The organism is Arthrobacter sp. Bz4, from assembly GCF_003075455.1.
Classification (GTDB): domain Bacteria; phylum Actinomycetota; class Actinomycetes; order Actinomycetales; family Micrococcaceae; genus Arthrobacter_D.
In genome coordinates this window covers 1-56,035 of the sequence record NZ_QDAE01000005.1, presented here as the reverse complement: position 1 = coordinate 56,035, position 56,035 = coordinate 1, and the positions used below count along the sequence as shown (strand labels likewise).

Genomic DNA, 56,035 nt, shown 5'->3' with positions numbered 1-56,035 from the left:
AAGCCGTCGCGACTTGACCGTAGGCGTGCGAAAATGTGGCATTCGTTGTACAAGTTCCCTACAACGCGGAGATACGTCCGTCAAGACGCCGATCCTCTGCCACACAAACAATTACCACTACTCTACCAGAGATCGCTTAGCGCTTAGACGCGCCCCAGGAGCCCCAACTTCTGCTGGCCGCTCCGCCGCCCAGAGCGGAAGGGTTTAACGCGGCAGGCCCCGCCCACCCGAAGGTGTGCGGGGCCTGGTGCTTCAGTATCTACTAGCGAATCGTCTAGCGGAACTCGGAACCCATGTCATAGTCATCCAGTGGGATGGCGTGGAACTCGGGTGTCATCGAACCTTCGACGCCTGCATAGTCAAAGTCGCTGAAAGCGCTCGGACCAGTAAACAGGTTGGCCTTTGCTTCTTCTGTCGGTTCGACGGTGATCTTCGTGTAGCGGTCCAGACCGGTTCCGGCCGGGATCAGCTTACCGATGATCACGTTTTCCTTCAGACCCAGCAGAGGGTCGCTCTTGCCTTCCATGGCGGCCTGCGTCAGAACGCGGGTGGTCTCCTGGAAGGACGCGGCTGACAGCCACGACTCGGTGGCGAGCGACGCCTTGGTGATACCCATGAGCTCGGGACGGCCTGAAGCCGGCTTCTTGCCCTCGGACACCACTCGACGGTTCTCATCCTCGAAGCGACGGCGTTCTGCCAGCTCTCCGGGGAGGAGGTTCGACTCACCTGACTCGATCACCGTGACGCGGCGAAGCATCTGGCGAACGATGACCTCGACGTGCTTGTCGTGGATGCCTACACCCTGGCTGCGGTACACGGTCTGTACCTCATCGACCAGGAATTCCTGTGCCTTACGAGGGCCGAGGATCCGGAGGATCTGCTTCGGATCGACAGCACCAAAGACCAGCTGCTGTCCAACCTCAACATGCTCGCCATCAGTGACCAGCAGGCGCGCACGCCGCAGGACTGGGTAGGCGATTTCCTCGGAGCCATCGTCGGGGGTGACAACCAGCCGAAGCTGCTTCTCGCCGTCCTCGATGTTGACGCGACCCGCAACCTCGGAGATCGGAGCGACGCCCTTGGGGGTACGCGCTTCGAAGAGCTCTTGGATACGAGGCAGACCCTGGGTGATGTCTTCCGCCGACGCGATACCGCCGGTGTGGAATGTACGCATGGTCAGCTGCGTGCCTGGCTCACCGATGGACTGTGCAGCGATGATGCCAACCGCCTCACCGATGTCGACCGTCTTGCCGGTAGCCAGCGAGCGGCCGTAGCAGAGGGCGCAGGTGCCGACCTTCGACTCACAGGTGAGCACGGAGCGCACCTTGATGTCAGTCACACCGGCAGCGAACAGCTCGCCGATCAGGACGTCGCCGACGTCGGAACCGGCTGGCGCGAGCACCTTGCCTTTGGAGTCAACAACTTCGCTGGCCAGGGTGCGTGCGTACGCAGAGTTCTCGACCTCTTCGTGCAGCACCAGCTCACCGTCGCTGTTCGGCACCGCAATGGTGACGTTCAGCCCACGCTCGGTACCACAGTCGTCTTCGCGAACGATGACGTCCTGCGACACGTCCACCAGACGACGGGTCAGGTAACCCGAGTTGGCGGTACGCAGAGCGGTATCTGCCAGACCCTTACGGGCACCGTGCGTTGCGATGAAGTACTCCAGCACCGACAGGCCCTCGCGGTAGGAGGACTTGATCGGACGAGGGATGATCTCACCCTTGGGGTTCGCTACCAGACCACGGATACCCGCAATCTGACGGACCTGGAGCCAGTTACCACGCGCACCGGAGGAAACCATACGGTTGATGGTGTTGTCCTTCGGCATGGCGCCGCGCATGGACTCGGCAACCTCGTTGGTTGCCTTGTTCCAGATGTCGATCAGTTCCTGACGACGTTCCTCATCAGCGATGAGGCCCTTGTCGAACTGGGACTGGACCTTGGCGGCCTGCTTTTCGTAGACCTCCATGATGCCGGCCTTGTTGATCGGCGCGGAGATATCGGAGATGGCCACGGTGACACCGGAGCGGGTTGCCCAGTAGAAACCGGCATCCTTCAGGTTATCCAGCGTTGCCGCCGTAACAACCTTCGGGTACCGCTCGGCGAGATCGTTGACGATGGTGGACAGCTGTCCCTTATCGGCAACCTTCTCAACCCAGGGGTAGTCAGCGGGCAGCGTCTCGTTGAACAGCACCTGTCCGAGGGAGGTTTCGATCAGCGCGGGAGTTCCTTCAACCCAGCCTTCGGGCGCAGCGACATCAGCGCTGGGCACGAAGTTCGGAATCCGGATCCGCACTACCGAGTTCAGGTGCAGGACACCCATGTCGAAGGCCATGATGGCTTCGGCCGGGGTGCTGAAGACACGACCCTCGCCTGCTGAACCTTCACGCTTGGTGGTGAGGTGGTGCAGGCCGATGATCATATCCTGCGAAGGCAGGGTCACCGGACGGCCGTCCGAAGGCTTCAGGATGTTGTTCGAGGAGAGCATCAGGATGCGCGCCTCGGCCTGGGCCTCAGGGCTCAGCGGCAGGTGAACTGCCATCTGGTCGCCGTCGAAGTCAGCGTTGAACGCGCCACAAACGAGTGGGTGCAGCTGAAGGGCCTTACCTTCAACCAGCTGTGGTTCGAACGCCTGGATACCCAACCGGTGCAGGGTAGGTGCGCGGTTAAGCAGGACAGGGTGCTCAGTGATGATCTCTTCGAGAACATCCCAGACCTGCGGGCGGTAACGCTCAACCATCCGCTTGGCGCTCTTGATGTTCTGCGCGTGGTTGAGGTCAACCAGACGCTTCATCACGAACGGCTTGAAGAGTTCCAGCGCCATCTGCTTGGGCAGACCACACTGGTGCAGCTTCAGCTGAGGGCCGACGACGATTACCGAACGACCCGAGTAGTCAACGCGCTTACCCAGAAGGTTCTGGCGGAACCGACCCTGCTTGCCCTTGAGCATGTCAGAGAGCGACTTCAGCGGGCGGTTGCCTGGTCCGGTGACCGGGCGGCCACGACGACCGTTGTCGAACAGGGAGTCAACAGCTTCCTGGAGCATCCGCTTTTCGTTGTTGACGATGATCTCGGGTGCACCGAGATCGAGCAGGCGCTTCAGGCGGTTGTTGCGGTTGATCACGCGGCGGTACAGGTCGTTGAGGTCGGAGGTCGCGAAGCGGCCACCGTCCAGCTGAACCATGGGGCGCAGTTCCGGTGGGATCACTGGGACTGCATCGAGCACCATGCCGAGTGGGCTGTTGGTGGTGGTGAGGAACGCGTTGACGACCTTCAGTCGCTTCAGAGCCCGCGTCTTACGCTGGCCCTTACCGTTCTGAATGATGTCGCGGAGCATTTCAGCCTCGGCGGGCATGTCGAAGTTCTCAAGACGCTTCTTGATTGCTTCAGCGCCCATCGAGCCCTCGAAGTACAGTCCGTAACGGTCGCGCAGCTCGCGGTAGAGGCCCTCGTCGCCTTCAAGGTCTGCGACCTTGAGGCTCTTGAACCGGTCCCAGACCTGCTCAAAGCGTTCGATTTCGATGTCAGCGCGCTTACGCACGTTGGCCATCTGGCGGTCAGCCGAGTCGCGAGCCTTCTTCTTCTCGGCAGCCTTGGCGCCTTCACCCTCAAGCCGGGCAACCTCATCCTCAAGGTCCTTGGCAATGGTGGCGATGTCGGAGTCGCGCTGGTCGATCATTTGCTTCTTCTCAAGGTCGTGCTCGGCCTGGAGGTTCGGCAGTTCAGCGTGACGGTTTTCCTCGTCGACTGAAGTGATCATGTAGGCAGCGAAGTAGATGACCTTCTCGAGGTCCTTCGGTGCGAGGTCCAGCAGGTAGCCCAAGCGCGAGGGAACGCCCTTGAAGTACCAGATGTGGGTGACGGGAGCTGCAAGCTCGATGTGTCCCATGCGCTCACGGCGTACCTTGGCGCGGGTTACTTCGACGCCACAACGCTCACAAATGATGCCCTTGAAGCGGACACGCTTGTACTTGCCGCAGTAGCATTCCCAGTCGCGGGAAGGTCCGAAGATCTTCTCGCAGAAGAGGCCGTCTTTCTCAGGCTTGAGGGTACGGTAATTGATGGTTTCCGGCTTCTTGACCTCGCCAAAAGACCAACCACGGATTTCGTCCGCAGTGGCAAGGCCGATTCGCATGAGGCCGAAGGAGGATTCGCTGGACATATGGTCCCTGTTCTCTCTTTGTTCTCTAAATTCTTGAAGTCTTCATAAGGGGCGGGGAGGAGCGGGCGGTTCCGGCGCCCGCTCCGGTGCCTGGAACGGCGGCAACGAAATTTCTTCGGCCGCGGACGGCCTCTGAAATATTAAAGCCGCCTTACTCCAGGCACCGGAGTGAGCTAAATCCGAAGTTCGCCTTAGACTTCCTCGACAGAACTTGGCTCGGCCCGTGACAGGTCGATGCCCAGTTCCTCCGCGGCCCGGAAGACTTCTTCATCCGAGTCACGCATCTCTATCGTGGTTCCGTCAGTGGAAAGTACTTCCACGTTCAGGCACAACGACTGCATTTCCTTGATCAGCACCTTGAAGGACTCGGGGACACCCGGCTCTGGGATGTTCTCACCCTTCACGATCGCTTCGTAGACCTTCACGCGGCCGTGGATATCATCCGACTTGATCGTCAGAAGTTCCTGCAGCGTGTAGGCGGCGCCGTAGGCCTCGAGGGCCCAGACTTCCATTTCACCGAAGCGCTGTCCGCCGAACTGTGCCTTACCACCCAGCGGCTGCTGCGTGATCATGGAGTACGGTCCGGTGGAACGTGCGTGGATCTTGTCGTCCACCAGGTGGTGCAGCTTCAGGATGTACATGTAGCCGACCGAAATGGGGTCCGGGAACGGCTCGCCGGAGCGACCGTCAAAGAGCAACGCCTTGCCGGATCCGCCGATGAGGCGGTTTCCGTCGCGGGTTTCCCGGGTGGAGTTCATCAGACCAACGATTTCGTCCTCTGTTGCGCCGTCGAAGACGGGGGTTGCAACAGTGGTCGAACCGCTTTCGCGGGGCAGGTTCGGGAGGTTCTTCAACCATTCCGGCTCGCCATCGATCTTCCAGCCCTGCTTGGCCACCCAACCGAGGTGGATTTCCAGGACCTGGCCGACGTTCATTCGACCTGGGACACCCAGCGGGTTCAGCACGATATCGACGGGGGTTCCGTCTTCCATGAACGGCATGTCCTCGATCGGCAGGATCTTGGAGATGACGCCCTTGTTACCGTGGCGGCCAGCCAGCTTGTCGCCGTCGGTGATCTTACGCTTCTGAGCCACGTAGACGCGGACCAGCTGGTTCACGCCGGGGGGCAGCTCGTCGTCGTTGTCGCGATCGAAGATGCGCACACCGATAACTGTTCCGGACTCGCCGTGGGGAACCTTCAGTGACGTGTCGCGAACCTCGCGGCTCTTCTCACCGAAGATGGCCCGCAGCAGGCGCTCCTCAGGGGTCAGCTCAGTTTCACCCTTGGGAGTGACACGGCCAACCAGGATGTCGCCAGCTTCAACCTCGGCACCGATGTGGATGATGCCACGCTCGTCCAGGGCCCCAAGGACCTCTTCGGAGACGTTCGGGATGTCGCGGGTGATTTCCTCGGCACCAAGCTTGGTGTCGCGGGCGTCAACCTCGTGCTCCTCGATGTGAATCGAGGTCAGCACGTCGTCGGAAACGATGCGCTGGGAGAGGATGATCGCGTCCTCGAAGTTGTGACCTTCCCAGGACATGAACGCAACGAGCATGTTCTTGCCCAGTGCGAGCTCACCCTGGTCGGTGGACGGACCGTCGGCGATCATCGTGTTGTACTCGACCCGGTCGCCCTCGGAGACCAGCACGCGCTGGTTGTACGCGTTGCCCTGGTTGGAGCGTGCGAACTTCATGATCGGGTAGTTGGTCTCGGTGCCGTCGTCGTTGAGGATGCTCACCAGATCGGCTGAGACCTCCTTGACAACGCCAGCCTTCGTGGCGGTGACAGCGTCACCGGCGTCGACTGCTGCGTTCTTCTCCATGCCGGTGCCCACGAGGGGACGCTCGGAACGGAGCAGGGGAACAGCCTGACGCTGCATGTTCGCACCCATGAGGGCACGGTTCGCGTCATCGTGTTCCAGGAACGGGATCATGGCCGTAGCCACCGACACCATCTGGCGCGGGGAGACGTCCATGTACTCGACCTCAATGGCCTCGACCAGAACGGGCTCGCCCGAACCGCCTCGGGTACGCACCAGAACCGTAGGCTCGATGAAGTTACCCTTGCCGTCGAGAGGCGCGTTCGCCTGTGCAATCAGGCGCTCCACCTCGTCGTCGGCGGTGAGGTAGTCAATCTGCTCGGTGACGATTCCGCCGACTACCTTGCGGTACGGGGTTTCGATGAAGCCGAACGTGTTGATGCGTCCGTAGGATGCCAGCGAACCGATCAGACCAATGTTCGGTCCTTCAGGGGTTTCGATGGGGCACATACGACCGTAGTGGGACGGGTGAACGTCACGAACTTCCATGCCTGCGCGGTCACGGGACAAACCGCCCGGGCCCAGCGCTGACAGGCGACGCTTGTGCGTCAGGCCGGCCAGAGGGTTGTTCTGATCCATGAACTGCGACAGCTGGGACGTTCCGAAGAACTCCTTGATCGCCGCAACTACTGGACGGATGTTGATCAGGGTCTGAGGTGTGATGGCCTCAACGTCCTGCGTGGTCATCCGCTCGCGGACAACTCGCTCCATCCGGGACAGGCCGGTGCGGACCTGGTTCTCGATGAGCTCGCCGACCGCGCGGATGCGTCGGTTACCGAAGTGGTCGATGTCATCGACCTCAACGCGCAGTTCGACGTCGCCGCCGTCGCGCTTGCCGGTCAGAGTCTTCTCGTTGGCGTGCAGGGCCACCAGGAACTTGATCATCGCGACAATGTCGTCGATGTTCAGGACCGAAGCGTCCTTGTCGTCAAGGCTCTTGTCGATACCCAGCTTGCGGTTGATCTTGTAACGACCAACCTTGGCCAGGTCGTAGCGCTTGGGGTTGAAGTACAGGTTGTCGAGCAGCGTCTTGGCAGCCTCGACTGTGGGGGGCTCTCCCGGGCGAAGCTTCCGGTAGATATCCAGCAACGCGTCTTCCTGGGTTTCGGTGGTGTCTTTCTCCATGGTGGCGCGGATGGAGTCGTACTCGCCGAAGGTTTCGAGGATCTGGCCCTCGGTCCAGCCCAGTGCCTTCAGGAGCACTGTGACTGACTGCTTGCGCTTACGGTCAAGGCGGACGCCGACCTGGTCGCGCTTGTCGATTTCGAGTTCAAACCAGGCACCACGTGACGGGATGATCTTCGCGCTGAAGATGTCCTTGTCACTGGTCTTGTCGGCGGTGCGCTCGAAGTAGGCACCCGGTGAACGGACCAGCTGTGAAACGACGACACGCTCGGTGCCGTTAATCACAAACGTGCCCTTCTCCGTCATCAACGGGAAGTCGCCCATGAACACTGTCTGCTGCTTGATTTCGCCAGTGTTGTTGTTCATGAACTCGGCCTTGACATACAGAGGGGCCGCGTACGTAGCGTCGCGGTCCTTGCACTCAGCCATGGTGTATTTCGGATCGGCGAACTCCGGCTCCGAGAAGCTCAGGGACATGGTGCCCTGGAAATCCTCGATCGGGGAGATCTCTTCAAAGATGTCAGCGAGACCGGATGTGGAGGCCACACCCTGCAGCTTCAGCTCCAGGGCTTCCTGCACGCGCGCCTTCCAGCGATCGTTTCCAACCAGCCAGTCGAAACTGTCAGTTTGGAGCGCGAGGAGGTTAGGAACGTCCAGCGGTTCGTGAATCTTTGCGAATGAAAGCCGGGTGGAGACGCCTTCGGCGTCGACCTGGCTGGTAGCGGTTGCATTATTAGAGGTGCTCGAGGCGACCAAGAGGGATCCTTCCACAGACCTTCGGCTTGTTCAGCTATATCCGCCCTCTTTGCACTGCCATCGCGTATCAACGCGAGGATTGTGTGTGCGAACCAGGAGCCTGCGGTCAATGACCGGACAGTAAATCTGCCGTTAAATGACTAACGCAAGACAAAGCCCACCGCTATATGAAGGCCGAGGTTAAGAGGAAAGACGCAAATATCTACTGTACTGCAGAGCTCCCGTCCTGTCCAGCCCGGGTGTGGTATACGTAATCCGGGTCAGCCTGCCTGGGTCACCCAGATCAGGAGCATGGTCACCAGGAATCCGGTGAGGAAGTTCAGCCTGATGAAGCGCCGCCATCCCCGGTTGGCAGTTTCGCAGTGCTCATCGCTGAGGTTGGCGTACGGCAGGATACTGAGGATGTAGGGCAGGGCCAGCAGCCCACCCAGCGTCGCTGGCCACGGCGCCAGCAGCATCAGCAAGCCGCTCACCAGATAGGCGCCGACGGCGAACCGCACCACCGCACGCGCGCCCAGGACCGTGGCGATCGAGGCAATGCCGCCTTCGCGGTCGGCCTGGATGTCCTGGACGGCGCCGAACGCCTGGCTGGCGATGCCCCACAGGAAGAACGCCCCGAGCACCGCCCAGAGCCCGGCGTCGAAGGTGGCGCCGGCCAGGACCAGCCCAAACACTGCGGGGCTGACAAAGTGGGTGCTCGACGTGACCGAGTCGATGAACGGCCGTTCCTTGAACCTCAGACCCGGCGCGCTGTAGGCGACGACGGCGAACACACTCACTGCGAGTACCAGTGCCGAGAGCGGATCCCCCAGCACCAGCAGCACGGCCAGGAACGGAGCGTTGGTGAGTACTGCAGCCCACAGGGTGATGCGGTGGAACCGGCGGTCGAGGACTGCCCCCTCGACGCCGCCCTTGCGTGGGTTGCGGAGGTCCGACTCGTAGTCGAAGACGTCATTGATGCCGTACATCGCGAGGTTGTAGGGAATCAGGAAGTACAGCGTCCCGATGACGAAGGCCGCGTCGATGGTTCCGGTGGTGAGGAAGTAGGCGGCGGCGAAGGGGAACGCCGTGTTGACCCAGGAAACCGGGCGCGAGGACAGCAACAGCATCCGCGCCACCCCCGTGTGGCCGGTCCCGGCCTGCGCACTCATGGGCGGGCCTGCTCAGGCGAGGGGGTGGAGGAGGACGGGGTGAAGAGGGTCCACAGTGCTGGCAGCAGCACTACGGCCGCCAACGGGTAGGCGAGGTCTTCGAGGGGCGCAACTCCCACAAACACGCCGGAAATCCATTCAGGGTTGTAGCCAAAAAATCCCAGCCGGATCATCAGGTTGTCGAAAACCGCTGTGAGCGCCAGCAGGATGATTGCCGACAGCCCTATCGCACGCCAGGAAAGCGTAGCCGCAGTGTTGGGAGCTGCCGTCGAGCCGGTCGCTGACGCCCCGGTACGACGGCGGGAGCTCACCACCGCTGCGACGGCGACGATGGCGACGGGGATCAGGAAGATCGCGTTCAGGGTCCAGTACGTCACTGAGCCACCCGCGTTCGTGTCTCGATGGTCCGTTTCATCAGCAGGTAGATGTTCATCGCCATCCAGCAGAGGAAGGTCAGGAAGAACAACTCCTCCAGGGGAAGTTCGGGTGCCAGCATGGCGCCGATCATGAACTCGGAGTCACCTTTATAGAAGATGTCCAGCCCTATTCCGCCCAGGTCCCAGGCCAGGAAGAACCCCACTCCCACGGCCAGGACCAATCCTGCCCGGCGGGGCGCTGCCCAGAAGAACAATCCGTACCGGTAATCCATCAGGGCTGCACACGCCAGTCCGCCGAGCAGGGAGACCAGGTACAGGGCACTGATCATTGTCTGCCCTTGCTTTCGGCGACCAATGGAGCAGCCGCTGGGGCGACCAGCGGCTCGGCCAGCGGCCCGGTGCTGGTGTCGGAGCGCAGCCGTTTGATCAGCAGTTCGGCGCTGATCAAACACATCGGGATGCCGATGCCGGGGATGGTTGAGCTGCCCGCATAGTAGAGCCCTTCCACCTTGCGGCTCTTGTTGCGGCCCCTGAAGAACGCGCTCTGCTTCAGCACGTGCGCCGGGCCCAGCGAAGTGCCTTGCCAGGCGTTGAAGTCCCCTACGAAATCCTGCGGCCCGTAGGTCCGGCGCACCACAATCCGGTCGGCGAGGTCGGGGATGTCCGCCCACTTGCTGATCTGGTCGATCACCGTGTCGGCGAGGCTTTCGATGCGCCGGTCCCCCGCACCGCCGATCCCGCCGGCGCCCAGCCCTGGATCAGCCGGCAGCGGGACCAGGACAAACACGTTTTCGTGACCCTGGGGGGCCACTCCGGGGTCGGTGGCGCTGGGCCGGCACACGTACAGCGACGCCGGGGTCGGCACTGAGGTGGTCTTGCCGAAGATCCGGGAGAAGTTGTCTTCCCAGTCCGCGGTGAACAGAAGTGTGTGGTGTTCCAGTTCGGGCAACTGCCCCTTGACTCCCAGGTACAGGAGCAGGGCGCTGGGCCCTGCGGTCCGCCCGGACCAGTACTTCTCCGGGTAGGTCTGGTCGGCGGGCTGCAGAAGCTGCGTCTCGGCGTGGTGCAGATCGTTGGCGGCGACCACCGTGTCTGCGGGGGTGGTGTGCTCGGTGCCGTCGGCCGACACCCAGCGGACGCCGGTCACCCGGGCCTTTTGGGACCGGCCATCGCCGGGCAGGGTGAGGATCTGTTCCACCCGGGCGCCGGTGATGATCTCGACGTTCCTCGATCGGGCCTGGGAGTCGATGGCCTCGGTCAGCCGGGTGAAACCGCCCATCGGGTACAGGACGCCGTCGTCGAGATCCAGGTGGCTCATCAGGTGGTACATGCTGGGGGCTTCGAACGGGGATGTGCCCAGGAAGACCGCCGGGTAGCCGAGGATCTGTCGCAACCGGTTATCGGTCACCGTTGCGGCAGCGAGCTTGGACAGCGGTTGCAGGAGCAGGCGCACCAGCTTCGGGACACGGCTGAGCACATCGGGGCGGAGCAGGGGCAGGAAGGACTGGAAGGAGGTGTAGAGGAACCGGCGGGTGGCCATGGTGTACGTTTCGCCGGCCGAATCCAGGTACTTTTCCAGGGCCTCCCCCGCACCGGGTTCGACGTCGTTGAATAGCTTGACGACGTCGGCCCGCTCAGCGGGAACGTTGATGGGCTCGGTGTGCCCCTCGGAATACACCCGGTACCCCGGATCCAGCCTGACCAGTTCCAGGTGGTCGGCCGCGCTGGTGCCGAGGAGCCTGAAGAAATGGTCGATCACCTCGGGCATGAGGTACCAGGACGGCCCGGTGTCGAACCTGAACCCGTCGCTCTCCCATAGCCCGGCGCGGCCCCCGGTGGCTGCCTGCTTTTCGAGCACGGTGACGGTGTGCCCCTCCTCAGCGAGCAGCGCGGCCGACGCGAGGCCGGCGATCCCGCCGCCAATGACTACTACGTTCCGGCGTGGGCCGTTCAGGGGTGCGTGCGCGTTCATGGCAGCCTTCCGGTGGTCATCAGGGTGTTTCGTCAGGCTGCGGGACACGGCCCGCCAGTGCCTGGGCGGCGATCCGGAGTTTCACGGGATTGGGAACCCGGACCCGTGAGGTGAGGAGCTCCTCGGCGGGAGTCCTGCGCAGCCGCAGGGACAGTTCGGTGAAAAGTCCCTGGGCCAGGGCGACGGCGCGGCGGCTGGAACCCGGCAGGTCGCGGAGGGCGTCGGCCGAGACGGCGAGATCCGCGGCAATGTCATCGAGCAGCCGGTGTTTGTCAGCTTCCCCAAAATTGCCGGGCCTGATCCCCGGGAAGTAGCTGCGCCCCAGGGCTTCGAAGTCGTCGGCGAGGTCGCGCAGGAAGTTGATCTTCTGGAAGGCAGCTCCCAGCCGGCGGGCTCCGTCCACCAGCTTGCGTTCCTGGTCGGCGCTGCGCGGGCTGGCTTCCTGGCAGAGGAAACACTTCAGGCACATGAGCCCCACCACTTCGGCCGACCCGTAGACGTACTCGTCGAACGATTCGGCGGTGTGCTCGGTCCGCTCCAGGTCAGCGCGCATCGAGGCGAAGAAGGGCCTGGTCAGGTCCGCGGCGATTCCGGTTTCCCTGGCGGTGTTGGCAAAGGCGTGCACAACCGGGTTGGCGCTGTATCCCACGGCCATGGCCCGTTCGGTTTCCTGCTCCAGGTCGTCAAGCACCGCGCGCGTCTGATCTAGGCTGAGCCCGGCGGCGGCTGCAGCGCCGTCCACCACTTCATCGGCGACCCGGACCAGGGCATAGACAGTCTCAACGTGCTGGCGGACGTCGCCGCCGAGGAGCCGTGATGCCAGCCCAAACGAGGTGGAGTAGGACCTGATCACCACCGCCGAGGTTCGGTGAGTCACATCGGTGTAGAAGGCAAGAGCATCGCGTGGCTGCATGAGAAGCTACCGCACCCTCGCCAGGACGGCAGTGGCCACGGGGCTCAGACCCTGACGTAGTTCGGCAGGGATATGGCCGGCCTCCAGATGGACCTGCGCCCGCTGCGCATATTCGGTCGCCAGAGCCACCGCATGATCCAGGGCCCCGCAGGTCCGCAGGACGCCGCGGATCTTTTCGGCCCCGGCAGCTGAAAGCTCGGACGATCCGATCAGTGAGGAAACCTCTTCCCACTCGGCCCGCTGGGCAACGTAGGAGATCAGTGCTGTCCGTTTGCCCTCCCGCAGGTCTCCCCAGGTGGTCTTGCCGGTGGTTTTCTCGTCACCGAAGACCCCGAGAATATCGTCGGCGACCTGGTAGGCGATCCCCACATCCCTGCCGAAGTCACCGAGCGAATCGATGATGGTTTCATCAGCGCCAGCCAGGACAGCGCCGGCTTTGAGCGGGCTCTCGAAGGAATAGACCGCCGTCTTCAGGCGCGCCATCTGAAGGGTGTCCTCAGACGAGGTCGTGTTGGAGGTTGAGGCGTCGACGTCGAGTAGCTCCCCTGCTGCTGAGGCGAACACTGCGTCGTCCAGGAGCCAGCCGAGCCGTTCCCGGGTGGCGGGGTCGGTGCGGACGCCGTCAAGGAGGCGGTGCGCGCTGGAGAGGGCCAGGTCCCCGGCAATGACCCCCATGGAGAGCCCACGGTGCGCTGCGTCGTCGGGCGCGAGACCGGCGTTTTCCGCGAGCTGACGGTATGTGCCCGAAACGTTGGGGATTCCCCGCCTGACGAAGTCGCGGTCGATGACGTCGTCGTGAACGATCAGGGCTGTGTGGAGCATTTCGAAGGACGCCGCCACCATGGCCGCGGTGGCACGGTCGGTTCCCGCCAGGCAATCGTAGGCTGTCATGACCATGCGCGGCCGGAATCGTTTACCACCGGCTGCGCAGTTCTCGAGGGTTTCCCACAGGTGGTGATAGGTGGGTCCAAGGGTCGCGGCACGGGCCTTCGAGCGGGCGAAGCTCTTGGCGAGGACACTTTCCACCTGCTCCAAGCCGCGGGAGTCAACCAGCAAGGTTTCCATGTCCATAGGTAAAGTAAACACTGACCCCACATTTTTATGCTAAACGACTCAGGTCAGAGAGCGGTCAGACAGTGTTTGTAGCAGAAGGCAGTCCCCGCTCCAGTGCGGAACTTGTCGTCCTGGTGGACGACGACGGCACCCCCACCGGGACGCAGGAGAAGGCCGAGGTGCACCACACGTCAACTCCGCTGCACCTCGCCTTTTCCGCCCATGTCTTCGACGCCGACGGCCGGATTCTCGTCACCCGCCGGGCGCTCTCCAAACGCACGTGGCCGGGCGTCTGGACCAATTCGTTCTGCGGGCATCCCGGTCCGGGAGAGTCCACGGTGGATGCGATTGCGCGGCGTGCCGACTATGAGCTGGGAATCACCGTCACTGACCTGACCCCCGCCCTGCCGGACTTCAGATACCGGGCAGTGGACTTTTCGGGAGTGGTGGAGAACGAGATTTGCCCCGTCTACACCGCCCGTTGCAGCGGGCAACCTTCCCCGCGGGCATCGGAGGTCTGCCAGTGGGAGTGGGTTGAACCCCGCCAGCTCGTGGAAGCGGTCCGTCTCACCCCCTGGGCCTTCAGCCCCTGGCTGACGCTCCAGCTTCCGCGGCTCTACCCCGCTGAGTGATACCGCCGTCGGGTAGCCGGCTTTAGGTGATTGGCCCAGCGCTCCCACGGTGGTGCGATGCTCCAGTGCAATGCAATGGTGTGAAAGGCACGGGTGACACGACGTCGCAGGTCGGCTCCCCCCACCAGCGCACGAGGTGAGATCCCGACCCGCAAGGAAAAGTCACACGCCGTCCGGTGGCCGGGATCCAGCGCAAACGCGAGGTCGACGTCGTCGTGCACCTCGGGATCGGTTGAATGCACCCGGGACTGCACCGCCTCCCACACCTCGGTGCGTATCGCCATATTGGAACCGAACAGCGGCCAGCGCGCCATGGCCGCGCCCATGAGGAGAAAATAGGCCCGCATGTACAGCAAATCTGCTGTGGCGGCCCGCAGCCGGGATACACCGTAGAACTGGCCGGGCCCGGTCAGCGCCGCCAGCCCGACGTCGGCGGCGAAGCGGGCGGCAATCTTCTCCAGCCAGTCGTCGGAGGGCACTGAATCGGCGTCGCACCGCACGATGACAGCGCCCTGGGCCTGGTTGTAGCCGGCAGCGGCAGCCGCGCCAATGCCCACCCGGGGCTCGGTGACCACCAGCGCACCGTGGGCCTCGGCGATCGCGGCCGTGAGGTCGGTGGAGCCGTTGTCGACAACGAGCACCTCCAGCGGCTGATAGGTCTGGGCGGCGAGGGCGTCAAGGCAAACCGAGAGGAGCTCGCCGTCGTTCCGGCACGGAATGACCACTGAGAGCGTAGGGAGCATGCCTTTGATACTAGGGTGTTTTACATGATCGACGATTTACTTCGACCTCCGGCAACCCCCTGGGCGGTGATGGCTGACGCGGTCCGCGGGGCCGCTCTGCTCAGCGTCATTGTCGTGCTGCTCTGGTGGGGGCCGGTCGAGTTTGCAGTACTTTTCCTGGTGCTCGGTGGAGTCCTCGTGTCGAGGATGGTCCGGGTTGATCCGAGGATCGATACCGTCTACGGTCTCGCTCTGCTGGTGGCCGCGTGGAGCGCCGTCGTGGATCTGTACGAGCTGATCTCCTGGTGGGATCTTGTCATCCATACGCTCGCCACAGCGGCAATCGCACCCATCGCCTACCTGCTGCTGTTGCGGATGCGGTACGTGCCTCGGCCCGAGCCGACCCGACGGGCCGGAACGGGAGTCGCGATCATCACCCTCACGCTCGGTCTGGGCCTCAGTGTGGTGTGGGAGTTTGCTGAGTGGGCTGGAAACGAGTACATCACCAAGGAGATCAATGTGGGCTATGAAGACACGCTGGCTGACATGGCTGCCGGCGGTGCCGGCTCCTTGGCGGCCGGGGTGGTCCTCGCTTCCTCGTTGTCACGACACCGGCACTCCATTTCAGTTAATGCTCACTAGCTGAGCTGGGGAGGAGGGAGTAGCCTTGTCTGCAACTGCTTCAAAGACGAAAGTGAGCGTTCCCCTCGATGAACACTGCAGAAAAGTCACCCGCCGACGTCGTTATTGTCGGAGGTGCCCGGACCCCTCAGGGCCGCCTGAACGGCCAGCTGTCCTCCTTTACCGCTGTTGATCTGGGAGCCCTGGCGGTTGCCGGTGCACTGGACAAGGCTGGGGTCGACGCCGGCACAGTGGGGGCCGTCATCATGGGCCACGTCATCCAGGCGGGCTGCGGCCAGAATCCTGCACGACAGACCGCATTGAAAGCAGGGATCGGCTGGGATGTCCCAACGGTCACCATCAACAAGGTCTGCCTCTCCGGCCTGACGGCTGTCATCGACGCAGCCCGACTGATCCGCAGCGGCGAGGCGACAGTGGTGGTTGCCGGGGGCCAGGAATCCATGACCCGTGGGCCCCACCTGCTGGCCGGGATCCCGCCAGGGCTGGACCTACGGCAACATTCAGGCGATCGACTCGGTGGCCAACGACGGCCTGACCGACGCGTTCGACAACGAGTCGATGGGCGCCTCTACCGAGCGCGGCAACACCGGCTTGGGCATCAATCGGGACGAGCAGGACGCCGTCGCCGCCGCTTCACATCAGCGCGCTGCGGCAGCAATGGAATCCGGTGTGTTCGACGTCGAAATTGTGCCGGTCTCGGTCCCCCAGCGAAAGGGTGACCCGGTGGTCCTGAGCCGGGATGAGGGGATTCGCCCGACGACGACAGTCGAGTCCCTCGCGGGACTGCGGCCAGCGTTTGATCAAGCCGGCACCATCACAGCAGGTAATTCGTCACCACTGTCAGACGGTGCAGCAGCGCTTGTCCTGACAACGCGGGCTTACGCCGAGGAGAATTCGCTCACCGTCCTCGCGGTGGTGGGGCAGCCTGGCCAGGTGGCCGGACCCGACAACTCGTTGCACTCGCAGCCATCGCGGGCGATTGAGCAGGCGTTGGGGCGCGCTGGCTGGCAAACCTCGGAGCTGGACTTCGTGGAAATCAACGAGGCCTTTGGCTCGGTGGCGTGCCAGTCGCTCAAGGATCTGGACTACCCGCTGGAGAAGACCAACATCCACGGTGGGGCCATTGCGTTGGGGCACCCCATCGGTGCCTCGGGCGCCCGCCTGGCCCTGCATGCTGCGCACGAGCTCGCCCGTCGGGGTACCGGCAAGGCGGCCGTTTCATTGTGCGGCGGCGGCGGGCAGGGAGAAGCCCTGCTCCTCTACCGCGACTGAGCCGTGACATGAAAAAACCCCTGACTCCATGAGTCAGGGGTTTTTTCGTAAACCAGAAAAGACTACTTCAGGGTTACCGTCGCGCCAGCGGCCTCGAGGGATTCCTTGGCCTTCTCGGCAGCTTCCTTGGTTGCGCCTTCCAGCACAGCCTTCGGGGCGCTGTCGACAACGTCCTTGGCTTCCTTCAGACCCAGGGAAGTCAGTGCGCGTACTTCCTTGATCACTGCGATCTTCTTGTCGCCTGCTGCTTCGAGGATAACGTCGAAGGAATCCTTCTCCTCTTCAGCAGCTTCGCCTGCGCCGCCACCGGCGGGGCCTGCAACTGCAACTGCAGCTGCGGTGACGTCGAAGGTCTCTTCGAACAGCGTAACGAACTCGGAGAGTTCGATAATGGTCAGTTCCTTGAAAGCTTCAATGAGCTCTTCGTTGGTGAGCTTCGCCATGGCGAGAGCCTTCCTTCCTATAGTGGTGCCTGGCATCGGGTTCGACGCTCGGTACCGGAGTTTGGTGGATGAAGAAAATTACTTCTCTTCAGGCGCTGCGGCAGCTTCGGGAGCGGCCTCTGACTCGGCTGCTGCTGGTGCAGCTGCTTCCTCTGCAGCAGGAGCGTCGGCGGCTGGCGTCTCTGCTGCTGCAGGCGCTCCACTTTCCTCCTCTTGCTTGATGCGCAATGCATCAATGGTGCGGGCGAGTGCTGCCATGGGTGCTTGCAGCACTCCGGCAACGCGGGCCAGCTGAAGTTCACGCGACTCGAGAGCAGCGAGAGCCTTTACACCGGCGGCGTCAAGGGCTCGGCCCTCGAAAACACCAGTCTTGATGATGAGCTGTGGGTTGGACTTCGCGAAATCCGTCAGGCTCTTTGCCGCTGCAATAGCGTCACCCTTGATGAAGGCGATTGCAGTGGGTCCGGCGAGCTGGCTATCGAACGCGTCGATGCCGGCTTCCTTGGCTGCAATGCCCGTCAGGGTGTTTTTGACGACAGCGTACTTGGTGTCCTGGCCGAGTGATCGGCGCAGTTCCTTGAGCTGTGCAACGGTGAGCCCGCGGTATTCGGTTAGGACTGCAGCATTTGAGTCTTTGAAATCAGTGACGATTTCCTCAACTGCGCTTACCTTGATTGCGGTTGCCATAACCCTCCTTCCGGGGAATTGATGCCGGCTTTTACTGCCCCAATAAAAAACGCCCCGCGCAGATGCACGGGGCTTCGGTACATCGGCTTTACCGTGTGTACTGAGGAGCTTCGTTCACCTGCGCTGGCCGCCCTTGACGGGAACCTTCAGACACATGCCCCGGCCCGCAAGCCACAGGAAACCTGTGGATAAAGGGTGGGGTACGCATCGACCGACGGTCTTTGGTTCTTCAAGGGTACGTCACCGGTCAGAGGGTAACCAAATCCTGGCCCCTCGCGGGGTTTCCGTCCCGGTTTGGAACCCCGGATGGCCAGCCCTCCCCCGGAATAGTGGCCCACCCGCAGGGCAGCGGTTGGGCCACCACTTTCCGCAGTCCAGCCACTTTTCTGCGCGGCCGAGCGAAGGGCAGTCGCGTTTCCACCCGGCCGGACGCGGTGCAGCCACTTTTCTACCCGGCCGGACGCGGTGCAGCCACTTTTCTGCCAGCCCTCCCCCGGAATAGTGGCCCACCCGCAGGACAGCGGTTGGGCCACCACTTTTCCGCAGGGCGGCCACTTTCCTGCGCCGCCGGGCGCGGGCCAGCCACTTTCCTGCGCCGCCGGACGCAGCCCAGCCACTTTTGTCCGTAGCGTCAACCCTTCTTTTGCCAGGCGGCGGTGTACCCCGCGGGCACGAAACCCAGTTCCACGTTCACCGCGAGCATGTGCGCATTTTCCTCGGCGTTCCAGGTGTAGACCCGCTGCGCCTCGGGCCAGACGGAGGGTACGGACAGCAAATTCGCTGCCTTCAACCACATACCGAGTCGATGCCCTCGATGGTTACGCAACACCAGGGTGTCGTCCTGGGACACCACTTCCGGCTTCTCCGGCTGGTACTCCAGGATGGTGTGGCCTGCGAGCAGTCCGGTGGGACAATGCCGGACCGCTCGGACCAGCGAATGGCCACCGGAGCGAAGCAGGCGGTCTTCGCCTTCCCTGATCCGTGCGGCATCCCAGACTTCCTCTTCCCAGTCCAGATCCCCCATCGGCACATCCGTGCTCATCGTCTGGCGCAGCAGCGCGTATTGCTCCACGAGGTCTTCGGGGCAGCGGTCCCGCCAGTGCACCAGCTCATAATCCTGACCTGCTGTCTTCTGGGCGGTCCGGGCCAGCGCGTCGGCCCGCGGAAGTGACCTGTCCAGGAGCAAGACGCTACACCGATCGATCTGCGCCAGCTGGAACCCGTTACGGAGGGCAAGCGCCGTCGTCGCGCAGTGCCGCGGGAAGGCTCCCGCACCCGTTGCCGGGACCATCACATTAGCTGGACTGGCATCGAATCCGGCGGGCTCGTCGGTCCAGGCCATGATGATCGTTCTGCCGATCTCCCGCGCGTGATCTTCCAGGGCACGGTAGAGCCGCGCGCCGATGCCCTGTCTGCGGTAGTCAGGATGGACTGCGACGAAGACGTAGCACGTGCCAAGGTTATCGATGAGGGGAATGTCGATGACGGCTTTCCCGACGACGACGACGCCGTCGCGCGCCACGAACATCACACGTTCCTCGTAGTCGTTCGGCTGTGAGGACTCGTACCGCGCCTGTGGACTGTAGTAGTGGTCGTCGTTGCCCCAGAGGACCCGCTCAACCAGGTTGCTTAACTCAGCTGCCGCGACGAAGTCGGCTCCGCCGGCATGGTCGAGCGACGCCGGTCGGGTAAGGACTTCAATGGTGGTGGCAGTGGTTTTCATATCGGAAGTCTAACCGAGTGATTGAGAACTGCCAATCACTAATTCCAAACCGACTGAAATCGACGGTTAAACGACGAAGGGACGCAGCGTTATGCTGCGTCCCTTCGGCTGTCTAGCTCAGAAACTGTGCCCGACGGCGTTCGAACTGCCTAGGCGTCGGCCAGAACCTTGGTGACGCTTGGGTCAACGGTGATGCCTGGACCGAAGGTAGTGGATACCGTGGCCTTCTGGATGTAGCGACCCTTGGAAGCTGAAGGCTTCAAACGAAGCACCTCTTCCAGAGCGACCGCGTAGTTCTCGGCGAGCTTCTGCACATCGAACGACACTTTGCCGATGATGAAGTGCAGGTTGGAGTGCTTGTCGACGCGGAAGTCGATCTTGCCACCCTTGATGTCAGTAACAGCCTTCGTGACGTCGGCGGTTACGGTGCCGGTCTTCGGGTTTGGCATCAGGTTACGGGGACCCAGCACCTTACCCAGACGGCCAACCTTGCCCATGAGGTCAGGAGTGGCGACGGCGGCGTCGAAATCGACCCAGCCGGCTGCAACCTTCTCGATCATGTCGTCGGAACCAACGAAGTCGGCGCCTGCAGCAATTGCCGCTTCTGCCTTTTCGCCCGTGGCGAAGACCAGGACGCGCTTGGTCTTGCCGGTGCCGTGCGGGAGGTTGACCGTGCCGCGGACCATCTGGTCAGCCTTGCGAGGGTCAACACCCAACCGGAACGCTACCTCGACGGTGGCGTCGAAGGTTGAGGGGTTGGTTTCCTTGGCCAGAACTACTGCTTCGAGCGGGGCGTACTGCTTGTCTGCCTCGATCTTGGCTTCGGCCGCCTTATATGCTTTGCTGCGCTTTGCCATCTGCTTTTTCTCCTTATGCAGTTGTGGTCTGCGGACCGCGCGGGCCCTGCCACACTCCGACGCTCGATTCCGCCAAGTTGGCGGTTCTCGCGTCTACGTTTTCTTTGTGAGGTGCACGGTGAATCGCTTCGCCGAGCGGTGGGTGAAAGGCTTTAGCCTTCTACCGTGATACCCATTGAGCGGGCGGTACCGGCGATGATCTTGGCTGCTGCCTCGACATCGTTGGCGTTGAGGTCTTCCATTTTCATGGTGGCGATCTCGTTGACCTGGTCCTTGCTCAGCTTGGCAACCTTGACGGTGTGCGGCGTTGCGGAACCCTTGGCAACTCCGGCAGCCTTCTTGATGAGCTCGGCAGCTGGAGGGGTCTTGGTGATGAACGTGAATGAGCGATCCTCATACACGGTGATTTCAACGGGGATGACGTTTCCGCGCTGGGATTCTGTTGCAGCGTTGTACGCCTTGCAGAATTCCATGATGTTGACGCCGTGCTGGCCAAGTGCTGGGCCAATGGGTGGTGCCGGGTTAGCGGCGCCCGCATTGATCTGCAACTTGATCAGGCCGGTGACCTTTTTCTTGGGGGCCATGAAGGGTCCTTCTTTCACATTACGTCCACAGGACAGGAGCGTCCCATGGGTTGTTGGTCACCATGGCGTGATGACCTACCGCACCACCTGGGCTAAGCCGGCCCGGGCGGTACGAAGCTTGATTACTGCAGCTTGGTGACCTGGCTGAACGAGAGCGTCACCGGGGTTTCGCGCTCGAAGATCGACACCAGAACAACCAGCTGCTGGGACTCCGGTTTGATCTCGGAAATTGTCGCCTGCAGGGTCTCGAATGGGCCCTCGTTGACCGTGACCGGCTCGCCTACTTCGAAGTTGACCGTCGCTGGGGTGAGCTGGTTCTTCGCTGGCTTGCCCGATTCAGGATCGGTGTGGACCACTGTGTGCTCGAGCATGGAGAACACTTCACCGAGGCTCAGTGGCACCGGGTTGTGGGCGTTACCCACAAAGCCGGTGACTCCCGGGGTGTGCCGGACGGCACCCCACGATGCGTCGGTGAGGTCCATGCGGACGAGCACGTAACCGGGAATACGGACCCGGTTGACGATTTTGCGGGTGGTGTTCTTGATCTCCACCACTTCCTCCATCGGCACCTGGATTTCGAAGATGTGCTCTTCCATGTCCAGGGTCTGGATACGAGTCTCGAGGTTCGCTTTCACGCGGTTCTCGTAACCCGCATAGGAGTGGATGACATACCAGTCACCCTCCTGCCGGCGGAGCTGCGCCTTGAAAAGTGCCACCGGATCTTCCGCCGGAGCGGCATCCTCGTCGGCGGCCGGCTCGGAATCATCGACGTCGGTTTCGACATCGGTGGATTCTGCGGTCTCGGTGGATTCTTCAGTTTCGCCTTCGAAAGGTTCCACTGGGGACTCCGTCTCGCCGTCGGCCGAGGCATCGCTGTCAGCCGGGGTCGCTTCGACTCCGGAATCAGCTACCTGATCCTCGTTCTCCAGATCATCCTCAACAGAAGTGATCTGCCGTTCGAGTTCTTGCTCGGACACCTAGCTGCCTGCTTTCTAAAATTCTTCAGCTTGTTTACTGCATTACCGCGCGGGTCTCGCTATGCGCCGCCGAAGACCCATACCGCAGCCGTCCCGAACAGGAAGTCCAGGGCGGTCACAATCAGCATCATGATGATCACGAAGACCATCACGGTGATGGTGTACCGCACGAGTTCCCTGCGGGTCGGTACAACTACCTTCTTGAGCTCAGAGACAACCTGCCGCACGAAGAGGATGATTCGGCCGAAGAAACCCCGTTTGGGAGTGTTCTTCTCGGAAGGGCCACCCTGGGGGCTGCCCGCAGCCGTTTCGGTCACCTTCAACCTCTTCCATTTGTGTCGGTTTCTGTAGTCCGTGAGGACTCTCTTGCTACGTCGAATGCGCAGGGCAGACAGGACTCGAACCTGCAACCTGCGGTTTTGGAGACCGCTGCGCTACCAATTGCGCCACTACCCTATGGATTGATTCCGCCGATCCGACTACGCTAACGCAGGCACGAACCATCATGGCGATTTCAACACCGAGGAATAAGTCTACGCAATGTCCGCCCCGGCGTCGAACCGGAAGACCCGGCGAACCGCCTGGACCGCTAGAAGTGCCCGAAAAAGGCTGAGTTGTGCGACAGTAACGTGGCCGGACGGCGTCTTCGGCCTAAGCTGGAATCACGTCACAGTCCACTGCACCACCAACTCTAAGGGAACACCATGACTGCCACCCCTGACGCCCAGACGCAGGACGCCCCGAACGAGCCACGACGGCGGATCTCGAAGCGAATTGCCGCCATCGCTGAATCGGCGACACTCGCTGTCGATGCCAAGGCGAAGGCGCTTAAGGCCGCCGGCCGTCCGGTAATTGGGTTTGGTGCTGGCGAACCCGATTTTCCTACACCCGACTACATTGTGGAAGCGGCGATCGACGCGGCACGGCAGCCCCGTTTCCACAGGTACTCGCCTGCAGGGGGGCTTCCCGAACTGAAGCAGGCCATCGCCGAGAAGACACTGAGGGACTCGGGCTACACGGTTGATCCGGCCCAGGTGCTTGTCACCAACGGTGGCAAGCAGGCCGTCTATGAATCCTTCGCCACCTTGCTCGATCCCGGAGACGAGGTTCTGGTTCCCACACCGTTCTGGACCACCTACCCCGAGGCTATCCGGTTGGCTGGCGGCGTTCCGGTGGAGGTGTTTGCCGGACCCGAGCAGGGCTACCTGGTGACCGTCGACCAGTTGGAGGCTGCGCTGACCCCGCGCACCAAAATTCTGCTGTTTGTTTCCCCATCCAACCCCACCGGAGCGGTTTACAGCCCGGACCAGGTGAAGGAAATCGGCGATTGGGCTGCGGGGCATGACCTGTGGGTAGTTACCGACGAAATCTACGAGCACCTCACGTACGACGGCGTCCCGTTCACCTCCATTGCCACTGCGTCACCTGCAATTGGCGACCGAATGGTGATCCTCAACGGCGTCGCAAAGACCTACGCCATGACCGGCTGGCGGGTGGGCTGGATGATCGGGCCGAAGGACGTGGTGAAGGCCGCCACCAACCTGCAGTCCCATGCCACGTCCAATGTCTCGAACGTACCCCAGATGGCGGCCTTGGCCGCAGTGTCCGGCCCGTTGACAGCAGTTAACGAGATGAAGGTGGCGTTTGACCGACGGCGGATTGCGATGGTGGAGGGGCTGAACGCGATCGACGGCGTCGAGTGCCCGGTCCCCAAAGGCGCCTTCTATGCCTACGCTGACGTTCGGTCTCTGCTGGGTCGCGAACTGGGAGGGATTCGGCCAGCGAGCTCAGCTGAGCTGGCCGCGCTGATTCTGGACAAGGTCGAGGTGGCGGTGGTGCCGGGTGAAGCGTTCGGCCCCAGTGGGTACCTTCGGCTGTCCTATGCCTTGGGTGATGCTGACCTCGCCACCGGCGTCGGTCGCCTGCAGGAGTTCCTCGCCACGGCGCAGTAATTAACGACGGCGCAGTAGTTTGCACAGTGTCCTCCCGGCCAGCCGCCCGGGCGCTAGAGGAGTCGCCGTTCGGCGGCCCACCGGGTGAGTTCATGCCGGGAGGACAGCTGGAGCTTTCGTAGCACCGCCGATACGTGCGTTTCGACCGTCTTGATGGAGATGAACAGCTCCTTGGCGACCTCTTTGTAGCTGTAGCCGCGGGCGATGAGGCGCATCACCTCGAGTTCGCGGGCCGAAAGCCGGTCCAGTTCGCTATCCACCGAGGCGACTGCCGCGGTGCCGAAGGCGTCAAGGACAAAACCGGCCAGCCGCGGCGAGAACACGGCGTCCCCGGAGGCAACCCTCAGCACGGCGTCGGAAATCTCGGGGCCGGATATGGTCTTGGTGACATATCCCCTGGCACCGGCACGGATCACAGTCACCACGTCCTCTGCCGCGTCTGACACGCTCAGCGCCAGGAACCGCGTGCCCGCGAGCAGGGCAGTACAGCCCGCGATAACCTCGGCACCGCCGCCGCCGGAACCGCCCGGCAGGTGCACATCCAGGAGCACCACCTGCGGCCGGTGCTCGTGGATGGCAGCAATGGCTTCAGCTACTCCGGCGGCTTCTGCAAGAACTGTGATTCGGCTGTCGAGGTCGGCGCGAAGACCGGATCGGAAGATGGCGTGGTCATCAACCACGACCACCGTGATTGGTTGCTGGGGATCATTCACTGCGCACCGTCTGCTTCCTTTTCTGGCATCACCAGCTTAACCTCGGTGCCTTCCGAGTTACTGCGGATGGACACCTCACCTCCGTGTCGGTCCATCCGGCTATACAGGGAGACGCGGATCCCCATCCGATCCTCCGGAATGGTCTCCGGATCGAACCCGCTGCCCCGATCCCTGACGAAGATCGTCGATCCGGTCGGGCCGGCCTCCAGGTACACGGAAATGTTGCCCCCCGCGTGTTTCGCGGCGTTGAGCACCGCCTCGCGGGCTGCCTGCGCCAGAATCTCCTGCCGCGCGGAGAGTTCAGCGTCCCCCACAACCACTACGTCGATGGGAGTGCCGTAGCTATCCTCGATCTCGGCGGCGAGGGCGCGGATCCGCTCCGCCAGGTTTCCAGACTGCTGGGTGGCATCGGCGTACAGCCAGTTTCGCAACTCACGTTCCTGCGCTCGGGCCAGCCGGACCACATCCTGTTCGGAGCCCGCCCGGTTCTGGATCAGCGCGAGGGTCTGCAGCACCGAATCATGGAGATGGGCGGCGATTTCGGCCCGTTCAGTTTCTCTGGCCCGCCCCGATCTTTCGGTTTCGAGATCCCGCCAGAACTTCAGCCCCCACGGGGCCAACACCAGAAAGACCCCAGCCAGCACCGCTCCCGTGGCTATCAGTGTTGACCAGGTGAGTTCCCAGGAGATGGACCCGGAAACCATGATCAGCACTCCAACAGTCACTAACAGCAGCCCGGCTACCAGCCGGGCCAGACCTCCGGCCTGCGATGCCCCGGCACGGTTCATCAGGCCAGCACGGCGTGTCTCGTCCAGTTGGGTCCAGGCCAGTACTGCCCCGGTGACCACCACACCGACCGGCAGCAGGGTGTCGAGCGGCAGGTTGGCGCCAAGCTGCTGGGCAATCGCCACTGCCGCCACCAGCAAAAGTGCAGTGCCGAGCAGAACTTCGCGTTTACCGATGAGGGATTGAGTGCTGCCGCGCGACCCAGCCGAGGGATCCGCCGTCGGGCTCACCATTGGGCTTGTGGAACTCCCTACGAAGCTGCTGGTGGCCCCACCAGCAGCCCCCTGGGACGTCGGGAAGGTGAGGCGGGGGCCCACTGGGGTGGGGGCCCGACGGAGTTGTTCCTCCTGGGTGGGGACCAGCACCCACAACCAGCCATAGAGGAAGATCCCTGCCCCGCCGGCAAATGCCAGGCCCACCATGGCGATCCGTGCCACGTTGACCGTGATGCCGAGGTGGGCGGCAAGTCCCGCGCACACACCGGCGATCATCGCGTCGTTGGAGCGAAGCAGGGCTGGTCTCATGACCCAATCCAAACACGATCCCGGGCCGACTGGTGCGGGATTCAGGGAAAGTCAGGTGCCCCTCAGGGACAGGTCAGGGTAGCCCCCGATAGAAACTCTGTTCCCCTGCCGACAGGATTGAGGTATGAATTCGCATCAGGACCCGAACGACCACTCGGATAACCCTCCGATTGAAGCAACACCCGATCCCGTGGAGTCGACTGCCGGACACGGTCAGGACTTCAGCCCCCGGGACCAGCCCGCAGGCGAGGCTCCTCCCGCCGTCAACGGCATGCCTGACCCAGACAGCGCTCCCGGAGGGACGCCTCGGGCCGACACACCCCCAGCAGCCTCCACCAACTTCTTTGGCTGGCTTCGTGGCCTTGGCATCGTCAGGGGTCAGGACCGCTGGATCGGCGGGGTCGCCAGCGGTATCGCGGTCCGGACCGGCCTGGACCCGGTCCTCATCCGGGGCGGGTTTATCCTGCTGGCAATCTTCGGCGGCGTGGGGGTCCTGCTGTACGGCCTCGCGTGGGCGCTGCTGCCCGAACCAGACGGACGCATCCACCTCGAATCCGCGGCGCGGGGCAGCTGGACCTCAGGCATGACCGGCGCCCTGATCCTGACGGTTGTGGGAATCGGCCGCCCCAACTTTCCGTTCTTCGTCGACGACGGTGGTGGTGGTGCATTTTTCTGGACCATCTTCTGGATCGGCGCCGTTATCTTTGGGATTTATGTGGTGGTCACTATGTCGAACAAGAAGACGGACGCCCCAGGAACTGCAAGCGCGCCACCCGCCGGGGCCCACACCAGCTCGACTCACACTGTCGCCACCGACAAACCGGGCCGCCCGCCGGGCACCCTAACCCCACCACCTCTGTACAGTGAGCTGCCACCGCTCCCGGCTCCAAGGCAGAGACCGCCTGTGCCGCAGAAACCTCCGGTCCCCAAGCCGAGCGGCGCCGAACTGGCTCTCTACCTGGGTGGCGCACTCATCGCCGTCGGCGCCGTCCTGGTCCTCGACTACACCGGAATTTTCAGCCTGGGCAACTCAGCGATCCCGGTAGCGATCGCCGCTGGCCTGATCCTGCTCGGATTGGGCATCGTGACGCTGGGTCTCCGCGGCCGCACCTCAGGCTTCCTCGGCTTCATGGCTGCAGTCGGCATGGCGGCAGCAGTGGTGACCGGCTCAACCCTAGGCACGGGAGCTCTCACGATCGGCAGCAGTGCCGTCTGGAGTCCCACCACCGAGAGGCCTGCCAGCGACGGATACACCGTGGTTGCGGGTCAGGGCACAGTTGATCTCAGCAACCTGGCCAACCTCGACGAAGACCTGGTGGTCCCAGTTAACTCCCTCGCTGGAAATGTGGGAATCCTGATTCCCGACGACGTCCCGGTCGAGGTGCGCTCCTCAATCGCTCTCGGAGCTCTCAGCACCGTGGATAACGGCCAGGAAGCGACGGCTGGCGGCATGTGGCATCCCGCGCAGATCGATTTGAACCAGGACGCCTCCGGACCGAGGATCATCCTCGAAATCCGCGGCGCCATGAGCCACACCACGGTGGCCGCCACCCAAACCGAACTTGAAAACGTAGGAGGCATCTCGCGATGAGCACCACTGGGTACACTGCCAAGAACGACGGCGGGAAATCAGTCCGCGCCGGCACCGTGGTCTGGGGGCTGATAGCGATCGCGGTGGGAATTCTGGTGCTGCTGTCTCAACTTGTTGACATCAACCTGGACACCGGTCTGGTGCTGATCGGTTTACTGGTCGGCACCGGGGTGGCCCTCGTGGTCGGCGGTCTGATCTCAATGACCGGCCGCAAATCCAACCACCACTGACTACCGAAACGGGTTAGCCTAAATCATGGACAAATTCTTCGATATTCTCCGTAAATCACCCATCAAGCGTGCCCCGGGCGGGTGGCTCGGCGGGATTGCTTCCGGCATCGCACTGCAGTTCAACTGGCCAGTCGCGTACGTCCGGATCGGCATCCTCCTGAGTTTCCTCCTGCCGTTCATCAGCATCCCGATGTACTTCGTGGCGTGGCTGCTCCTTCCCAAGACGGACGGCACCGTAGCGTTGCAGAAGATCATCGCCAGCCGGTAACGAACGCCGTAGTGAAGTAGGGGGCGCCCCGCAGCAGCGGGGTGCATCTAGGCAGACACTGCTCAGAATGGCGGTGGGGTTTCCGGCCGTGGTGCTGGTGGTGGGTCTGGTCGGGTGAGGTAGGTTTCGCCGAGTGGTGAGATCGCGATGATCGTCCCGGGGTCTGGTTGTTGGTAGTGCCAGTAGCCTTCGGTTTTGAACATGTGGTGGCGTTTACACAGGGCCGCCAAGTTTCCGTAGGACGTTTTGCCGCCTTGGGACCAGGGGGTGGTGTGGTCGAGTTCGCAGAACACCGCCAACCGGTTACATCCCGGATGCCGACACGTCCCGTCCCTGACCCGGACCGCATCCTTCAGGTCCTGCGGGACCCGATACGTGGTCGCATCAGCGCCAAGCCTGGCCCCGGTGAAGGGGTGGGTGAGGATCCTGGTGAACGATGGTGCGTGCCCGGCGAGCTGACGTGCTGTTTCGGGATCAATCGGACCGTAGCCTTCCAACTCACCCGGGGCATCCCCGCCGAGGAGAGTCATCACCGGGACGGTGACAAACACCTTCGCCTGCACACCCCAATACATGCCGGCCTCCCACGGCTGACCGGATGCGCTGTTCGTCCCGGATCCGCTGTCCGTCCGCGATTCGGGGTCCGCTGTTCCCGGCCCGGCCCGGTCAGCACCCGGGCCGGCCCCAGCGGCAGTACCAGGTTCGGTCCCAGCGGCAGTACCAGGTTCGGTCCCAGCGGCAGTACCAGGTTCGGTCCCAGCGGCAGCAGCAGGGCCAGCTGGGCCAGCTGGGCCAGCTGGGCCGGCGGGGTCGGGTGCGTCGCTCATGTGTCCGGTGGGTCCGGCGCTGGTGAGGACATCCACGAGGACGTCGGCGCGTAACTGGGTGAGGGTCCGGTCCTCGTCGGGGCCTTGCAGGTTACGGGCTGCGGTGTCGACGCGGTGGAAGATCCCGGCCGCTTGTTCGGTGGGCAGGAAGGCTTGAAGCCAGGCCATCCCGTCCTGCGCCGGGTCCAGATACACGCGACGGTCCTGGAGAGCCTTCCGGTGCCGCAGGGTGATCGATTCTGGGTGGAAGATGTCACGTAACCGTTGGGCCTGGCGGTAAAACTTCGCCACCGTGGTCTTGCAGGCCAGACCGATGAGCTGGGCCTCGAATGCGGCCATCACGGCGGGAACGGTATCCGGGATACCGATTGCTTCCCCGACCACCGCCCACGCGTGACGGCGCGATAACCTGCCATTCTCCAACGCGGTCAGGGTGGCCCGGTAATCGCGGACCAGCAGCTCACTATGGTCAAGCAGGGAACCAGCCGTGCGCTCCGGCAGGCGCAGGGCCGCACCGATCTCCGACGCAGCCAGGGCGTGGATGTGGTCCTGGTCTTCGGCCCACGGGTGTTCCTCGGCCATCAGGTCATAAAGATGGGTGGCCGCTTTGGCTTCCTGCGCGTCGATCCAGGACCGCAACACCGACAGCGTCTTGAGCAGGTTCACGGTCTGGCCAGCGTTCAACCTCACCATCGCCTCGACCGACACCTGACCAGACAACGCCGGCAGCGACGCCGGGCCACCCTCGGCAGCCGGATCAAGAGGATCAGTGGGACCGGGGGGATCGGTGGGATCGGTGGATGCCTTCGGTGCCGTCCAGGTCGAGCCCTCGCCCAGGGGCCCGGCGGCACCATACCCACCCGGGATCCTCGAAGCCCCCGCAGCACCCGCAGCACCCGCACACCCTGGAGCGCCCGGGGACCTGTTCGCGGACCCGGAATCCGGGCCGGAATCGGGGAAGTATCCCGATCCGGTAGAAGAAGCTTTACTGCTTTTCATACCTCCATTCCATCATCGAGCACTGACAAAACGGGGGCCGATTCAGGGTCACCAGAAAAACTTTTTCAACTATTTTTCAACACCAGAGAACCCGCTCCTGAACACCGCTCAACCTTTCCCGGCCAAGGCTGGGATGCGGGTCGAAGGCGTCCTGGTCCGGGGTCTGCCGTCCCGAACCGGCTGATGATCCTGTCCTGCTGTAGCAGGACAGGATCACTCGTCCTACCGGATCTGTCGCCGGGCTGGCCCCGGTGACACGCTGGTGTTATGAAACAGTCAACTGCGTCCAGCCGCACCGAAACACCAGGTTCCGCACCCCCGCCCGATCCGGCGAGCGCCGTCGTCGTCGACTCCCTGACGAAGTCTTACCGGCAGCCGAAGAAGGGTGATCTAGTCGCCGTCGACAAGCTGTCGCTGACCATTGAGACCGGCGAAACCTATGCCCTGTTGGGACCCAACGGTGCCGGAAAAAGCACCACGATCGAGATTCTTGAAGGCCACCGCAAACCAACATCCGGCACTGTCACCGTCCTGGGACAGAACCCGTACAAGGCGCCGGCTTTGTTCCGCTCACGCATCGGCATTGTGCTGCAGGAAGCCACCGATATGGGCACACTGAAAGTCGCCGAGGCACTCAAAGACGCTGCCGCCCTCTATCCCAACCCGCGCCGCGTTGATGAAGTGATGGTTGCTGTGGGGATCGAGGAGAAGGCCGGGGCCCTCATCAAGTCCCTCTCCGGTGGTCAGCGCCGACGGGTTGACGTGGCCCTGGGCATGATCGGCAACCCGGAACTGCTGTTTCTCGACGAGCCCACCACCGGCTTCGACCCTGCCGCCCGCCGCCGGTTCTGGGACCTGATCCGGGGCCTTGGCAAGGATGGAACCACAATTGTGCTCACCACCCATTACCTGGACGAAGCCCAGCACCTCTCCGACCGGCTCGGCATCATCGCGTCCGGACGGGTCATCGCCACCGGCACCGCCGACAGCGTGGGAGGCCCGGACCTCAGAATCCCCCGAGTGCGGTGGAGGGACGACGACGGCCAGCACGAAAAGGCCACCACCTCCCCCGGTGCCCTGATCCACCAACTCACCGAGGGAGGCTCCTGGGAACCGACCGATCTGGAGGTTATCCGGCCCAGCCTCGAGGATGTCTACCTAGAACTCCTGCGCCAGCACGACGCCGACACCGTAACCACCACGACCGCTGACCCGCTGACCTCACCCGAAGGAGAACAGGCATGACCACCCTGAACGCCGGCCAGCAGACCGGCGCTGCACACAACGCAGCCTGGCGGCCCAGCACCCTTGCCCTCGGCGGACGCCGGGCCGCCACCGAGATCAAAGCCTTCAACCGGGACGGGCTGTCGTTAATCCTGATCCTGTTCTTCCCGATTGTCATGATGGCGCTCTTCGGGACCGTGTTCGGCAACGACCCCTCAGTGGGCCCACCCGAGGCAAAAGTCACGATGGCACAGTACTACTTCCCGGGGATGCTGGCGCTCGGCACAATCCTCAGCGGCTTCCAGAACCTCAGCGGCTATGTGGCAGCCGACCGGTTCAACGGCGGGATCAAACGGCTCGCTGGAACCCCGCTACCCATGCTGTCCTATTTCATCGGCAAAATGGGTGTCACCCTGTACCTGATTGTCGGGCAGTCAATCATCCTCGTGATCGGCAGCACTCTCTTCCTCGGCATCGACCTCCCCACCACCTGGGGCGCCTGGCTAACCGTAGCCTGGCTGCTACTGGGCGCCACTGCCGCCTGGGCGGTCGTGGGGACAGCCTTCGCTTGCATCGCCAAATCGGCTGAAAGTGCTTCGACTCTGGCAGTGATGCCGGTCCTCATCCTGTCCTTCATCTCGGGTGTCTATTTCCAGTTCACGGGTCTCCCAGAGTGGCTGCAACAGGTGGCCAACCTGACGCCACTGCGCTGGACTGCCAGTGGCCTGCGCAGCGTGTTCCTGCCCGAACAGTTTGAACTGGCTGAGCCCGGCCAGACCTGGGCGTTGGGCATGTCAGCCATGGTGATTGGTCTTTGGCTGGTGGTCGGGCTGATTCTGACCCGGCTCACCTTCAAATGGCCACCGCAGAAATGAGGACTTGTGGGCCGCGGCACCTCACCGGACGTAGGGTGTTGGCATGAACATCAAACCCGAGCGCACCGACCGGCTCCTGCCGGAGAACTCGGTGTGGATCCACGGGATGAAGTGGTGGCACATCGGGTTCTACACAGCATTAGTTGTGGTGGTCCTCGTGGTTCTCAACGGGGAGCCGAACCCCACGATCATGGCGGTGACCCTCAGTGCTCTGGGGGTGTTGGCGGCCACGTACCCCTTCCTGACCCGCCAGCAACATTTGGGGACGTGGCGTCCTACGGCCTACGTGATCCTCCTCATCCTGGTGGTCGGATTTCTGGCCTTCCTCCCAGGCTCCGGAGCTGTACTCCTCTTCGTGGCGTTTCCGCAGATCTGGATGTTCTCCAGCACGGCGCGTGCAGGGCTCATCAGCACGGCAGCCATCTGCGTCGCGGTGGCAACGGGGCAGCTTGTCCGGTTCGGCGGGTCCCCCGAAGACCTCCTCGGAATCGGACTGCAAGCCGGCCTGTCCTTCCTGGCCTCAACGATGCTGGGACTGTGGATCTACAAGATCATTGACCAGAGCGAGGACCGTGCGCAGCTCCTCGCCGAGCTGGAGGCCGCCCGGACCGAACTCCAACTCGCCGACCAGCGGCAGGGCGCCATGGCGGAGCGGGAACGGATGTCCCGTGAAATTCATGACACCCTCGCCCAGGGCTTCACTTCGGTGGTGATGCTGTCCGAAGCAGCGCTCGCACAGCTGCGCAGCACCCGATTGGACGACGGCGCCGCCCAGGAGCTGGTGGCACGGCTGGACGCCATCAACACCACCGCACGTGACAACCTACAGGAAGCCCGGTCCCTGATTGCGTCGACCGGGCCGTCCCAGCTGCAGGGCGGAGACCTGCTGGGGGCACTGGACAGGCTTGCCTCGGCGGCGACATCAGCGGGCTGTGACACCTCCTCGACGCTGCCCGATGCCCTGCCGCACCTGACCTCGAACCAGCAAATCGCCCTCCTCCGCTCGGCACAGGAGGCACTCACCAATGTCCGGCGGCATGCTTCGGCTTCCCGGTCCCAGCTGAAACTCGAACACTCGGGATCCCATCTGGTCCTGACTGTCAGCGATGACGGCGGAGGGTTCGACCCGGACCTGGATACCTCCGGCTACGGGCTGAAATCCATCAGCGCACGGCTCGGCGAGATTGGGGGGACTCTCAGGGTCAGCTCGGCCAACGGAGAGGGATGCGTCCTCCACATGGTGGTGCCCGTCGAAGATCACCAGAGCACCGTTGCGGCCCCGCCCGCTGCGGCGCAGAACCAGCCGGAACGGGTTGAGGCTCAATGACTCCTGCCCAGCCGCGCAGCAGCAGTTCCACCTCACCCAACTCCCCCGCCCACAGTGCCGACGCGGATACGGTCCGAATTCTTGTGGTTGATGACCATCCTGTGGTGCGCGCCGGGCTGATTAACCTGCTCTCCACCGATCCCCGGATTGTGGTCGCCGCCGAAGCAGCCAACGGGGAGGAAGCAGTGGCCGCCGCGACCGACGTCGTGCCCGACGTCGTCCTCATGGACCTGCGGATGCCGCTCCTGGATGGGGCGGACGCTACCGCCCGTATCCTGGCGAGCCAGCCCGGGGTCAAAGTATTGGTGCTTACCACCTACGACGGCGACTCCGACATTGTGCGGGCCGTCGAGGCCGGCGCGGTCGGTTACCTGCTGAAAGACACCCCGGGTGAAACCATCATCAGTGCGGTGTTCGCGGCGGCCCGTGGGGAAACAGTTCTCGCGCCGCCGATTGCGGCGAAATTGGTGTCACGGCTGAGGGCGCCAGAGCGACCGCGCATGTCGCCGCGGGAACGGGAGGTGCTCCAGTGCGTCGCCCAGGGGCTGAGTAACCCGGATATCGCCGCGAAGCTCTACATTGCCGAAACCACCGTGAAGACCCATCTGCTGCGGATCTTCGCCAAACTGGACGTCGATGATCGAACGCGGGCGGTCGTGGTGGCGATGGAACGCGGCATCCTGAACGGGCACACACCGGGTTCCCGATAGCGGTCTTGCTCCAAAAATGTGTTTAGAATCATAGCTGAGCTCAATGGGGCGCTCTGACCTTTCTACCTCTTCAACCTGCAAGGACCCAGCTCCACATGAAAATCGGAATACTCACCAGCGGTGGCGACTGTCCTGGACTCAACGCCGTGATCCGTGGAGCAGTCCTCAACGGCATCAAGACCCACGACCTGGAATTTGTCGGATTCCGTGACGGCTGGCGTGGTGTGGTGGAGGGCGACATCATCGAGCTCCCCCGTCAGGCCGTCCGGGGCATCTCCAAACAGGGTGGCACCATTCTGGGAACCTCCCGCACCAACCCCTTCGAGGGCAACGGCGGACCCGACGCCATCAAGGCCACCCTCGAACGGCTGGGTATCGACGCGATGATCGTGATCGGCGGCGAAGGAACACTCGCCGCCGCGAATCGGCTTACCGATGCCGGCCTGAAGATTGTCGGCGTGCCCAAGACCGTCGACAATGATCTCGACGCCACCGACTACACCTTCGGCTTTGACACCGCCGTGCAGATCGCCACTGAGGCTATCGACCGGCTCCGGACGACCGGGGAGTCGCACAGCCGCTGCATGGTGGCCGAGGTGATGGGACGCCACGTAGGGTGGATTGCCCTGCACGCCGGGATGGCGTCCGGCGCCCACGCCATCCTCATCCCTGAGCAGCAGACCAGCCTGGAGCAGATCGCCGAGTGGGTCACCGAGGCCAATCACCGTGGTCGTGCGCCCCTTGTGGTGGTGGCCGAAGGTTTTGTCCCGGCGCACCTGGACCAGGCCCACTCCGAACGTGGCCTCGACACCTTCGGGCGGCCGCGCCTCGGCGGGATCGCCGATCAGCTGGCCCCGGAAATCGAATCCCGTACCGGAATCGAAACCCGCGCCACGGTGCTGGGTCATATCCAGCGCGGCGGGGTTCCCTCGGCGTTCGACCGGGTCCTCGCGACGCGTCTCGGCATGGCTGCCGTTGACTCGGTGGTGGACGAAGCCTGGGGCACCATGGTCTCGCTCAAGGGAACGGAAATTGCGCGGGTGGGCTTCGCGGCCGCTTTGGGTAACCTCAAGGTGGTCCCCCAGCACCGGTACGACGAGGCAGCCATCCTCTTCGGCTAACGTTGCCTAGATGGAACTTGATCCCGGCACCGTCTCAATCATTCAGCTCGGATGGTCTCGGCTGCTGAAACTCGATGACACCGCGTTCGCCGAGGCAGCTGGCGAACGGGTTTACCGCCGGGACGACGACGCCGAGCTGCTGACCTTTGTGCGGCTGTTCGGCGAGGAAGCGTTGGTCGGACCCGGTTGGGCCCTCGACGCAGCAGCAGAGCTCGACGGCGATGTGCTCGCCCGCCACTCGACCCTGCTCCGGCTCTCCAGAGAACAGGGGGGCCGCGGTCTGGGAGCGGCTGGCCTGTATTTTTGCGACAACCTGCCGACCCTCGAACCCCGCGACGACGTGGCAGTGAGCGATGAGCTGGAGTTCGCCGTCGAGCTGGAGCGGCTCTGCCCGCCCGATGACATCGCCGAAGTGGGTCTGAGCGCTCTGGAACACCGCACCATCCTGGTCGACGACTCGACCGCTCCCCCCACACCGTTCGCCGGCGCAGGGTACGACATCTGGAGCGGCATCCTCGCCCATCTGGGGGTACTGGCCGCGCCGGGTCACCGCGGTCAGGGCCACGCGACCTTCATCACCAAGGTGGTGATTGAGGATGCCATGGCGGCGGGACTGATTCCGCAGTGGCGGGCACGCACGGATAACAGCGCTTCGATCAGGACGGCGTTGAAGTCAGGCTTCGTCGCGTGCGGCAGCCAAACCAGCGTGCTGCTACCAGCCGGGCACTAAACAGGGCGGTTGCTACTGCCCGCCGAACAGCTCCAGCAGGTTCTGACGCTTGAACATCTGGGCCGTCTGTCGTGCCGTGGGATTGCCCCGGTCGGGGTCGGCCCCGGCACCTACCAGCACCGCTGCGACGTCGTCATAACCCTTGAAAGCCACGCCCGCCAGTGGCGTCTGACCTTTGTCGTTGACGGCGTTGACATCAACCCCGCGGCGGGCAAGGCCAGCCACGACGCTGGCGTGCCCGTGGTAGGCAGCCAGCATGAGGAGACTGTCACCGCCACTGTTGGTCAGCGTGACGGGAACCCCCGCGTCCAGGTACCGGCTCAGGGTAGCCGCGTCGCCGGCACGGGCGGCGTCGAACAGCTGGTGTGCCAGTGCGACGGCCTCATCCGCGCTGGTGTCCGGTGAATTGGTGTCCGGTGTTTTGGCGTCCGGTGTTTTGGCGTCCGTCATCGCTACCGGCGTCCTTTCAGGAACCCGGTGGCGCGTCCCACCACCTGGCCCGCGTCCGGCGCCACAATGATTTCCTGCGCTGCGGCGTACACCTCATCGCCGTCCTGCACCACCAACTCACCCAGTGGATCAACCGAGCGTTTCACGACGGCGAGCGCTACCGCGCCCATCTCGTAGTGCTGCGCCACAGAGGTCACCGTGCCGACGGTGCGTCCACCGGCGACGACGGCGCTGCCCACCGCGGGCAGGGTGTGCTGGCTGCCGTCGAGCTGCAGGAAGACGAGGCGGCGTGGTGGGTGTCCGAGGTTGTGCACCCGGGCGACGGTTTCCTGACCTTTATAGCAACCCTTGTTCAGATGAACAGCGGTCCGGATCAGGTCCAGTTCGTGCGGAATCGTCTTCTCATCGGTCTCGGCGCCGGCCCGCGGACGCCACGCGGCGACACGCAGCGCCTCGGAAGCCATGGCGCCGGCCAGGCTCAGACCGTGCCCAGCGAGTTCATCCACGGTGGTAACGAGTTCGGCCTGCGGGATCAGGTATTCGAACCAGGGGCGTTCCAGCCCGGGGTGGTCTTCCTCGGTCACCACCGAATAGGCGTACCCGCCCTCCGTGACCCGCGGCCAAGGGTCGACCCACACGGTGCGTGCTGCCAACGACTCGATGGGTTTCACCGATCCGAGCACCGCCCAGGTCTCTGACACGTCGGCGATTTCCACCCGGAGCATGAACTTCATCCGGTCCAGCCACGCGGCCATACCTGCGGCTTCGAAGCCTTCCACGAGCAGCCAGGTAGTGGTTCCGTCGTCGACCACCCGGGCGTTGTATTCGATCCGGCCCTGCACGCTCAACAGGAGGGTCTCGGAGCTGCTGCCGGGCTCCAGGCCCAACAGGAGTTGCGAAGAGAGGGTGTTCAACCAGCTCAGGCGGTCAGGGCCGGTTACCGTGACCACGCCCCGGTGGGACAGGTCGACGACGGCGGTGCCACGGGCGAGGGCGCGCTGTTCCTTGAAGGGGTCACCGTAGTGGGATGCGGTGCCCTGATCGGGTGCGTCAGCGGCGACGGCGCCGGGTCGGGTGAGCAGCGGGCTGAGATAGGTCATGGTGATGTTAACGCATCCTTAGGCGGGCCGTATTCCTTGGCCAGCCGTGGAGCACGACTGGTCAGGATTCTTTTTTGAGAATCGCGGAGGCGTGGGCTTTCAGCGGCTGGCCGTCGGCGGCGACGTCCCAGCGCCAATACAGGTCGCCCTCCACAAGTCCGTACAGGCGTGTGGCGGCCGTGTATTCCTTGGAGTTCTGGCCCCGCATCACCAGGTCGGTGCTGAGCCGAATCTGTGGGCCCTTGATGACCCCGTAGTACAGTTCGGCGATTCCTCCGGGGTGCACAATGGTGGCGGTGATATCGAAACCGTCTTCGGCGTTGCGGAGTTGCTCCACCTCGTCGGCGCTCTTCAGCGCCGGGACGATGTCGGCTGGTTCCAGCCCAGGCCCGCCGTCGGCGTCGTTGAGTTTGCGGTCCAGCGCCCAAAACCCGGTTTCCACTGAGAGCGGGCGCAGGCGGGTGCCGTGCTCATCGGTGAGCCAGCTCTCCGCCGTGTACCGCAGGTACGGGAGCCCGTTCTGGGTGAAAGTGACGAGCTGCTCGAAGTGCTCGGACTCGGAGGAACCCTCGCCGAGACGGCCAGAGCCCTTCCAGGTACCCAGCAACCAGGACAGTGGCACCAGTTCGGGCGTGAGGTCCGTGGGAATCTCAAAGGACATGGTGAGCGGGCAGCCTTACTTTTGGCCCTTGTACAGGCGGGTGATCACCAGCGCTGCTACCCCAGCCATCGCCAGCGAAGCGAGTACCAACAGTCCAATGAAGAAGATTTCAAGCGCAAGAATCGACATGCGTCCATCCTAACGCGACGTATCGGCACCTCTCGACCCCAACGGCGCTCCGGTGCGGCGGGGGCCGGCCGGAGGTAGAAGTTAGGCGGTGAGCAGCTTTTCCAAGAAGTAGACGAGCGAGCCGATCACCAAAATGGGTGCGACGCCGACGGACAGGGCCGCTGCCACGTTCAGTGGCGCTTCACGGGCAAGGAGCAGACGCCGGGTGCACACAATGACCGCTCCACTGAGCGCACCCACAATGCCTGCGGCGAGGCCGGGCACATCGGTGAACAGGATGGCACCCAGGGGTCCGGCAGTTGCGGCCAGGACCGTGCCCAGGGGCGCAACAATCCGGTCGGGCCAGGGCAGTAGCGACACGGCCAGGGCAATCATGACGCTGATCCCGGTGACCAGCATCATCCCGGCGTTTCCCGCATTGACCGACAACTGGTCAGCGGCCACCCAGCCGGACCCAAGGCAGACCAGGAAGACCCCCACGCCGACGCCGAGCGTTGATTCCAGCCGAAGGCTTTGGCCGGTTCCACGGAACAGCTGAATCAGGAAGACAGCCCCTAGACCGAGGGCAGCGGCGATAGGCATCCACCGCATGTACTCGCTGTCCGGGGCAGTGTAGGCAGCGGCCGTAGCCGCCAGCGCACTCGCGGCCATGACCGTTGACTGGGTTTTCTTGGCCGGAACCCCCAGCAGATGAGGCCAGCCGATAGCTCCCACGAGGATGAGGACCGCAGTCACTGCTGCTACAGCACTTAACGAGACGTAGGACGCAGCCACCACCGAGACGACTGCTGTTGCCGCCGCAGCGGCCACCATCCATATTCTCACCCCAGCAATACTGCCTTACCGCTCCGGCAAGTGAAAACGAAGGTCCCGGGTGGGTCGCATCACACCCGGTATACTGAACCAAATCTGACAGGACTGCTGACCTGTGGAGATCGGTCAGGATCTTCATCAGCCGCCCGACCCAGAGCGCCCGATGATGCGCGTCCAAATATATGGAGGACACATGCCGCACATCTTGATGTTGACGAATAGCCCCGGATCCTCGGTGGGTGTGCTTCCCGCGCTCGAATTGTTGAACCACAAGGTCCACATTCTGCCCGCCGAACCGACCGCATTGCTGGAAACCGAGCCCTGCGACGTGGTGATGGTCGACGCACGTAAAGACATGGTCGGGGCCAGATCGCTGACCCAACTGCTGAAAGCCACCGGACTGAGTGCCCCGCTGATGCTGGTGCTCACCGAGGGCGGGATGGCCGCCGTCGCCGCGAACTGGCTGGCTGACGAGGTCGTCCTCGACTCCGCCGGTCCGGCTGAGGTGGAGGCCAGGCTACGCCTCGTCATCGCGCGGTCCAGTGCCGCCGAGACGGAAAGCAGCAGCGAGATCCGCGCCTCCGGCGTCGTCATTGACGAGGCCAGCTACACCGCCCGGGTCGGCGGGGAACCGTTGAACCTGACCTATAAGGAATTCGAGTTGCTCAAGTACCTGGCGCAGCATCCGGGCAGGGTGTTCACCCGCGATCAGCTACTGCACGAGGTGTGGGGCTACGACTATTACGGCGGCACTCGTACCGTTGACGTTCATGTGCGGCGGCTGCGGGCAAAACTGGGCGCCGACCATGAGCAACTGATCGGGACCGTGCGCAACGTGGGGTACCGGTTCACGCTGAACCGGTCCACCGACGACCGGCCAGCGGTCGACGCCTGAGGATTGCCTCCCTCCAGAAGACGCTCCCCAAAACACGCCGCTTAACGAAAGAAGTCCCTCCCCCACTTGCGTGGCGGTGGGACTTCTTTCGTCTTACAAAGTGGAGGACATACGGGTCGAACGTATCGCGGGCACCCCACTGGTGCATCCCCCGTGAACGATCCCCAACATTACCCCACCGGCTGCGCCAGGCCAAAATCCTCCCCTACGCACGGGGTACCAGGGGGTTAAGCTGGCATCATGACCACAGCCCACGTTCCCACCTGGCCCATTCTCCATTCCGCTGGGGCTCCCGACCCGCGGGTCCTGCAGGACATTCTCGGGCTCGCCGCGGCTGCCGCGGAGGCCGACGGCAACCCTCCTCTGTCCGAGCAGACCCTGGTCAACCTGAAAACCGCGGGTGCCCATCCGGGGTCCCTGCTGGTTTTCGCCACCTACGCGGTCGACGACGACTCTTCCGGCGGAGATCCGGCTGGAGCATCCCACGACACCGAAGAACTGGCCGGGGTTGCGGTGGTAAGCCTCCCCCGCTCCGGTACTGCCGCTGGCAACGCCGATGAAGGTGAAGCTGGCGGCCCGGGCGTGCTTGAGCTGGTGGTCCGGCCGACCTACCGCAGCCAGGGAGTCGGGACTGCCCTGGCCGACGCCGTCCAGGCTCACGGGCTGCCGAACCTGCATGCCTGGTCCCACGGCAATCACGCGGCGGCTGTCAGTCTGGCCACCAAAAACGGGTTCGCGCCCGTCCGGGAACTGTGGCGGATGCGTCAGACCCGGGCCGCACTGGAGGAGTCGGTGCTGTCCCCCTCCGCCGATCAGATCACCCTGCCCGACGGCGTCGTCCTTCGCGCCTTCCAGCCTGGTGTCGACGAGTCGGCTTGGCTAGCCGCGAACCGCTCGGCGTTCGCCCATCACGCCGAGCAGGGCTCCACCACGCTCGAGGACCTCCAGGCCCGGATGGCCGAAGACTGGTTCGACCCGGCAGGGTTCCTGCTGGCGGTCCGTGAATCCGACGGACAGCTACTGGGCTTCCACTGGACCAAGGTGCATCCACGCTCAGGGGACCACCCGGCGATGGGCGAGGTGTACGTCGTCGGCGTCACCCCCGATGCCCAGGGTATGGGCCTGGGGAAGGCGCTCACCGTTGCCGGAATCGAGCACCTGCACCGCCAGGGCCTGCAGGCAATCATGCTCTACGTCGACGCCGACAACACCGCCGCTGTGGCCCTCTACCGCAAGCTGGGATTCACCCGCTGGGATGTTGACGTCATGTACGCGCCGCAGGTTTCCGGGGCAAGCTTGTAAGGTGGATCCTGATGCCGTGAAACCCCTCCCGAGAGGGGCGGATCAAGGCAACCTACCCGCTGTCAGGAGACACTATGGAATCGGAAACCGCAGCACGCGTTCCGGCACGGTATGGCTCGTCCGAAGTTGCACCAGCCCGTGCCACCCAGGACCGCATCGACATCCCCGAGTTCGCCCCGAGCCTGCTCCCCTCCGGCGAGATCACGCCTGACCGGTTCCTCGATCGCGAGTCGAGCTGGCTCGACTTCAACGCCCGGGTGTTGGAGCTTGCCGAAGACCCCGACCTGTACCTGCTGGAGCGGGTCAGCTTCCTGTCCATTTTTGCTTCCAACCTGGACGAGTTTTTCATGGTGCGCGTGGCGGGCCTGAAGCGCCGCATCGCGACCGGTCTCGCCGTCCCCTCAGCCGCCGGCCTGAGCCCCATTGAGCAGCTCGAACAGATTATGGCCGACGGTTACAAGCTGCAGCAGCGTCACGCCGCCGTGTTCGCGGAGAACATTCGACCCGCCCTGGCCGAGGAGAACATTCACCTCACCACGTGGGACGAGCTCGATGATGCCGCCCGCACCGACCTCAACAAGCTCTTCGCCGAGAAGGTCTTCCCGATCCTGACGCCCCTGGCCGTGGATCCGGCACACCCCTTTCCGTATATTTCGGGGCTCTCACTGAACCTCGCGGTCGTCGTCCGCAATCCGGTGAGCGAAAAGGAACTCTTCGCGCGCGTCAAGGTCCCCGACCAGTTGCCGCGCCTGATTTCGGTGGACGGCCCCCGCGCCGGGAACGTCACCGGCCGCACGGCCCGGTTCATCCCGCTGGAAGAAGTCATCGCCGTCCACCTGGACCAGTTGTTTCCGGGGATGGAAGTCCTCGAACACCACACCTTCCGGGTGACCCGGAACGAGGATCTCGAAGTAGAAGAGGACGACGCCGAGAACCTCCTTCAGGCGCTGGAGAAGGAGCTGCTGCGCCGCCGGTTCGGCCCACCGGTCCGGCTTGAGGTCACCACCGACATCAATCCGAGCATCCGCGCCCTGCTCTCGCGTGAACTCGGGGTGGAAGAAGACGAGGTGTACGGCCTGCCGGCGCCGCTGGATCTCCGTGGGCTCAGCGTGATCGGCGGCATCGACCGCGGCGAGCTGCGCTACCCGAAGCACGTCCCGCACACCAACCGTGATCTCAAGGAGAGCGAGACGTCGAAGGCAGCCAACGTCTTCGCGGCCATGCGTCGCCGGGACATCCTGCTGCACCACCCGTACGATTCGTTCTCCACCTCGGTCCAGGCGTTCCTGGAGCAGGCGGCAGCGGATCCCAAGGTGCAGGCGATCAAGCAGACCCTGTACCGCACGTCGGGCGATTCGCCGATCGTCGATGCGCTGATCGACGCGGCGGAGTCCGGCAAGCAGGTTCTCGCCCTGGTGGAGATCAAGGCCCGCTTCGATGAGCAGGCCAACATTTCCTGGGCGCGGAAACTGGAGCAGGCCGGGGTGCACGTGGTGTACGGGATTGTGGGGCTGAAGACGCACTGCAAACTTTCCCTCGTGGTCCGGCAGGAAATCGATGGGCTCCGCCGGTACTGCCACATCGGCACCGGCAACTATCACCCGCGCACGGCCCGCTACTACGAGGATTTCGGCCTGTTGACCGCCAATGACCAGGTGGGCCAGGATCTGACCCGACTGTTCAACCAGTTGTCGGGGTATGCGCCGAAATCCACCTTCAAGCGTCTCCTTGTCGCCCCGCGATCGGTGCGCTCCGGGCTGATTGACCGGATTGAACGCGAGATTGCCAACCAGAAGGCCGGTCTTGCGGCTCGGGTGGTGGTGAAGGTCAACTCGATTGTTGACGAGGCCATCATCGACGCGCTCTATCGTGCATCGCAGGCCGGCGTGAAGGTGGACGTCATTGTCCGTGGGATCTGCTCGGTACGCCCCGGCGTCCCGAGTCTCAGCGAGAACATCACCGTCCGTTCGGTGTTGGGCCGTTTCCTTGAGCATTCACGGGTGTTTGCGTTTGCGAACGGCGGAGACCCAGCAGTATTCATCGGTTCGGCGGACATGATGCACCGCAACCTGGACCGCCGGGTGGAGGCGCTGGTGCAGCTCAGCGCCCCCGAGGACATTGCCTATCTCATGTCCCTGCTTGACCGGTACATGGATGAGGGCACGGCAAGCTGGCACCTCGACAACCAGGGTGATTGGACCCGCCATCATAAGGACGACGACGGCGCGCCGCTCAGTGACGTGCAGAGCTACCTGTTGGCTTCCCGGGCACGCAACCGGTCAGCGGTCCGCCACTGATGGCCTCAACTGACGAGGCAGTGACGGACACCGCTCAGGAGGCGGCGCCAGCGGTGGTGGCAGCGGGTGCTATCTGCTGGCGGAAGGAACAGGGGAAGCTTGAGGTACTCCTGATCCACCGTCCCAGCTACACGGACTGGTCCTGGCCCAAGGGCAAGATCGACCCCGGTGAAACCACGCCCGAGTGTGCAGCCAGGGAAGTGCTGGAGGAGGTTGGCCTGCGGATCTCGCTGGGCATTCCCCTGGCGTCGACTCGCTACGCCGTGGCCTCCGGGCAGAAGGTGGTCTACTACTGGGCAGCACGCACAGAGCGTATGGTGGTCCGGCCCGATGGCAAGGAAGTGGACAAGTATCTGTGGGTCGCACCGGCCCGAGCCTTGGAATTGCTGACCAACCCTACTGATCGTGAGCCCCTTGAATCGCTGATTGCGGCTTACAAAGCGGACCAGCTGGAAACCTGGCCGCTGATCGTGGTCCGCCACGCCAAGGCGAAGCCGCGCTCGTCCTGGACCCGAGCGGAAGGCGAACGCCCCCTGGCGGCCACCGGTCGCCGGCAGGCAGCAGCCGTGAGCCGGCTCCTTGAAGCCTGGGGTCCGTCCTGGGTGGTGAGCAGCCCGTGGGAACGGTGTGTTCAGACCGTCGCTCCGTACCTGAAGCACAAGGACATTAAACTCAAACTCGCCGATTCAATGACCGAGCGTAACGCCACCCGCAAGCCGGACAAGGCTCGTTCAACGGTCGAGAAACTGTTCGATAAGCGTCGTCCCGTGGCGTTGTGCACCCACCGACCGGTCCTCCCCCTCGTCTTTGGCGTGCTGCAACGCCACATGCCCGACACCCTGGCCGTCGGGCTGCCAGCCGATGACCCGTATCTGGCCCCCGGAGAAGTGCTGATCTCCCACGTCAGCACCAGGGCGCCTGGCCGCATTGTCGCCCTCGAGCAGTTCAGGGCCTACGACGACTAGTTCCCGTGGCTGTCCCCCGCCTGGCTGGTCACTGTCGTCAGGAGGAACACCGAGTCTTCTACGGCCTCAACCCCGTGACGCACGTGGGTCAGTGCGACTATTTCGCCAGCTACCACTTCCGCCGGGTCCTGGCCTGTGATTCGCACCCGGCCGCGCAATACGTACATGCTCGCCGCCGGTGGAGAATTGTGCTCGGCAAGAACCTGGCCCTTCCTGAGCCCGAGGATGGTCTGGCGCAGAGGTCCATCATGGACAACGATCTTGGCGGACCGGCCCTTGTCACTCGCCATCGCTTCTTCCAACGCCGTCGTCAGAGCCGCTTCAACAATGGTCATAATGCCTCCTGGGGTGCGCCGTCGTCTCGGATCCAACCGGGTGGTCCAAGAATGCTGGCAAGTCTATCGACCTATGGGGATTGCAGGTACCGGAGTCCCACTCGACGAGCACCTCCTGAACTCATCCAGGCCCACCTGATAACCGCCCGGTAGGTAGGGGGCGCGCCGACCAGATGGCCTTAAAGCACGCAACCACTAGAGTGGAATGCGTGAGTTCTCAACCCATCCCCACCCCGTACGAGGATCTGCTGCGCGATGTGATAGCCAACGGCGCGGTCAAGACCGACCGCACCGGCACCGGAACGCGCAGCGTCTTCGGGCGACAGCTGCGCTTCGACCTCGCGGACTCCTTCCCGCTGGTCACCACCAAACGCGTGCATTTCAAATCCGTGGCCCTGGAGCTGCTCTGGTTCCTGCGCGGGGATTCGAACGTGTCCTGGCTGCAGGAACGCGGCGTCAAAATCTGGAACGAATGGGCCGGCGACGACGGCGAACTCGGGCCGGTCTACGGCGTCCAGTGGCGCTCCTGGCCCACGCCCGACGGCGGTCATATCGACCAGATCGCCCAGGTCATTGAGGACCTGAAAACCAACCCGGATTCCCGGCGGCACCTGGTCTCCGCATGGAATGTCTCCGAACTACACAACATGGCCTTGCCGCCGTGCCACGCGTTTTTCCAGTTCTATGTGGCGGACGGCAAACTGTCCTGCCAGCTGTACCAGCGTTCGGCGGACACCTTCCTCGGCGTTCCCTTCAACATCGCCTCCTACGCGCTGCTGACCCTGATGGTGGCCCAGCAGGTGGGGCTGGCCCCCGGCGAATTGATCTGGACGGGTGGCGACGTCCACATCTACGACAACCATGTCGAACAGGTCAGGGAGCAGCTGTCTCGAGACCCGTACCCGGCACCGCAACTACTGATCAACCGCAAACCCGAGAGCATCTTCGACTACACGCTGGAGGACTTTGACGTGGTGAATTACCAGCACCATCCCACTATCAAGGCACCGATTGCCGTATGAGTTCAATGAATCGCGGCATCATCGAGGCCATTGGACGGGAACCGTTCGTCGGCATGATCTGGGCCCAGACGGAAAACGGTGTGATCGGGAAAGACGGCGGCATGCCGTGGCGTCTCCCCGAGGATATGGAACACTTCAAGCGGACCACCACGGGACACCCGGTGATCATGGGCCGGCACACCTGGCAGTCCTTTCCCGCCAAGTACCGTCCCCTGCCGGAGCGCACCAACATTGTGGTGAGCAAGCATGGACTGGAGAACGGGGAGCTGGCCGGTGCCGTCGTCGTCGACTCCCTGGAGAGCGCGCTCGAGGAGGCCCGGCGCAGTCCCGGCGCCGAGCAGATCTGGGTTATCGGCGGCGGACAGATCTACGAGGCCGCCTTGCCGATCGCGCAGGCGGCAGTGGTCACGGTGATCGAGTCCACCACCAAGGGCGACACCTTCGCGCCCACCCTGGGTCCCGAGTGGCAGCTCGACGGCGTCACCCCCGGCCAGGGCTGGCTCTCCGGTGCCAACGGCACCCGCTACCGGATCAGCCTGTGGACCAAGGGACGCGACTAGCCCGCGACTGGTTCGGGGGGCACAGCAGCCCGGCGTAACCCACGCGGGACTCGCAGACCCCCTGACCTAGACTTGAAGGCATGACTTCAGCAGTGAATGGTTCAGTACCCAGCGTCGGTTTCGTCGGCTGGCGCGGCATGGTGGGCTCGGTCCTCATGCAGCGCATGCAGGACGAGGGCGACTTCGCCCGGGTCAACCCCGTGTTCTTCTCCACCTCCAACGCGGGAGGGTCGGCGCCGTCGTTCGCCGCAGGTGCCCCGGCGTTGCAGGACGCGTACGACGTCGACGCGCTGGCCAAGCTGCCCATCATCGTCACCGCGCAGGGCGGCGACTACACCGCCGAGGTGTACCCGCAGCTGCGCGGCCGGGGCTGGGACGGACTGTGGATTGACGCGGCGTCCACCCTGCGGATGGAGCAGAGCTCCATCATTGTGCTGGACCCAGTGAACCGGTCAGTGATCGACGCCGGCCTGGCGCGGGGAGTGCGCGACTTCATCGGCGGCAACTGCACCGTGTCCTGCATGCTGATGGGCCTGGGCGGACTGTTCCGCAACGGCCTGGTGGAGTGGGGCACCTCCATGACCTACCAGGCGGCCTCCGGCGGCGGCGCCCGCCACATGCGCGAGCTGCTGAACCAGTTCGGCGCCCTCCACGGTGCGGTGGCCGCGAACCTGGAGGACCCGGCGTCGGCCATCCTCGCGATCGACCAGGCGGTCCTCGCCCAGCAGCGCAACCCGGGCATGGACGCGTCCCAGTTTGGGGTGCCCCTGGCCGGTTCGGTGATCCCCTGGATCGACGCCGATCTGGGCAACGGCATGTCCCGCGAAGAGTGGAAAGCCGGAGCGGAGACCAACAAGATCCTCGGCCTCGACGTGACCGACAGCGCGCGGATCCCGTTCGACGGGCTCTGCGTGCGGATCGGCGCTATGCGCTCCCACTCGCAGGCGCTGACCCTGAAGCTCACTGAGGATGTGCCGCTCGCGGAGATTGAGCACCTCATCGACAACGACAACGAGTGGGCCACCGTCATCCCCAACACCAAGGAAGCCACGATGGCCGGACTGACCCCGGTCGCGGCCACCGGGTCGCTGGACATCCCGGTGGGCCGGCTCCGGAAACTGGAGATGGGCCCGCAGTACCTCAGCGCGTTCACCGTAGGAGATCAGCTGCTGTGGGGTGCGGCCGAACCGCTGCGCCGCATGCTGCTCATCGCTACCGGCAACCTCTAAACGCGCCGGCGGACGCTCGCTACAGCGAGCAGCCGATCAGCAGCGGTTCCGGGTGCAACCGGATCCCAAACCGGTGCTCGACGCCGTCTGCCACCAGGGCGGCGACGGCCAGCAGGTCGGTGGCTGAGGCGTTGCCCCGGTTGGTGACAGCGAGGGTGTGCTTGGTCGAGAGGGACGCCCGTCCCCCGGCGGCGGCGAAGCCAGCGTCGTCGGCCAGGCCAAAGCCCTTCCCGAACCCGGCCTGATCAATCAGCCAGGCAGCCGAGAGCTTGACCTGTCCCGCGTCGGCGGTGGGATAGCGTGGCGCGTTCTCGGGCAGCGTCGCTGCGGTCGCGGCGTCGACAATCGGGTTGGTGAAGAAGGACCCGGTGCTGAAGGTGTCCCGATCCTCCGGATCCAGCACCATGCCCTTGGCACCGCGCAGCTTCAGCACCGCCCGCCGAACATCGGTGGCGTACGCCCGTTCGCCAATCTCGACGCCCACTTCGCGGGCCAGTTCGGCGTACCGCACCGGGGCACTCATCCGGCCCAGCGCCAACTGGAATTCAACGGTCAGCACCACGTACCGAGGCGACCCATTTACCGTGGTCCGCTTGAGCAGCGAGTCCCGGTAGCCAAACTGCAGCTCGTAGTTTGTAAAGGACTTAACAGTATTCGTCTCGCGGTCCCAGGTGCGCACGGTGGCGAGGGTCTGAGACACGTCAGAACCGTACGCACCGACATTCTGGACCGGCGTGGCACCGGTGGAGCCGGGGATACCGGCGAGGGCCTCCAGGCCGGAGAACGCGTGCAGCACCGTGTATTCCACCAGGGCGTCCCACGGCTGGCCGGCCTGGGCCTTCACCATGACGCCGCCGCAGGTGGCGTTGTCGTCGTTGACCTCGTACCCGGTGGAGGCGAGGCGCACTACGGTGCCGTCGAATCCGTCGTCGGCGATGATCAGGTTGGAGCCGCCGGCGAGGATCAGCAGCGGATCCCCCACGGCATCCGCGGTGCGGACGGCGTCGATGATCTCCGCCTCGGTGGTGGCCTCCACAAAGGTGCGGGCGGGCCCGCCCACCTTGGCGGTGGTCAGCGGCGCAAGGTCGGTCACCAGATCCGCACCACGGCTTGCGCCTTGACGAGGACCTTCTGGCCAGCCGCCGTGACGGTGAGGTCCACCCGGGCGGTCGAGTTATCCAGGTCCACGGCGCCAATGGCACCGGTCACCTCGATCACGGCGCCGGGGGTGCCCTCAGCGGTGGTGTCCTCGACGAGGACCGGCTTGGTGAAGCGGGTCTGGTAGTCGATGACGGCGGCGGGGTCGCCAATCCAGTCGGTGACCAGCTGGACGGCGGCACCCATGGTGAACATGCCGTGGGCGATGACGCCGGGCAGGCCCACACCCTGGGCGAAGTCCGCGTTCCAATGGATGGGGTTGAAGTCGCCCGACGCTCCGGCGTACTTCACCAGGTCCTGACGGGTGAGCTCCACGGTGGTGGTGCCGATGGTCTGGCCGACGGTCAGGTCAGCGATTGCGATGCCCATTACTGTTCCTCTCCGCGCACCAGCAGCGAGGAGGTGCTGGTAGCGGTCTTTTCGCCGGCCGTGGTGGAAATTTCGGAGCGGGTGGTGATCATCGCGCCTCCGCCCATCGCCCTGACGGTGTCCACGTGAAGTTCCGCCACCAGTTCGTCGCCGGCCACGATGGCCCGGTGGTGGATGAAGCGCTGGTCGGCGTGGACCACGCGGCTGAAGTCGATGCCGGCGTCGGGATCGGAAATCAGCTGGGCGTCAGCGAGCTGGGCAACGATGATGGCGAAGGTAGGCGGCGCCACGAGGTCGCGGTGGCCCAGGTTCTGGGCGGCCTCGACGTCGTAATGGGACGGGTGGGTGGCCTTGACCGCGCGGGCGAACTCGCGGATCTTCTCGCGGCCCACGGTGTAGGCGGGGCCGGCCGGGTAGCTGCGGCCCTGCAGATCGGGGTTGATGCTCATGTGGCTCCTGACGGGTGCGGTGAAAGGAAGAGGTGCGGCTATTTCTTGGGTTTGGGTGCCTGCGGAGGCTGCTGTGCCTGGTTCGGCTTCAGGGCCTGATGACGACGCCGGGCGTCCCGTGTGCGGACCACCAGCCCGGCCAGGTGGGTAATCAGCCCGGCGGCGAGCACGGGGATCCCGGTGAACAGGGTGGCCTCGCTGTCGGTCACAGCGCCCAGGATGGCGATGAGGATGCCGGCGCCGGTCAGGATGAGGGCGGCGATCACCAGCTTCCGGTACAGATCAGATCCGGTGTCCCACGGGGTGTTCAGCATGCCTCCAGCCTACCGGGGATGGGCCGGGGCGGCTGGTGCGGGCTGGAGCGATAGCCGCCACAGGAATAGGATGAGGCATCCCGCAGCGTCGCGCATCCGTTTTATCAGTTCTTCGGAGGCCCCACTGATTCCTGCACCGCTGCCATCGCGCAGATATCGCACCATCACCGGCGCCCTGTGCGCCGCGTGGCTGCTTGCTGTGACGCTGATCGTGTTCAACCGGACCCCGGTAGATGCAGGCGCGGGCGATCTGCTGCAGCGCGGCCTGCGGTTTCTGCACGCGCACGGAATTCCCGCCTTCATTGATTACGGCCTGGTGGAGTTCACCGCCAACATTGTGATGTTTGTGCCCTTCGGTGTTTTCTGGTTCATCCTCGCGCCGCGAAACCTGCGCTGGCTCGGCCCAGCCCTGGGAGTGAGCCTCTCCGTGCTGATTGAACTGTCGCAGTTGATCTTCCTGCCGCTGCGCTTCGCTACCCCCTACGACGTCGTCGCGAACGGCCTGGGAGCCTGCCTGGGCACGGCGCTGGCGTGGGCCGCGCTTCATGCCCGCGAACGAACGCGGCAACGCGGGGAACCACCCGCTAGAGTTGGCTTGAAAAAGTAACCACAGCCGAAGGACACCAGCATGCGTATTTCAGTAATCGGTTGCGGCTACCTGGGGGCAGTGCACGCCGCGTGCATGGCGAAGCTTGGTCATGAGGTAGTTGGCATTGATGTCGACGAACGCAAGATCAGCGAACTCCAGGCTGGCCGTGCACCCTTCTTTGAACCCGGTCTCCCGGAACTGCTCGACGAGGTCCTGGCCACCGGCCGGTTGAAGTTCAGCTCCAGCATGGCCGACGCCAACGGCGCCGACGTTCACTTCCTCTGCGTGGGCACACCCCAGCGCAAGGGCGAATACGCAGCTGACCTGAAGTACGTGGATGCGGCGTTCGCCTCGCTGCTCGATTCGGTGGAGCCCGGCAACGTAGTGGTCGGCAAGTCCACCGTTCCCGTGGGTACCGCCTCCCGCCTGGCCGATGAACTGGCCGAACGCCACCCAGAAGCCGTCCTCGCCTGGAACCCCGAGTTCCTCCGCGAAGGTTTTGCCGTCAAGGACACCCTGACCCCAGACCGTTTTGTCTACGGCATCCCCGCCGGCGAAGCCGGCGAGAAGGCCACCGCTGCGCTCGATGAGGTCTACCAGACGCCCCTCTCCATGGGCACCCGCCGGTTGACCGCCGATTACGCTACCGCCGAGCTAGTCAAGGCCGCGGCGAACTCGTTCCTCGCCACCAAGATCTCCTTCATCAACGCCATGGCCGAGGTGTGTGAGGTCACCGGCGCCGACGTCACCATCCTGGCCGACGCAATTGGCCTCGACGACCGCATTGGCCGGAAGTTCCTCAACGCCGGTGTCGGCTTCGGTGGCGGCTGCCTGCCCAAGGACATCCGTGCCTTCATGGCCCGTGCCGGTGAACTCGGCGCAGACCAGGCCCTCACCTTCCTCAAGGAAGTTGACGACATCAACGTCCGACGCCGTCTGCGCGCCGTCGAGCTCACCCGGGACCTGGTGGGCGGCTCGCTCCTCGGGAAGCGCATCACCGTGCTGGGGGCTGCGTTCAAGCCCAACAGCGACGACGTCCGCGACTCCCCCGCCCTGAGCATCGCCGCGCAGCTGCAGCTGCAGGGTGCTGACGTGACCGTTACCGACCCCGAGGCCATTGAGGGAGCACGACGTCGCTTCCCCGAGATCGCCTACGAGGCTGACCTCACAGCCGCCATGAGCGGCGCCGACGCTCTGCTACTTCTCACCGAATGGGATGAGTACAAGAACCTCACCCCCGAGGTCGCGGCCAAGGCAGTGGGATCCAAGAACATCCTGGACGGCCGAAACGTCATTGATCCCGCGACCTGGCGGGCCGCAGGCTGGAACTACAAGGGAATCGGTAGGCCGTAACCCGTGCCGTTCGACAAGCCCGCAGCAGCGCCCGGTGAACCGTTCAGGATTCTGACGGTCTGCACGGGCAACATTTGCCGCTCCCCCATGGCCGAGCGGCTGCTGCAGGCTGGTTTGGACGAACAAGCACCAGGTCAATTTCTCGTCGAGAGCGCCGGCACCGGCGCTCTCGTCGGGAACCCGGTTGACCCTCGTGTCGCTGGTATGATCCGTGTGCTCGGCGGATCGGCCGACAACTTCGCCGCACGCCAGCTGACTCCGCAGATCCTACGGGGCCAGGATCTGATTCTGACCCTGACCCGGGAGCACCGCAGCAAGGTGATGGAGCTGGACCCGTCAATGCTGCGGCGTACCTACACGTTGCGTGAGTTTGCACGGATCTACGAGCATCTTGAACTCGACGAGTCTCTTGAGGCGCCCGATCGTTGGCGCACTGCCATCACGAAAGCGTTCCGCGCTCGGTCGGCGCATACCGCTACCGCTGACGAAGATAACGTCGTGGATCCTTACCGGCGACCTGATGGGGTCTATCAACAGATGCAGAATGAAATCGGCCCGGCAATCCGAACTCTAATCGCTAGTTCTGCGAGACCATGACGATGCGCATCTTTACAAATACTGAGCGTACTCATAGATATGAAATAGTGTCATTACAGTCTGCGCAACCTCGATTTCACGCTATAGCGTGAAGGAACTGTGAGAATAATAAACATGGGCAAAGTAGCATTTATTACTGGCATAACCGGTCAAGATGGCTCCTATCTAGCGGAACTATTGCTAAGTAAGGGGTACGTTGTCCATGGTCTGATTCGACGATCATCCACGTTCAACACGAGTCGAATCGACCACCTGTTCCAAGACCCGCACGAGCCGTCTCCTCGTCTGATCCTTCACCATGGTGATCTCACCGACGGATCCCGCTTGGTCACCTTGCTTGAGTCCATTCAACCGGACGAAGTCTACAACTTAGCTGCCATGTCTCACGTTCGTGTCAGCTTCGATGAGCCTGAGTACACAGGCATGACGACCGGCTTGGGCACAGTTCGCCTCCTTGAGGCAATCCGGATGACTGGCCTCAACGCAAAGTTCTACCAAGCGAGCTCGTCGGAGATGTTTGGTGCATCGGCCCCACCTCAAAACGAGGAAACACTCTTTTATCCTCGGTCACCGTATGGAGTTGCAAAAGTCTACTCGTATTGGATAACTAAGAACTACCGCGAGGCATACGGCCTATTCGCAACGAATGGCATTTTATTTAACCATGAATCGCCCAGACGTGGGGAAACATTCGTGACCCGAAAAATCGCGATAGCTGCCGCGGCCATTGCAGCTGGCAAGCAAAAATATCTATATATGGGAAATATTGATGCTGTTCGCGATTGGGGATACGCTAAAGAATATGTCGAAGGAATGTGGCGAATGCTCCAAGCCGATTCACCGGACGATTATGTTCTGGCTACAGGCGCGCCGTATACAGTAAAAGATTTCTTGAAGTTCAGCTTTGACGCTGTCGATCTCGACTGGGAAGAGCACGTTCGCTTCGACGATCGATACCTCCGGCCCACCGAAGTGGACGCGCTGGTCGGAGATGCTTCAAAAGCCGAGCGGGAACTCGGTTGGAAAGCACAGGTTCACACCCCCGAACTCTCCAGGCTCATGGTCAATGCAGAAATCGAGAAGCAATCCCCGGATCTGACATAGAAAACTGGGCCAACCTAGAGAAGCGAACTATGAAAATATTGATCACCGGCTCTAATGGAATGCTTGCAAAAAACATCGTTGCAGCGTTCAAATCATCCGCTGCAGTGCATGAATTGATTCAGGTGAACCGAGACGATGGTGACCTTCGCGAACAGTCCACGGCGGACGATATCATTCGACGCGCGGCTCCGGATTTGATAATTCACACTGCGGCCCGGGTTGGGGGAATCAGCGCAAATATCGCGGATCCCTCCGGTTTTCTTATGGATAATCTGCTCATCGATTCAAGTGTCCTCCGAGCGGCTTCCGAGCATGGCGTGAAAGACCTCTTATATTTGGGCAGTTCCTGCATGTACCCGCGAGATTACCGGCAACCGCTTGTCGAAAGCGACATTTTGGCGGCGCCGCTCGAGCCAACCAATGAGGGCTACGCAATTTCCAAGATTGCTGCTGCAAAGTATTGCCAATACGCGTCGGCGCAGTTCGGATACAACTATAAGGTTATCGTGCCTTCGAATCTCTACGGCGCCGGCGACCATTATGACCTCGCAAGCGCGCATTTGGTTGCCGCCGCTTTGGGTAAGGCCCATAGCGCTAAAGTGCAAGGTTCGAAGACAATCGACGTATGGGGTGACGGATCGGCGCGACGGGAATTCACCTTCGTCGGGGACCTCGCTCAATGGATTGTAGACGAACACCACAACATTAACAATTGGCCAACAATTCTCAACGTGGGTTGCGGGATTGACCATTCCGTAACGGAGATTTACTTAGCAGCAATGAAAGTGGTCGAACTCAACGGAACGCTTGAATACGATTTATCAAAACCCACCGGAATGAAGCAGAAATTGATGGACTCTTCGCAGGCTATCGATAAGTTCGGTTGGAAGCCAAAGACCTCGTTGATTGACGGGATGAAAACCGCATACGCTGAATTTACCGCCACACACGCTTAGCATCACCCCCGGTCAGCGGGCGTCTTCACACATCCAAAAAACTACTTCAGGAGCTTTATGTCAACCGAATCGAAATTTCCTTTAGCAACTTCGACGTGGGACGGCCGAGAGATCGCAGCACTGCACGATGTCATCGAAGGCGGACGGTTCACGATGGGACCTAAAGTCCGGCAGTTCGAAGACCAATTCGCGAGATTTTTTGGATCTCGCTTCGCTGTCATGGTGAACTCGGGTAGCAGCGCGAACCTGATAGCCATAGCGTCTGCGGTACTTGACTCACGAAACGATCTAAATCCAGGCGATGAGATCATCGTGCCCGCCGTTTCCTGGGCGACTACGTACTACCCTCTTCAGCAATACGGTCTTAAGCTTCGTTTTGTCGACATTGATATTGACACTTTGAATATCAACCTAGATCTTATCGAGGAAGCGATTACTCCTCGAACAAAGGGGATATTTGCGGTGAACCTTTTGGGGAATCCGATTGATTATGTCCGGCTAATGGAAATTGCTGATCGCCACCAACTCATAGTCTGGGAAGACAATTGTGAATCTATGGGATCAAGCGTGGCTGGGAAAAAGTCAGGCACGTTTGGTCAGATGGGCACGTTCAGCACATTTTTCTCACACCATATCTCGACAATGGAAGGTGGGATGATCCTCACCGATGATGAGAAACTAAGACAGATCATGATCTCGATGAGGTCTCACGGATGGACGCGGGAGCTACCTGACGACAATCTTGTGTATCCGAAGACTGGTAACGAATTTGACGACTTGTTTCGTTTTGTCTTGCCCGGTTACAACGTCCGACCGCTCGAGATGTCTGGTGCTCTGGGAATAGAACAGCTGAATAAGTTGCCGGAACTCATAGAAGGACGACGCGCCAATGCTGCGCTCTTTGTCGAACGGTTTGCAGGGTTAGAAAATGTTCGAATTCAACAAGAAACCGGAAAGAGCAGCTGGTTCGGCTTTTCTTTAGTCCTCGAAGGGGCGTTATCAGGGAAACGAGCAGAGGTGGTTAGGGCGTTCTCGACCGCCGGAATTGAATGTCGTCCGATCGTCGCCGGCAACTTCACCAGAAATCCCGTAATGGCGAGGCTTGACAGCGTGGTTCCGGATGCCCTGCCGGCGGCAGACAAAATTCATTTTGATGGGCTGTTCGTAGGCAACCATCATTACCCCATCCCTGGGCAACTGGACCTAGTTTTCGAGACACTTGCAAGGGTATAGTCCATCTAATCAAGGAACCGGACTATCCGATTGATTTGGCGCCAGAACGTCCGGTGCGGTGTTTCAGAACAAGACACCGCACCGGACGTTCTGCTGTATCCGACCTATCTGCTGTAATGCATCCCAGGTACGAATATCGATAGGAAGGCTTGACGATCCTACTCAGCTCCGGATCCGAGCCAGTTAGCGTTCGCGGAACGCTGACTACTGTGATTTTGGAATTACTTTCTTCGTAGGGCACTCTGAGTCTAATCATTTGTCGTCCGAGTGAATTTCCTGGCTTGTATCCGTGACCACTGTTCGGATGATCAACACGTACTCCCCGCTAGGTCTGGTCGTTGTCCACAATCTCGCCTGCAATCCTGGGTGCCAGGTTTCCTCGGGAGTAGGGCATGGCTGTGATGCTC

At 63.0% G+C, this 56,035-nt stretch carries 53 protein-coding genes, 1 tRNA gene and 1 pseudogene; 26 read left to right on the top strand and 29 right to left on the bottom strand.

The genetic code is table 11. From position 1 onward, the window contains the following. Nucleotides 1–274 precede the first annotated feature (274 nt). From DDA93_RS05875 to DDA93_RS05840, 8 genes are all read right to left on the bottom strand, one after another. On the bottom strand, nt 275–4,165 hold the full coding sequence (locus DDA93_RS05875; protein ID WP_019481487.1) for a DNA-directed RNA polymerase subunit beta': 3,891 nt from the start codon (nt 4,163–4,165) through the stop codon (nt 275–277). 191 nt (nt 4,166–4,356) lie between these two features. Then, complete coding sequence (rpoB, locus tag DDA93_RS05870) at nt 4,357–7,866, bottom strand: DNA-directed RNA polymerase subunit beta (RefSeq protein ID WP_019481486.1); 3,510 nt, start codon at nt 7,864–7,866, stop codon at nt 4,357–4,359. A 260-nt stretch (nt 7,867–8,126) separates the two neighbouring features. Then, complete coding sequence (locus DDA93_RS05865) at nt 8,127–9,017, bottom strand: prenyltransferase (protein WP_116778285.1); 891 nt, start codon at nt 9,015–9,017, stop codon at nt 8,127–8,129. Further along, nucleotides 9,014–9,394, bottom strand: coding sequence for a lycopene cyclase domain-containing protein (locus DDA93_RS05860; protein WP_116778284.1), 381 nt, complete (start codon nt 9,392–9,394; stop codon nt 9,014–9,016). The genes DDA93_RS05865 and DDA93_RS05860 overlap by 4 nt, the downstream gene beginning before the upstream one ends. After that, entirely contained in the window at nt 9,391–9,723 is a 333-nt protein-coding gene (locus DDA93_RS05855) for a lycopene cyclase domain-containing protein (RefSeq protein ID WP_019481483.1), read from the bottom strand. Before DDA93_RS05855 ends, DDA93_RS05860 begins: the two co-directional genes overlap by 4 nt. Next, on the bottom strand, nt 9,720–11,366 hold the full coding sequence (crtI, locus tag DDA93_RS05850; RefSeq protein WP_165802582.1) for a phytoene desaturase family protein: 1,647 nt from the start codon (nt 11,364–11,366) through the stop codon (nt 9,720–9,722). The genes DDA93_RS05855 and crtI overlap by 4 nt, the downstream gene beginning before the upstream one ends. Nucleotides 11,367–11,385: 19 nt before the next feature. Further along, nucleotides 11,386–12,279 carry a phytoene/squalene synthase family protein gene (locus tag DDA93_RS05845; protein ID WP_116778282.1) on the bottom strand — a complete coding sequence of 298 codons (894 nt, stop codon included), beginning with the start codon at nt 12,277–12,279 and terminating at the stop codon, nt 11,386–11,388. Between the two features lie 6 nt (nt 12,280–12,285). Continuing rightward, nucleotides 12,286–13,350 carry a polyprenyl synthetase family protein gene (locus DDA93_RS05840; protein WP_019481480.1) on the bottom strand — a complete coding sequence of 355 codons (1,065 nt, stop codon included), beginning with the start codon at nt 13,348–13,350 and terminating at the stop codon, nt 12,286–12,288. Nucleotides 13,351–13,415: 65 nt separating this feature from the next. Between DDA93_RS05840 and idi the strand changes: the two genes are divergently transcribed. Further along, nucleotides 13,416–13,964 carry an isopentenyl-diphosphate Delta-isomerase gene (gene idi, locus DDA93_RS05835; RefSeq protein WP_116778281.1) on the top strand — a complete coding sequence of 183 codons (549 nt, stop codon included), beginning with the start codon at nt 13,416–13,418 and terminating at the stop codon, nt 13,962–13,964. On the opposite strand, the gene DDA93_RS05830 is transcribed toward idi, so the two are convergent. Beyond that, nucleotides 13,949–14,707, bottom strand: coding sequence for a glycosyltransferase family A protein (locus tag DDA93_RS05830; RefSeq protein ID WP_243400535.1), 759 nt, complete (start codon nt 14,705–14,707; stop codon nt 13,949–13,951). The two genes, idi and DDA93_RS05830, sit on opposite strands and share 16 nt — an antisense overlap. A 24-nt stretch (nt 14,708–14,731) precedes the next feature. Here DDA93_RS05830 and DDA93_RS05825 point away from each other — a divergent pair, with 24 nt between their 5' ends. Beyond that, nucleotides 14,732–15,328, top strand: a complete 597-nt coding sequence (locus tag DDA93_RS05825; RefSeq protein WP_019481477.1) for a hypothetical protein — start codon at nt 14,732–14,734, stop codon at nt 15,326–15,328. Between the two features lie 68 nt (nt 15,329–15,396). Then, nucleotides 15,397–16,600 (top strand): annotated as a pseudogene (locus tag DDA93_RS05820) (acetyl-CoA C-acetyltransferase). Nucleotides 16,601–16,662: 62 nt separating this feature from the next. Here the strand turns inward: DDA93_RS05820 and rplL are convergent. The 8 genes from rplL to DDA93_RS05780 all read right to left on the bottom strand — a co-directional run bounded on the left by rplL (nt 16,663) and on the right by DDA93_RS05780 (nt 22,327). Beyond that, the gene (gene rplL, locus DDA93_RS05815) at nt 16,663–17,043 is read right to left on the bottom strand and encodes a 50S ribosomal protein L7/L12 (RefSeq protein WP_019481475.1); all 381 of its coding nucleotides are present in this window, start codon (nt 17,041–17,043) and stop codon (nt 16,663–16,665) included. A 78-nt stretch (nt 17,044–17,121) separates the two neighbouring features. Next, nucleotides 17,122–17,730, bottom strand: coding sequence for a 50S ribosomal protein L10 (gene rplJ / locus DDA93_RS05810; RefSeq protein ID WP_019481474.1), 609 nt, complete (start codon nt 17,728–17,730; stop codon nt 17,122–17,124). Nucleotides 17,731–18,361: 631 nt separating this feature from the next. Then, nucleotides 18,362–19,453, bottom strand: coding sequence for a GNAT family N-acetyltransferase (locus tag DDA93_RS05805; RefSeq protein WP_116778279.1), 1,092 nt, complete (start codon nt 19,451–19,453; stop codon nt 18,362–18,364). Nucleotides 19,454–19,602: 149 nt separating this feature from the next. Then, nucleotides 19,603–20,310, bottom strand: coding sequence for a 50S ribosomal protein L1 (gene rplA / locus DDA93_RS05800; RefSeq protein ID WP_019481472.1), 708 nt, complete (start codon nt 20,308–20,310; stop codon nt 19,603–19,605). A gap of 152 nt (nt 20,311–20,462) precedes the next feature. Then, nucleotides 20,463–20,894, bottom strand: coding sequence for a 50S ribosomal protein L11 (rplK, locus tag DDA93_RS05795; RefSeq protein ID WP_024475782.1), 432 nt, complete (start codon nt 20,892–20,894; stop codon nt 20,463–20,465). 122 nt (nt 20,895–21,016) lie between these two features. Continuing rightward, nucleotides 21,017–21,871, bottom strand: a complete 855-nt coding sequence (gene nusG / locus DDA93_RS05790; protein WP_019481470.1) for a transcription termination/antitermination protein NusG — start codon at nt 21,869–21,871, stop codon at nt 21,017–21,019. Between the two features lie 59 nt (nt 21,872–21,930). Then, the gene (gene secE, locus DDA93_RS05785) at nt 21,931–22,188 is read right to left on the bottom strand and encodes a preprotein translocase subunit SecE (RefSeq protein WP_019481469.1); all 258 of its coding nucleotides are present in this window, start codon (nt 22,186–22,188) and stop codon (nt 21,931–21,933) included. Nucleotides 22,189–22,254: 66 nt separating this feature from the next. Continuing rightward, nucleotides 22,255–22,327 (bottom strand) — tRNA-Trp (locus DDA93_RS05780). 248 nt (nt 22,328–22,575) lie between these two features. Between DDA93_RS05780 and DDA93_RS05775 the strand changes: the two genes are divergently transcribed. Continuing rightward, the gene (locus DDA93_RS05775) at nt 22,576–23,823 is read left to right on the top strand and encodes a pyridoxal phosphate-dependent aminotransferase (RefSeq protein WP_116778278.1); all 1,248 of its coding nucleotides are present in this window, start codon (nt 22,576–22,578) and stop codon (nt 23,821–23,823) included. Nucleotides 23,824–23,876: 53 nt separating this feature from the next. Here the strand turns inward: DDA93_RS05775 and DDA93_RS05770 are convergent, their stop codons facing one another. Both DDA93_RS05770 and DDA93_RS05765 read right to left on the bottom strand, forming a co-directional pair. Further along, a complete protein-coding gene (locus DDA93_RS05770; RefSeq protein ID WP_243400534.1) occupies nt 23,877–24,536 on the bottom strand; it encodes a response regulator transcription factor in 660 nt (219 codons plus the stop codon). Beyond that, nucleotides 24,533–25,846, bottom strand: a complete 1,314-nt coding sequence (locus DDA93_RS05765) for an ATP-binding protein (RefSeq protein ID WP_116778277.1) — start codon at nt 25,844–25,846, stop codon at nt 24,533–24,535. The genes DDA93_RS05770 and DDA93_RS05765 overlap by 4 nt, the downstream gene beginning before the upstream one ends. A gap of 124 nt (nt 25,847–25,970) precedes the next feature. On the opposite strand from DDA93_RS05765, the gene DDA93_RS05760 reads away from it, so the two are divergent. From DDA93_RS05760 to DDA93_RS05750, 3 genes are read left to right on the top strand one after another with little or no spacing between them, the layout of a single operon-like run. Then, a complete protein-coding gene (locus DDA93_RS05760) occupies nt 25,971–27,437 on the top strand; it encodes a PspC domain-containing protein (protein ID WP_116778276.1) in 1,467 nt (488 codons plus the stop codon). After that, a complete protein-coding gene (locus tag DDA93_RS05755) occupies nt 27,434–27,667 on the top strand; it encodes a hypothetical protein (protein ID WP_019481464.1) in 234 nt (77 codons plus the stop codon). Before DDA93_RS05760 ends, DDA93_RS05755 begins: the two co-directional genes overlap by 4 nt. Nucleotides 27,668–27,692: 25 nt before the next feature. Continuing rightward, nucleotides 27,693–27,935 carry a PspC domain-containing protein gene (locus DDA93_RS05750; protein ID WP_019481463.1) on the top strand — a complete coding sequence of 81 codons (243 nt, stop codon included), beginning with the start codon at nt 27,693–27,695 and terminating at the stop codon, nt 27,933–27,935. 62 nt (nt 27,936–27,997) lie between these two features. Here the strand turns inward: DDA93_RS05750 and DDA93_RS05745 are convergent, their stop codons facing one another. After that, nucleotides 27,998–29,761, bottom strand: a complete 1,764-nt coding sequence (locus DDA93_RS05745; protein WP_243400533.1) for an HNH endonuclease signature motif containing protein — start codon at nt 29,759–29,761, stop codon at nt 27,998–28,000. 267 nt (nt 29,762–30,028) lie between these two features. Between DDA93_RS05745 and DDA93_RS05740 the strand changes: the two genes are divergently transcribed. The 6 genes from DDA93_RS05740 (at nt 30,029) to DDA93_RS05715 (ending at nt 35,748) form a co-directional block, all read left to right on the top strand. Next, entirely contained in the window at nt 30,029–31,006 is a 978-nt protein-coding gene (locus DDA93_RS05740) for an ABC transporter ATP-binding protein (RefSeq protein ID WP_116778275.1), read from the top strand. After that, nucleotides 31,003–31,860 (top strand): ABC transporter permease, encoded by an 858-nt coding sequence (locus tag DDA93_RS05735; RefSeq protein WP_116778274.1) that lies wholly within the window; start codon nt 31,003–31,005, stop codon nt 31,858–31,860. The genes DDA93_RS05740 and DDA93_RS05735 overlap by 4 nt, the downstream gene beginning before the upstream one ends. A 43-nt stretch (nt 31,861–31,903) precedes the next feature. After that, the gene (locus DDA93_RS05730; RefSeq protein ID WP_116778273.1) at nt 31,904–33,187 is read left to right on the top strand and encodes a sensor histidine kinase; all 1,284 of its coding nucleotides are present in this window, start codon (nt 31,904–31,906) and stop codon (nt 33,185–33,187) included. Further along, nucleotides 33,184–33,897 carry a response regulator transcription factor gene (locus DDA93_RS05725; RefSeq protein WP_019483723.1) on the top strand — a complete coding sequence of 238 codons (714 nt, stop codon included), beginning with the start codon at nt 33,184–33,186 and terminating at the stop codon, nt 33,895–33,897. The genes DDA93_RS05730 and DDA93_RS05725 overlap by 4 nt, the downstream gene beginning before the upstream one ends. Nucleotides 33,898–33,992: 95 nt before the next feature. Beyond that, a complete protein-coding gene (locus DDA93_RS05720; protein ID WP_019483722.1) occupies nt 33,993–35,018 on the top strand; it encodes a 6-phosphofructokinase in 1,026 nt (341 codons plus the stop codon). A 10-nt stretch (nt 35,019–35,028) separates the two neighbouring features. Continuing rightward, on the top strand, nt 35,029–35,748 hold the full coding sequence (locus DDA93_RS05715; RefSeq protein WP_019483721.1) for a GNAT family N-acetyltransferase: 720 nt from the start codon (nt 35,029–35,031) through the stop codon (nt 35,746–35,748). Nucleotides 35,749–35,760: 12 nt separating this feature from the next. Here the strand turns inward: DDA93_RS05715 and DDA93_RS05710 are convergent, their stop codons facing one another. The 4 genes from DDA93_RS05710 to DDA93_RS05695 form a co-directional block, all read right to left on the bottom strand. Then, entirely contained in the window at nt 35,761–36,198 is a 438-nt protein-coding gene (locus tag DDA93_RS05710; RefSeq protein ID WP_116778272.1) for an ankyrin repeat domain-containing protein, read from the bottom strand. 2 nt (nt 36,199–36,200) lie between these two features. Beyond that, the gene (locus tag DDA93_RS05705; RefSeq protein WP_116778271.1) at nt 36,201–37,298 is read right to left on the bottom strand and encodes a glycine cleavage T C-terminal barrel domain-containing protein; all 1,098 of its coding nucleotides are present in this window, start codon (nt 37,296–37,298) and stop codon (nt 36,201–36,203) included. A gap of 61 nt (nt 37,299–37,359) precedes the next feature. Then, nucleotides 37,360–37,959, bottom strand: a complete 600-nt coding sequence (locus DDA93_RS05700; RefSeq protein ID WP_116778270.1) for an FABP family protein — start codon at nt 37,957–37,959, stop codon at nt 37,360–37,362. A 210-nt stretch (nt 37,960–38,169) separates the two neighbouring features. Beyond that, nucleotides 38,170–38,913 (bottom strand): hypothetical protein, encoded by a 744-nt coding sequence (locus tag DDA93_RS05695; RefSeq protein ID WP_243400532.1) that lies wholly within the window; start codon nt 38,911–38,913, stop codon nt 38,170–38,172. Between the two features lie 181 nt (nt 38,914–39,094). Here DDA93_RS05695 and DDA93_RS05690 point away from each other — a divergent pair, with 181 nt between their 5' ends. From DDA93_RS05690 to DDA93_RS05675, 4 genes are all read left to right on the top strand, one after another. After that, entirely contained in the window at nt 39,095–39,796 is a 702-nt protein-coding gene (locus DDA93_RS05690; RefSeq protein ID WP_024477494.1) for a response regulator transcription factor, read from the top strand. A 240-nt stretch (nt 39,797–40,036) separates the two neighbouring features. Further along, nucleotides 40,037–41,098 (top strand): mycothiol synthase, encoded by a 1,062-nt coding sequence (gene mshD / locus DDA93_RS05685; protein ID WP_116778268.1) that lies wholly within the window; start codon nt 40,037–40,039, stop codon nt 41,096–41,098. 74 nt (nt 41,099–41,172) lie between these two features. Continuing rightward, nucleotides 41,173–43,395 (top strand): RNA degradosome polyphosphate kinase, encoded by a 2,223-nt coding sequence (locus DDA93_RS05680; RefSeq protein ID WP_116778267.1) that lies wholly within the window; start codon nt 41,173–41,175, stop codon nt 43,393–43,395. Further along, a complete protein-coding gene (locus tag DDA93_RS05675; RefSeq protein WP_116778266.1) occupies nt 43,395–44,360 on the top strand; it encodes an NUDIX hydrolase in 966 nt (321 codons plus the stop codon). Before DDA93_RS05680 ends, DDA93_RS05675 begins: the two co-directional genes overlap by 1 nt. Here the strand turns inward: DDA93_RS05675 and DDA93_RS05670 are convergent. Further along, nucleotides 44,357–44,695 (bottom strand): hypothetical protein, encoded by a 339-nt coding sequence (locus DDA93_RS05670; RefSeq protein ID WP_116778265.1) that lies wholly within the window; start codon nt 44,693–44,695, stop codon nt 44,357–44,359. The genes DDA93_RS05675 and DDA93_RS05670 overlap by 4 nt on opposite strands. Before the next feature lie 209 nt (nt 44,696–44,904). Between DDA93_RS05670 and DDA93_RS05665 the strand changes: the two genes are divergently transcribed. The 3 genes from DDA93_RS05665 to asd all read left to right on the top strand — a co-directional run bounded on the left by DDA93_RS05665 (nt 44,905) and on the right by asd (nt 47,506). Beyond that, nucleotides 44,905–45,717 carry a thymidylate synthase gene (locus DDA93_RS05665; protein WP_207771315.1) on the top strand — a complete coding sequence of 271 codons (813 nt, stop codon included), beginning with the start codon at nt 44,905–44,907 and terminating at the stop codon, nt 45,715–45,717. Continuing rightward, nucleotides 45,714–46,277 (top strand): dihydrofolate reductase, encoded by a 564-nt coding sequence (locus DDA93_RS05660; protein ID WP_116778263.1) that lies wholly within the window; start codon nt 45,714–45,716, stop codon nt 46,275–46,277. The genes DDA93_RS05665 and DDA93_RS05660 overlap by 4 nt, the downstream gene beginning before the upstream one ends. Before the next feature lie 80 nt (nt 46,278–46,357). Continuing rightward, entirely contained in the window at nt 46,358–47,506 is a 1,149-nt protein-coding gene (gene asd / locus DDA93_RS05655; RefSeq protein ID WP_116778262.1) for an aspartate-semialdehyde dehydrogenase, read from the top strand. Between the two features lie 19 nt (nt 47,507–47,525). On the opposite strand, the gene DDA93_RS05650 is transcribed toward asd, so the two are convergent. Genes DDA93_RS05650 through DDA93_RS05635 form a run of 4 tightly spaced genes read right to left on the bottom strand, consistent with a single transcriptional unit; the run spans nt 47,526 to nt 49,796 of the window. Further along, nucleotides 47,526–48,599, bottom strand: a complete 1,074-nt coding sequence (locus DDA93_RS05650; RefSeq protein WP_116778261.1) for a UDP-N-acetylmuramate dehydrogenase — start codon at nt 48,597–48,599, stop codon at nt 47,526–47,528. Beyond that, nucleotides 48,596–49,033, bottom strand: a complete 438-nt coding sequence (locus DDA93_RS05645) for a MaoC family dehydratase (RefSeq protein ID WP_116778260.1) — start codon at nt 49,031–49,033, stop codon at nt 48,596–48,598. The genes DDA93_RS05650 and DDA93_RS05645 overlap by 4 nt, the downstream gene beginning before the upstream one ends. Further along, nucleotides 49,033–49,482 carry a MaoC family dehydratase N-terminal domain-containing protein gene (locus DDA93_RS05640; RefSeq protein WP_116778259.1) on the bottom strand — a complete coding sequence of 150 codons (450 nt, stop codon included), beginning with the start codon at nt 49,480–49,482 and terminating at the stop codon, nt 49,033–49,035. Before DDA93_RS05640 ends, DDA93_RS05645 begins: the two co-directional genes overlap by 1 nt. A 38-nt stretch (nt 49,483–49,520) precedes the next feature. Next, nucleotides 49,521–49,796, bottom strand: coding sequence for a hypothetical protein (locus DDA93_RS05635; protein ID WP_116778258.1), 276 nt, complete (start codon nt 49,794–49,796; stop codon nt 49,521–49,523). A gap of 70 nt (nt 49,797–49,866) precedes the next feature. On the opposite strand from DDA93_RS05635, the gene DDA93_RS05630 reads away from it, so the two are divergent. From DDA93_RS05630 to DDA93_RS05605, 6 genes are all read left to right on the top strand, one after another. Next, nucleotides 49,867–50,403: a VanZ family protein gene (locus DDA93_RS05630; protein WP_165802581.1), complete on the top strand. Its 537-nt coding sequence runs from the start codon at nt 49,867–49,869 to the stop codon at nt 50,401–50,403. Nucleotides 50,404–50,424: 21 nt separating this feature from the next. Continuing rightward, entirely contained in the window at nt 50,425–51,738 is a 1,314-nt protein-coding gene (locus DDA93_RS05625) for a UDP-glucose/GDP-mannose dehydrogenase family protein (protein WP_116778257.1), read from the top strand. A gap of 3 nt (nt 51,739–51,741) precedes the next feature. Further along, the gene (locus tag DDA93_RS05620) at nt 51,742–52,335 is read left to right on the top strand and encodes a low molecular weight phosphatase family protein (protein WP_243400531.1); all 594 of its coding nucleotides are present in this window, start codon (nt 51,742–51,744) and stop codon (nt 52,333–52,335) included. Nucleotides 52,336–52,449: 114 nt separating this feature from the next. Next, nucleotides 52,450–53,439: a GDP-mannose 4,6-dehydratase gene (gmd, locus tag DDA93_RS05615; protein ID WP_116778256.1), complete on the top strand. Its 990-nt coding sequence runs from the start codon at nt 52,450–52,452 to the stop codon at nt 53,437–53,439. Between the two features lie 29 nt (nt 53,440–53,468). Continuing rightward, nucleotides 53,469–54,395 (top strand): NAD-dependent epimerase/dehydratase family protein, encoded by a 927-nt coding sequence (locus DDA93_RS05610; protein ID WP_116778255.1) that lies wholly within the window; start codon nt 53,469–53,471, stop codon nt 54,393–54,395. A 57-nt stretch (nt 54,396–54,452) separates the two neighbouring features. Continuing rightward, nucleotides 54,453–55,628, top strand: coding sequence for a DegT/DnrJ/EryC1/StrS family aminotransferase (locus DDA93_RS05605; protein WP_116778254.1), 1,176 nt, complete (start codon nt 54,453–54,455; stop codon nt 55,626–55,628). Nucleotides 55,629–56,035 lie beyond the last annotated feature (407 nt).

Excerpts from the sequence above, each read along its gene's own strand:
- DDA93_RS05670 (WP_116778265.1), bottom strand. The coding sequence starts at position 44,695 with ATGACCATTGTTGAAGCGGCTCTGACGACGGCGTTGGAAGAAGCGATG.
- DDA93_RS05720 (WP_019483722.1), top strand. The coding sequence starts at position 33,993 with ATGAAAATCGGAATACTCACCAGCGGTGGCGACTGTCCTGGACTCAAC.
- DDA93_RS05725 (WP_019483723.1), top strand. The coding sequence starts at position 33,184 with ATGACTCCTGCCCAGCCGCGCAGCAGCAGTTCCACCTCACCCAACTCC.
- mshD (WP_116778268.1), top strand. The coding sequence starts at position 40,037 with ATGACCACAGCCCACGTTCCCACCTGGCCCATTCTCCATTCCGCTGGG.
- DDA93_RS05610 (WP_116778255.1), top strand. The coding sequence starts at position 53,469 with ATGAAAATATTGATCACCGGCTCTAATGGAATGCTTGCAAAAAACATC.
- DDA93_RS05715 (WP_019483721.1), top strand. The coding sequence starts at position 35,029 with ATGGAACTTGATCCCGGCACCGTCTCAATCATTCAGCTCGGATGGTCT.
- DDA93_RS05625 (WP_116778257.1), top strand. The coding sequence starts at position 50,425 with ATGCGTATTTCAGTAATCGGTTGCGGCTACCTGGGGGCAGTGCACGCC.
- asd (WP_116778262.1), top strand. The coding sequence starts at position 46,358 with ATGACTTCAGCAGTGAATGGTTCAGTACCCAGCGTCGGTTTCGTCGGC.
- DDA93_RS05680 (WP_116778267.1), top strand. The coding sequence starts at position 41,173 with ATGGAATCGGAAACCGCAGCACGCGTTCCGGCACGGTATGGCTCGTCC.
- DDA93_RS05630 (WP_165802581.1), top strand. The coding sequence starts at position 49,867 with ATGAGGCATCCCGCAGCGTCGCGCATCCGTTTTATCAGTTCTTCGGAG.
- DDA93_RS05775 (WP_116778278.1), top strand. The coding sequence starts at position 22,576 with ATGACTGCCACCCCTGACGCCCAGACGCAGGACGCCCCGAACGAGCCA.
- DDA93_RS05710 (WP_116778272.1), bottom strand. The coding sequence starts at position 36,198 with ATGACGGACGCCAAAACACCGGACGCCAAAACACCGGACACCAATTCA.
- DDA93_RS05660 (WP_116778263.1), top strand. The coding sequence starts at position 45,714 with ATGAGTTCAATGAATCGCGGCATCATCGAGGCCATTGGACGGGAACCG.
- DDA93_RS05760 (WP_116778276.1), top strand. The coding sequence starts at position 25,971 with ATGAATTCGCATCAGGACCCGAACGACCACTCGGATAACCCTCCGATT.
- DDA93_RS05740 (WP_116778275.1), top strand. The coding sequence starts at position 30,029 with ATGAAACAGTCAACTGCGTCCAGCCGCACCGAAACACCAGGTTCCGCA.
- DDA93_RS05675 (WP_116778266.1), top strand. The coding sequence starts at position 43,395 with ATGGCCTCAACTGACGAGGCAGTGACGGACACCGCTCAGGAGGCGGCG.
- DDA93_RS05855 (WP_019481483.1), bottom strand. The coding sequence starts at position 9,723 with ATGATCAGTGCCCTGTACCTGGTCTCCCTGCTCGGCGGACTGGCGTGT.
- DDA93_RS05805 (WP_116778279.1), bottom strand. The coding sequence starts at position 19,453 with ATGAAAACCACTGCCACCACCATTGAAGTCCTTACCCGACCGGCGTCG.
- DDA93_RS05700 (WP_116778270.1), bottom strand. The coding sequence starts at position 37,959 with ATGTCCTTTGAGATTCCCACGGACCTCACGCCCGAACTGGTGCCACTG.
- rplA (WP_019481472.1), bottom strand. The coding sequence starts at position 20,310 with ATGGCAAAGCGCAGCAAAGCATATAAGGCGGCCGAAGCCAAGATCGAG.
- DDA93_RS05645 (WP_116778260.1), bottom strand. The coding sequence starts at position 49,033 with ATGGGCATCGCAATCGCTGACCTGACCGTCGGCCAGACCATCGGCACC.
- rplK (WP_024475782.1), bottom strand. The coding sequence starts at position 20,894 with ATGGCCCCCAAGAAAAAGGTCACCGGCCTGATCAAGTTGCAGATCAAT.
- DDA93_RS05865 (WP_116778285.1), bottom strand. The coding sequence starts at position 9,017 with ATGAGTGCGCAGGCCGGGACCGGCCACACGGGGGTGGCGCGGATGCTG.
- DDA93_RS05755 (WP_019481464.1), top strand. The coding sequence starts at position 27,434 with ATGAGCACCACTGGGTACACTGCCAAGAACGACGGCGGGAAATCAGTC.
- DDA93_RS05825 (WP_019481477.1), top strand. The coding sequence starts at position 14,732 with ATGATCGACGATTTACTTCGACCTCCGGCAACCCCCTGGGCGGTGATG.
- DDA93_RS05735 (WP_116778274.1), top strand. The coding sequence starts at position 31,003 with ATGACCACCCTGAACGCCGGCCAGCAGACCGGCGCTGCACACAACGCA.
- DDA93_RS05765 (WP_116778277.1), bottom strand. The coding sequence starts at position 25,846 with ATGAGACCAGCCCTGCTTCGCTCCAACGACGCGATGATCGCCGGTGTG.
- DDA93_RS05830 (WP_243400535.1), bottom strand. The coding sequence starts at position 14,707 with ATGCTCCCTACGCTCTCAGTGGTCATTCCGTGCCGGAACGACGGCGAG.
- DDA93_RS05840 (WP_019481480.1), bottom strand. The coding sequence starts at position 13,350 with ATGGACATGGAAACCTTGCTGGTTGACTCCCGCGGCTTGGAGCAGGTG.
- DDA93_RS05635 (WP_116778258.1), bottom strand. The coding sequence starts at position 49,796 with ATGCTGAACACCCCGTGGGACACCGGATCTGATCTGTACCGGAAGCTG.
- DDA93_RS05745 (WP_243400533.1), bottom strand. The coding sequence starts at position 29,761 with ATGAAAAGCAGTAAAGCTTCTTCTACCGGATCGGGATACTTCCCCGAT.
- DDA93_RS05750 (WP_019481463.1), top strand. The coding sequence starts at position 27,693 with ATGGACAAATTCTTCGATATTCTCCGTAAATCACCCATCAAGCGTGCC.
- DDA93_RS05705 (WP_116778271.1), bottom strand. The coding sequence starts at position 37,298 with ATGACCTATCTCAGCCCGCTGCTCACCCGACCCGGCGCCGTCGCCGCT.
- rplL (WP_019481475.1), bottom strand. The coding sequence starts at position 17,043 with ATGGCGAAGCTCACCAACGAAGAGCTCATTGAAGCTTTCAAGGAACTG.
- DDA93_RS05605 (WP_116778254.1), top strand. The coding sequence starts at position 54,453 with ATGTCAACCGAATCGAAATTTCCTTTAGCAACTTCGACGTGGGACGGC.
- DDA93_RS05730 (WP_116778273.1), top strand. The coding sequence starts at position 31,904 with ATGAACATCAAACCCGAGCGCACCGACCGGCTCCTGCCGGAGAACTCG.
- crtI (WP_165802582.1), bottom strand. The coding sequence starts at position 11,366 with ATGAACGCGCACGCACCCCTGAACGGCCCACGCCGGAACGTAGTAGTC.
- DDA93_RS05845 (WP_116778282.1), bottom strand. The coding sequence starts at position 12,279 with ATGCAGCCACGCGATGCTCTTGCCTTCTACACCGATGTGACTCACCGA.
- DDA93_RS05690 (WP_024477494.1), top strand. The coding sequence starts at position 39,095 with ATGCCGCACATCTTGATGTTGACGAATAGCCCCGGATCCTCGGTGGGT.
- rplJ (WP_019481474.1), bottom strand. The coding sequence starts at position 17,730 with ATGGCAACCGCAATCAAGGTAAGCGCAGTTGAGGAAATCGTCACTGAT.
- DDA93_RS05875 (WP_019481487.1), bottom strand. The coding sequence starts at position 4,165 with ATGTCCAGCGAATCCTCCTTCGGCCTCATGCGAATCGGCCTTGCCACT.
- DDA93_RS05640 (WP_116778259.1), bottom strand. The coding sequence starts at position 49,482 with ATGAGCATCAACCCCGATCTGCAGGGCCGCAGCTACCCGGCCGGCCCC.
- gmd (WP_116778256.1), top strand. The coding sequence starts at position 52,450 with ATGGGCAAAGTAGCATTTATTACTGGCATAACCGGTCAAGATGGCTCC.